The organism is Actinokineospora iranica (genome assembly GCF_900101685.1).
Lineage (GTDB): Bacteria > Actinomycetota > Actinomycetes > Mycobacteriales > Pseudonocardiaceae > Actinokineospora > Actinokineospora iranica.
Map to the genome: position 1 here is coordinate 1 of NZ_FMZZ01000002.1, position 57,671 is coordinate 57,671.

The 57,671-nt window shown below is 72.4% G+C and carries 44 protein-coding genes and 2 pseudogenes (1 of these 46 running past the window's edge); 18 read left to right on the top strand and 28 right to left on the bottom strand.

Features of this window, described 5'->3' with window-relative positions; translation table 11 throughout:
• The 10 genes from BLS56_RS05320 to BLS56_RS05365 form a co-directional block, all read right to left on the bottom strand.
• Positions 1 to 2,208: RHS repeat-associated core domain-containing protein (locus tag BLS56_RS05320; protein ID WP_139190526.1), on the bottom strand; the 2,208-nt coding region annotated here is incomplete at its 3' end.
• A gap of 189 nt (positions 2,209 to 2,397) precedes the next feature.
• Positions 2,398 to 3,888, bottom strand: coding sequence for a flavin-containing monooxygenase (locus BLS56_RS05325; RefSeq protein WP_091448826.1), 1,491 nt, complete (start codon positions 3,886 to 3,888; stop codon positions 2,398 to 2,400).
• 62 nt (positions 3,889 to 3,950) lie between these two features.
• The gene (locus BLS56_RS05330; RefSeq protein ID WP_091448827.1) at positions 3,951 to 6,653 is read right to left on the bottom strand and encodes a hypothetical protein; all 2,703 of its coding nucleotides are present in this window, start codon (positions 6,651 to 6,653) and stop codon (positions 3,951 to 3,953) included.
• Positions 6,654 to 6,744: 91 nt separating this feature from the next.
• Positions 6,745 to 8,865 (bottom strand): acyltransferase family protein, encoded by a 2,121-nt coding sequence (locus tag BLS56_RS05335; RefSeq protein WP_091449239.1) that lies wholly within the window; start codon positions 8,863 to 8,865, stop codon positions 6,745 to 6,747.
• A gap of 269 nt (positions 8,866 to 9,134) precedes the next feature.
• Positions 9,135 to 10,346: an ATP-grasp domain-containing protein gene (locus BLS56_RS05340; RefSeq protein WP_091449241.1), complete on the bottom strand. Its 1,212-nt coding sequence runs from the start codon at positions 10,344 to 10,346 to the stop codon at positions 9,135 to 9,137.
• Entirely contained in the window at positions 10,343 to 11,431 is a 1,089-nt protein-coding gene (locus BLS56_RS05345) for a pyridoxal-phosphate dependent enzyme (protein WP_228771397.1), read from the bottom strand. Before BLS56_RS05345 ends, BLS56_RS05340 begins: the two co-directional genes overlap by 4 nt.
• A complete protein-coding gene (locus tag BLS56_RS05350) occupies positions 11,428 to 12,468 on the bottom strand; it encodes an ABC transporter substrate-binding protein (protein WP_091448828.1) in 1,041 nt (346 codons plus the stop codon). Before BLS56_RS05350 ends, BLS56_RS05345 begins: the two co-directional genes overlap by 4 nt.
• A complete protein-coding gene (locus BLS56_RS05355) occupies positions 12,465 to 13,310 on the bottom strand; it encodes an ABC transporter ATP-binding protein (protein ID WP_091448829.1) in 846 nt (281 codons plus the stop codon). Before BLS56_RS05355 ends, BLS56_RS05350 begins: the two co-directional genes overlap by 4 nt.
• Positions 13,310 to 14,404, bottom strand: a complete 1,095-nt coding sequence (locus BLS56_RS05360) for a FecCD family ABC transporter permease (RefSeq protein ID WP_091448830.1) — start codon at positions 14,402 to 14,404, stop codon at positions 13,310 to 13,312. The genes BLS56_RS05355 and BLS56_RS05360 overlap by 1 nt, the downstream gene beginning before the upstream one ends.
• The gene (locus BLS56_RS05365) at positions 14,394 to 15,164 is read right to left on the bottom strand and encodes a class I SAM-dependent methyltransferase (protein ID WP_091448831.1); all 771 of its coding nucleotides are present in this window, start codon (positions 15,162 to 15,164) and stop codon (positions 14,394 to 14,396) included. Before BLS56_RS05365 ends, BLS56_RS05360 begins: the two co-directional genes overlap by 11 nt.
• Positions 15,165 to 15,742: 578 nt before the next feature.
• Here BLS56_RS05365 and BLS56_RS05370 point away from each other — a divergent pair.
• On the top strand, positions 15,743 to 16,123 hold the full coding sequence (locus tag BLS56_RS05370) for a hypothetical protein (RefSeq protein WP_139190527.1): 381 nt from the start codon (positions 15,743 to 15,745) through the stop codon (positions 16,121 to 16,123).
• 133 nt (positions 16,124 to 16,256) lie between these two features.
• Here BLS56_RS05370 and BLS56_RS05375 read toward each other — a convergent pair whose 3' ends face one another.
• Positions 16,257 to 17,591, bottom strand: a complete 1,335-nt coding sequence (locus BLS56_RS05375; RefSeq protein ID WP_228771398.1) for an MFS transporter — start codon at positions 17,589 to 17,591, stop codon at positions 16,257 to 16,259.
• Positions 17,592 to 17,809: 218 nt separating this feature from the next.
• Between BLS56_RS05375 and BLS56_RS05380 the strand changes: the two genes are divergently transcribed.
• The 4 genes from BLS56_RS05380 to BLS56_RS05395 all read left to right on the top strand — a co-directional run bounded on the left by BLS56_RS05380 (position 17,810) and on the right by BLS56_RS05395 (position 25,930).
• Entirely contained in the window at positions 17,810 to 20,125 is a 2,316-nt protein-coding gene (locus tag BLS56_RS05380) for an ATP-binding protein (RefSeq protein WP_091448833.1), read from the top strand.
• Between the two features lie 100 nt (positions 20,126 to 20,225).
• The gene (locus BLS56_RS05385) at positions 20,226 to 21,836 is read left to right on the top strand and encodes a peptide chain release factor 3 (RefSeq protein WP_228771399.1); all 1,611 of its coding nucleotides are present in this window, start codon (positions 20,226 to 20,228) and stop codon (positions 21,834 to 21,836) included.
• Between the two features lie 134 nt (positions 21,837 to 21,970).
• Positions 21,971 to 24,289, top strand: a complete 2,319-nt coding sequence (locus BLS56_RS05390) for an ATP-binding protein (RefSeq protein WP_228771400.1) — start codon at positions 21,971 to 21,973, stop codon at positions 24,287 to 24,289.
• A 363-nt stretch (positions 24,290 to 24,652) separates the two neighbouring features.
• Positions 24,653 to 25,930 (top strand): DUF6801 domain-containing protein, encoded by a 1,278-nt coding sequence (locus tag BLS56_RS05395; RefSeq protein WP_091448834.1) that lies wholly within the window; start codon positions 24,653 to 24,655, stop codon positions 25,928 to 25,930.
• Positions 25,931 to 26,072: 142 nt separating this feature from the next.
• Here BLS56_RS05395 and BLS56_RS05400 read toward each other — a convergent pair whose 3' ends face one another.
• Positions 26,073 to 27,287, bottom strand: coding sequence for a PucR family transcriptional regulator (locus BLS56_RS05400; RefSeq protein WP_139190528.1), 1,215 nt, complete (start codon positions 27,285 to 27,287; stop codon positions 26,073 to 26,075).
• 333 nt (positions 27,288 to 27,620) lie between these two features.
• Between BLS56_RS05400 and BLS56_RS05405 the strand changes: the two genes are divergently transcribed.
• Positions 27,621 to 28,202: a sigma-70 family RNA polymerase sigma factor gene (locus tag BLS56_RS05405; RefSeq protein WP_091448836.1), complete on the top strand. Its 582-nt coding sequence runs from the start codon at positions 27,621 to 27,623 to the stop codon at positions 28,200 to 28,202.
• A 429-nt stretch (positions 28,203 to 28,631) separates the two neighbouring features.
• Here BLS56_RS05405 and BLS56_RS05410 read toward each other — a convergent pair whose 3' ends face one another.
• From BLS56_RS05410 to BLS56_RS05425, 4 genes are all read right to left on the bottom strand, one after another.
• Positions 28,632 to 28,838, bottom strand: a complete 207-nt coding sequence (locus BLS56_RS05410) for a heavy-metal-associated domain-containing protein (protein WP_091448837.1) — start codon at positions 28,836 to 28,838, stop codon at positions 28,632 to 28,634.
• A gap of 42 nt (positions 28,839 to 28,880) precedes the next feature.
• Complete coding sequence (locus BLS56_RS05415; protein ID WP_139190529.1) at positions 28,881 to 30,356, bottom strand: PepSY-associated TM helix domain-containing protein; 1,476 nt, start codon at positions 30,354 to 30,356, stop codon at positions 28,881 to 28,883.
• 117 nt (positions 30,357 to 30,473) lie between these two features.
• Entirely contained in the window at positions 30,474 to 31,094 is a 621-nt protein-coding gene (locus tag BLS56_RS05420) for a hypothetical protein (protein WP_091448838.1), read from the bottom strand.
• Between the two features lie 143 nt (positions 31,095 to 31,237).
• Positions 31,238 to 31,894: a DUF5134 domain-containing protein gene (locus tag BLS56_RS05425; protein ID WP_091448839.1), complete on the bottom strand. Its 657-nt coding sequence runs from the start codon at positions 31,892 to 31,894 to the stop codon at positions 31,238 to 31,240.
• A 662-nt stretch (positions 31,895 to 32,556) separates the two neighbouring features.
• On the opposite strand from BLS56_RS05425, the gene BLS56_RS05430 reads away from it, so the two are divergent.
• A complete protein-coding gene (locus BLS56_RS05430; protein ID WP_091448840.1) occupies positions 32,557 to 33,714 on the top strand; it encodes a PucR family transcriptional regulator in 1,158 nt (385 codons plus the stop codon).
• 97 nt (positions 33,715 to 33,811) lie between these two features.
• Complete coding sequence (locus BLS56_RS05435; protein WP_228771401.1) at positions 33,812 to 36,139, top strand: ATP-binding protein; 2,328 nt, start codon at positions 33,812 to 33,814, stop codon at positions 36,137 to 36,139.
• Positions 36,140 to 36,149: 10 nt separating this feature from the next.
• Here BLS56_RS05435 and BLS56_RS32080 read toward each other — a convergent pair whose 3' ends face one another.
• Positions 36,150 to 36,497: a hypothetical protein gene (locus BLS56_RS32080; RefSeq protein WP_228771402.1), complete on the bottom strand. Its 348-nt coding sequence runs from the start codon at positions 36,495 to 36,497 to the stop codon at positions 36,150 to 36,152.
• A 176-nt stretch (positions 36,498 to 36,673) separates the two neighbouring features.
• Positions 36,674 to 37,309 (bottom strand): annotated as a pseudogene (locus BLS56_RS32975) (vWA domain-containing protein); the annotation flags it as partial.
• Positions 37,310 to 37,516: 207 nt separating this feature from the next.
• Here BLS56_RS32975 and BLS56_RS05445 point away from each other — a divergent pair.
• Positions 37,517 to 38,686, top strand: coding sequence for a mechanosensitive ion channel family protein (locus tag BLS56_RS05445; protein WP_091448843.1), 1,170 nt, complete (start codon positions 37,517 to 37,519; stop codon positions 38,684 to 38,686).
• 52 nt (positions 38,687 to 38,738) lie between these two features.
• On the opposite strand, the gene BLS56_RS05450 is transcribed toward BLS56_RS05445, so the two are convergent.
• Genes BLS56_RS05450 through BLS56_RS05460 form a run of 3 tightly spaced genes read right to left on the bottom strand, consistent with a single transcriptional unit; the run spans position 38,739 to position 41,032 of the window.
• Complete coding sequence (locus BLS56_RS05450) at positions 38,739 to 39,629, bottom strand: hypothetical protein (protein ID WP_091448844.1); 891 nt, start codon at positions 39,627 to 39,629, stop codon at positions 38,739 to 38,741.
• Entirely contained in the window at positions 39,620 to 40,690 is a 1,071-nt protein-coding gene (locus BLS56_RS05455) for a S8 family serine peptidase (RefSeq protein ID WP_091448845.1), read from the bottom strand. The genes BLS56_RS05450 and BLS56_RS05455 overlap by 10 nt, the downstream gene beginning before the upstream one ends.
• Positions 40,691 to 40,732: 42 nt before the next feature.
• Positions 40,733 to 41,032 carry a hypothetical protein gene (locus BLS56_RS05460; RefSeq protein WP_139190530.1) on the bottom strand — a complete coding sequence of 100 codons (300 nt, stop codon included), beginning with the start codon at positions 41,030 to 41,032 and terminating at the stop codon, positions 40,733 to 40,735.
• Positions 41,033 to 41,168: 136 nt separating this feature from the next.
• Here BLS56_RS05460 and BLS56_RS05465 point away from each other — a divergent pair, with 136 nt between their 5' ends.
• The 3 genes from BLS56_RS05465 to BLS56_RS05475 all read left to right on the top strand — a co-directional run bounded on the left by BLS56_RS05465 (position 41,169) and on the right by BLS56_RS05475 (position 44,548).
• Positions 41,169 to 42,458, top strand: a complete 1,290-nt coding sequence (locus BLS56_RS05465) for a helix-turn-helix domain-containing protein (RefSeq protein WP_091448847.1) — start codon at positions 41,169 to 41,171, stop codon at positions 42,456 to 42,458.
• A 38-nt stretch (positions 42,459 to 42,496) separates the two neighbouring features.
• Positions 42,497 to 43,078: an NUDIX domain-containing protein gene (locus BLS56_RS05470; RefSeq protein ID WP_228771404.1), complete on the top strand. Its 582-nt coding sequence runs from the start codon at positions 42,497 to 42,499 to the stop codon at positions 43,076 to 43,078.
• A 528-nt stretch (positions 43,079 to 43,606) separates the two neighbouring features.
• Positions 43,607 to 44,548, top strand: a complete 942-nt coding sequence (locus BLS56_RS05475; RefSeq protein ID WP_091448848.1) for a hypothetical protein — start codon at positions 43,607 to 43,609, stop codon at positions 44,546 to 44,548.
• On the opposite strand, the gene BLS56_RS05480 is transcribed toward BLS56_RS05475, so the two are convergent.
• The 5 genes and pseudogenes from BLS56_RS05480 to BLS56_RS05500 form a co-directional block, all read right to left on the bottom strand.
• A complete protein-coding gene (locus tag BLS56_RS05480) occupies positions 44,521 to 46,614 on the bottom strand; it encodes a hypothetical protein (protein ID WP_139190531.1) in 2,094 nt (697 codons plus the stop codon). The two genes, BLS56_RS05475 and BLS56_RS05480, sit on opposite strands and share 28 nt — an antisense overlap.
• Positions 46,615 to 46,745: 131 nt before the next feature.
• On the bottom strand, positions 46,746 to 47,474 hold the full coding sequence (locus tag BLS56_RS05485) for an RNA polymerase sigma factor (RefSeq protein WP_091448850.1): 729 nt from the start codon (positions 47,472 to 47,474) through the stop codon (positions 46,746 to 46,748).
• Between the two features lie 197 nt (positions 47,475 to 47,671).
• The gene (locus BLS56_RS05490; protein WP_091448851.1) at positions 47,672 to 47,878 is read right to left on the bottom strand and encodes a hypothetical protein; all 207 of its coding nucleotides are present in this window, start codon (positions 47,876 to 47,878) and stop codon (positions 47,672 to 47,674) included.
• A 107-nt stretch (positions 47,879 to 47,985) separates the two neighbouring features.
• Positions 47,986 to 48,411: pseudogene (locus BLS56_RS05495) on the bottom strand (AMP-binding enzyme); the annotation flags it as partial.
• Positions 48,412 to 48,653: 242 nt separating this feature from the next.
• Positions 48,654 to 49,247 carry a TetR/AcrR family transcriptional regulator gene (locus BLS56_RS05500; RefSeq protein WP_091448852.1) on the bottom strand — a complete coding sequence of 198 codons (594 nt, stop codon included), beginning with the start codon at positions 49,245 to 49,247 and terminating at the stop codon, positions 48,654 to 48,656.
• Positions 49,248 to 49,378: 131 nt separating this feature from the next.
• Between BLS56_RS05500 and BLS56_RS05505 the strand changes: the two genes are divergently transcribed.
• The 5 genes from BLS56_RS05505 (at position 49,379) to BLS56_RS05525 (ending at position 54,802) form a co-directional block, all read left to right on the top strand.
• Positions 49,379 to 50,305, top strand: coding sequence for an SDR family NAD(P)-dependent oxidoreductase (locus BLS56_RS05505; protein WP_228771405.1), 927 nt, complete (start codon positions 49,379 to 49,381; stop codon positions 50,303 to 50,305).
• Positions 50,302 to 51,969, top strand: coding sequence for an AMP-binding protein (locus BLS56_RS05510; protein ID WP_091448853.1), 1,668 nt, complete (start codon positions 50,302 to 50,304; stop codon positions 51,967 to 51,969). Before BLS56_RS05505 ends, BLS56_RS05510 begins: the two co-directional genes overlap by 4 nt.
• Positions 51,966 to 52,844 carry a patatin-like phospholipase family protein gene (locus tag BLS56_RS05515; protein ID WP_091448854.1) on the top strand — a complete coding sequence of 293 codons (879 nt, stop codon included), beginning with the start codon at positions 51,966 to 51,968 and terminating at the stop codon, positions 52,842 to 52,844. Before BLS56_RS05510 ends, BLS56_RS05515 begins: the two co-directional genes overlap by 4 nt.
• Positions 52,841 to 54,289 carry a flavin-containing monooxygenase gene (locus BLS56_RS05520; RefSeq protein ID WP_091448855.1) on the top strand — a complete coding sequence of 483 codons (1,449 nt, stop codon included), beginning with the start codon at positions 52,841 to 52,843 and terminating at the stop codon, positions 54,287 to 54,289. Before BLS56_RS05515 ends, BLS56_RS05520 begins: the two co-directional genes overlap by 4 nt.
• Before the next feature lie 78 nt (positions 54,290 to 54,367).
• Positions 54,368 to 54,802 carry a hypothetical protein gene (locus tag BLS56_RS05525; protein ID WP_091448856.1) on the top strand — a complete coding sequence of 145 codons (435 nt, stop codon included), beginning with the start codon at positions 54,368 to 54,370 and terminating at the stop codon, positions 54,800 to 54,802.
• A gap of 72 nt (positions 54,803 to 54,874) precedes the next feature.
• Here BLS56_RS05525 and BLS56_RS05530 read toward each other — a convergent pair whose 3' ends face one another.
• Complete coding sequence (locus BLS56_RS05530) at positions 54,875 to 55,702, bottom strand: helix-turn-helix domain-containing GNAT family N-acetyltransferase (RefSeq protein WP_091448857.1); 828 nt, start codon at positions 55,700 to 55,702, stop codon at positions 54,875 to 54,877.
• Positions 55,703 to 55,827: 125 nt separating this feature from the next.
• On the opposite strand from BLS56_RS05530, the gene BLS56_RS05535 reads away from it, so the two are divergent.
• Positions 55,828 to 57,150, top strand: a complete 1,323-nt coding sequence (locus BLS56_RS05535) for an FAD-dependent oxidoreductase (RefSeq protein WP_091448858.1) — start codon at positions 55,828 to 55,830, stop codon at positions 57,148 to 57,150.
• Between the two features lie 55 nt (positions 57,151 to 57,205).
• Here BLS56_RS05535 and BLS56_RS05540 read toward each other — a convergent pair whose 3' ends face one another.
• Positions 57,206 to 57,671 carry the final stretch of a hypothetical protein gene (locus BLS56_RS05540; RefSeq protein WP_091448859.1) on the bottom strand. Its footprint extends 749 nt past the window's final position, so the window shows 466 of its 1,215 coding nt (coding positions 750–1,215); the start codon falls outside the window, past its right edge; it ends in the stop codon at positions 57,206 to 57,208.

A 57,671-nucleotide genomic window follows, 5' to 3' on the forward strand; every position in this document is an offset into this window, starting at 1 on the left:
CCCGGCCGACTCCTGGGGTGTTTCTCCCGGCGCCTGGGGCTGTTCGCCCTGATCGGTGTTCGCGGTCAGGGCACCGAGGTTGATGGTGGGCTGGTTGTTGAGTTCGTCCAGCATCGCCTGGGCGCCCGCGGCGATGGTCTGGGTAATCGGTGGTGGTGTTCGCGGAGTCAGCGCGCGGAGCAGCACCTCGGCGCCACGCTGGTCCTGGACGGCGCGAACAGCCTCGGCCATCTGCTTCAGCGGCAGACCGCTCCTCACCTTCCGCTTGCCCGGGTTCCGACCGGAGTCACCGCCACCGGGGGTGTCGGGACTCGCAGCTGTGCCCGGGTCTGGGTTGGGGTTGGGGTGCGAAGGCCCGTTGCCGGTGGCAGGCAGCTGCGCCAATAGTTGGTACAACTGGTTGATCGCCTGTCGGTACCAATCCCAACTGCGATCCGGGCGAGGTGGCGGGCTGATCGTTGAGGGCGTCGGATTTGGGTTCGACTTGGGCTTTTTGACCTCTTCGAGGACCTTCTCGGTCACGGCAGCGCCACCCGCGGCCACAGTGAGCCACGCGACGCCGTTCGCGGCCGCTGTCACGATCGCCGGAACCGCTGGTATCACGAACCAGACGAAGCGACCAGTCGGATCGGTGTGGTTCAGCGGGCTCGACGCGGCGTAGGTGTGGCGGTTGGCGTTGAGGAGGTCTCGGGGGTCGAGGGGGGTGGTGTCGCGGGAGAGGAAGTTGGCGGTGCCGGGGGCGTACCAGCGGGCGCCCATGTTCACCGCGCCGCTGGTCGGGTCGGTGTACTGGCTCTGGAAGCCCAGGTCCGGCTGCACACCGGCAGCGGCAGTGCGGTTGCCGAACGGGTCGTAGCCGCGGGAGCCGAGGGCGGCTCCAGTCACGGGATCGGTGACGGCAACCAGATCCGTGTGGAGGTTGGTCCACGCCAGGCCGGTCGCGGTGCCCTGGCGGATGCCGAGCGGGGTTCCGGTGGGGGTTCGGGTGTAGGTGGCGGAGCCGTCTGTGACCACCGCCGAACTGGCGCCCGCGTAGGTCAGGGTGCGGGAGCCGGTGGCCACCAGCCGGTTGAGGGCGTCGTAGGTGTGGGTGACCGGGCCTTCGCTGGTCAGCTCGTCGAAGGCGTTGAAGGTGGACGTGGTGGTCGTGCCGCCGGTTGTCGTGGCGGCGAGGGTGCCGCGCGGCGTGTAGGCGTAGGTGCTGCCGCCGCGAGAGGTGAGGCGGTTGCGCTGGTCGTAGGTGGCCGAGGTGGGGCCTGACTGGACCAGGTTGCCGTTGTCGTCCCAAGCGTAGGCGGTGGTGGTTGTGCCGTCGTTCCAGGAGGTGAGCCTGCCCGCCTGGTCGTAGCCGTAAGTATTGGCCCCGGCGCCTGCCAGGCCGGTGATGGTCTTGCTGGTCAGGCGGTCCTCGGCGTCGTAGCCGTAGGAGATCGATGACGTGGCCGTGCCGTTGGGGGCCTTGGTGGTGTCGGTGGTCAGGCGGTTGAGGGAGTCGTAGGTGTAGGTCCTGGTGGCCTTGCCGGTTCCGTGGCCGACCGTGGTCAGCCTGCCCGCCTCGTCGTAGGTGTAGGCGGCCGTCGCCCCGGTCAGCGGGTCCGCGGCGGTGGCGGGCCGTCCCACTGGGTCGTAGGTGAAGGTAGTGGTTCCGGCGGCGGTGGTGGTGGCCGCCAAGAGGTTGTCGGCGTTCCAGGTGTTGGCGGTGTTGCCCGCCGAACCGGTGGCCGAGACCAGATTGCCGCGGTCGTCGTAGACAAAGGTCTCGTTGGTCGTGCCCGCCGCCGCCGAGGTCATCCGGCCGAGCGGGTCGTAGCCGAACACGCGGTCGGGGGTGGCAGCCGCGCCCGCCCCGGCCTGACGGATCAGGTTGCCCAGCGCGTCGGGCATCGCGCCGGTCGGGTTGGCGTCGGTCGGCAGGTTGTTCGCGGTGGAGAACAGCACGCCGCCGTTGGTGGCGGTGGTCTTGAACCACATTTCGACGGCGAGATGAGCCGAGTCGCGCACCAAGTTGTCCGGGAGCCGGACGTGGTTTAGGTTCGCGCCGAAGCCGCTGGCGGTGGTGGCGCTGGAGCCCAGCGGGCCCACCGCGCCGCGGGTCAGGCTCGCGGCCGTGCCGTCGGCAGTGCCCCAGAAGCCGGGAACCTCGCTGACCGCGGTGTTGCCCGAAGCCTCGGAGAGTCGCCAGTACCCGCGCGGGTTCGTGTCGAGCACGGTGGTGCGGTAGTGCGAGACCGCGCCGAGATGATGAAACGGTCAAAGCCTTCAGTCGGCGCGCCGAGGAATCTTCCAGCGCGAAACCCGGACGACTCAAACCGCCGATCAAGAAATACCGTTCACCTGCCGACGCCAGGTGGACTCGGGATTAGCGCGAACGGCCGATCCCGATGCGGGATTCGCGACCTACCGCGCCGATCCTGCCTGGGCTGATCCAGCGCGGGAGAAGAGCACGCCGTCGTCGAGGGGGCCGTGGCGAAGCAGGGCTATGTCGCGGGGGTAGTTCTGGTGCAGGCGCCAGGGGGTGGTGGGGCCCTGTTTGGGGAGGCGGTGGCTGGCGCGCTGGATGTAGCCGGAGGTGAGGTCCAGGAACGGCTCCCTCGGCAGGGTGGGGTCCGGGGCCTGCGGGGTGCACTGGTCCAGACCGTGTTCGGCCATGTGGTCGAGCAGGCGGCAGACATAGTGGGCGACCAGGTCGGCCTTGAGGGTCCAGGACGCGTTGGTGTAGCCCATGGTCATGACCAGGTTGGGGACGCCGCTGAACATCATGCCCTTGTAGGCCACGGTGTCGGCCGGGTCGATCTCGTCACCGTCGACGGTGAGCGTGATGCCGCCGACCATGAGCAGTTCCAGGCCGGTGGCGGTGACGATAACGTCGGCGGGGAGGTGGTCGCCGGAGTCGAGCGCTATGCCGGTTTCGGTGAAGGTCTTGATGGTGTCGGTGACCACCGACGCCTGGCCCGTGCGCACGGCGCGGAACAGGTCGCCGTCGGGGACGAAGCACAGGCGCTGGTCCCAGGGGTCGTAGGCGGGGCGGAAGTGGGTGTCGACGTCGTAGCCCGCCGGGAGCCTGCGGACGGCGTCGCGGCGGAGCAGGCCGCGGACCAGGTCCGGTTTGCGCCTGCTGAGCTGGAACAGCAGCGTGGCCAGCAGCACGTTCTTCCACCGCACCAACGGATACGCGACCTTCGCGGGCAGCCGGTCGCGGGCCCAGTCGGCGATCGGGTCGCGGGAGCCGAGGGTGAGCACGTAGCTTGGCGAGCGCTGCAGCATGGTCACGTGCTCGGCGTTGCCCGTCATCGCGGGGACCAGGGTGACCGCGGTGGCGCCGCTGCCGATGACCACGACCCGTTTTCCGGTCCAGTCCAGGTCTTCCGGCCAGTGCTGCGGGTGGACGATCGGGCCCGCGAACCGGTCCGCGCCGGGGAACTCGGGGGTGTGTCCCTGGTCGTAGCGGTAATAGCCGGTGCACAGATAAAGGAAGCCGCAGGTCATCGTCACGGTTTCCGCGCCGCGTTCGACCGTGACCGTCCACATCGCCCGGTCGCTCGACCACTCGGCGGCGACGACCTTGTGCCGGAAGCGGATCTTCTCGGCCACGCCGTGCTCGGTGGCCGCCTCGCCGATGTACTCGCGAATCGACGCGCCGTCGGCGATGGCCTTCGCCCGCGTCCACGGGCGGAACGAGTAGCCGAGGGTGAACATGTCCGAGTCCGAGCGGATGCCCGGGTAGCGGAACAGGTCCCACGTGCCGCCGACCGCGCCGCGCGCCTCCAGGATCGCCAGCGACTTGCCCGGGCACTTGCGGCGCAGGTGGCAGGCCGCGCCGACACCGGACAGCCCGGCGCCGACGATCAGGACGTCCACATAGTCCCCAGCGACATGCTCCCCAGCCATGCGGATTCCCTCCAGATCGAGCGCACCCGGAACCTACCAACGAGTCTGTCCAGGTGGAAGGGTCAGGCAGGCTCGGTGAACCAGTCGAACGGCCGCGGGCCGAGGAACTGGATCGTCGGCAGGACGAACGACGTGAACGCCAGGCCGAGCGGGTTGCCCTGGGCGAGCAGGGCGATGCGCGCGTGCCGCACGGCCGAGCCGATCGGCAGGCCCTGGACGAGGAAGCCGCGCAGGCAGTCCTCGGCGAACGCGGCGGCGGTCTCCTCGAACACGGTGATGTCCGCGCCGACCACCCCGCACGCCTCGGCGTCCTGGACGAAGTAGCCGACGAAGTCGAGCACGGCCTCCGGGGTCAGGCCGGGCGCGCGGCACGCGTTGAGGAACACCAGCGGGCGCCGCGCTGGCCAGGCGATCCCGCCCTGGTACAGCGTGTCGGGCGTGATGACCGCGCCATGGGTGACCCGCAGGTAGGGCACGTGCTGCTCCACGCCGCCCCGGCAGTGGAAGTAGACGACGTGCGGCTGCCCGGACCGCAGGTCGCGCAGCACGTCGTCGGTGTCATCGGACAGCGCGACCCGGGCGAGTTTGCCCAGCGCCGCCTCGTGCTCCCCGACCTGGGGGAAGTCGCGGTGGACGCCGCCGAGCAGGTCGGCGCCGCCGCGGCCGTCGAGTTCGTCGGGGAGCCCGGCCGCTGACCCGATCGACACCGGCAGGCCGAGCGCGTGCCGGTAGCCCCAGAACCCGCCGGGGCACACCACGACCGGGTCGGGTTCGCTGGCCTGCGCGCACTCGCCGCGGAAGCAGTCGGCCGCGGCGACCGTGCCCTGGCGCACGGCCCGGTCGAAGTCCGCGCACAGCCGCAGCAGCGGGGCCTCGGTGTCGAGCGGGTAGTCGTACAGCAGCGCCGCGGGCGGCACGTGCCGGGTGCCTTCGCGCAGCGCGATCTGGACGTAGCCGGGGCTGGCGAGCGCGGCGCGCACCGGTTCGGCCAGGTCACCGGACTTGCCGGTCGAGCCGAGGCCGCGGGTGAGCAGGTGGTGCAGCCGGTGCCCGGCGACCGCGAGGCCAGCGAGGTCGTCGGCGAGCCGCGAGTACGACGGCGGGGCCGCGTACCGGTAGGCCAGCCCGTCGCGCCACGGGCCGTCCGCGCCCCAGGCGACCCGGTGCAGGGCGGCGCGGGCGTGCCCGATCTGCGCGCTCAGCGGCCCGTCGCCGACTCCTGCCTGCGCCCGCAGCAGCCGGGCGCCGTCGTCGGCGAAGACCCGCAGCGCGTGCGTGCCCGAGCCGTCGTCGTCCAGTTGCAGGCTCGCCGCGTACCTCGGCGCGGTGGACTCCGCGAGCGACACGGCGGGGTCGGCGACCCGGAAGTCCAGCACGGACCGCAGCGCCCCGGACAGCGGCGTCGGCTTCGCGGCCACCACGACCTCGATCAGCCGGGACTGCAGCAGCAGCTGGTTCCAGTACACGTTGCAGCGCATCCGCGCGGCGCCGCGGCGGGCGGGCATCCGGACCGGGAAGGCGAGCCGGTCGGCCCACCAGCGCTTCTCGGCGAACTGGAAGGGCTGGTGCAGCACCACCGCGCCGCTGTCGTGCAGCCGGAGCTGGCCGATGGTCGCGCCGTCGCGCAACTCGATCTCGCCCGGGTAGTCGAACAGCACGACGGTGACGGTCGCGTCCGGGGGCAGCTCGGCGGGCTGCGGCGGGTGCGTGGCGCCCTCGTCGTCGGCGGGGCCGATGGTGAGCCAGAACAGGTACTCCTGGCCGCTGGTCAGCGTCGTGTTCGGGTCGAGCAGCCGCGGCATCGCGCTGCGGTCGGCGAAACCGGTGCTCACCACCTGCTCCCCCGGTTCGGCGCGGCGCGGCTGGCGCGCCACCGGCGCCGCGGTGGGCGCGCTGACCTCGGCGGCGGTCTCGGGCGGGGCGTCCTCGACGGGCCTGCGGCGGCGCCGGTGCGCGGGCTCTTCGTAGGCCGCCCCGCCCGCGTCGAAGACCGCCTGCTCCGCGAAGACCGCCCGTTCGGCGAGAGACGCGCTTTCCTCGAAGTCGGGAAGGACGAACTCGCCGCTGCCGGGGCCGCTGTCCGGGACGGGCACCGTGCCCGCCGGTCCGCCCGGTCGGCGCACGGCGGCTTCGAGGACGCCCCGGACCAGGTCGACGGGCGGCTGCGGGCCGGTCTGGGCGAGCAGTGAACGCACCCGCCCCCGGTCGGCCTGTTCGGACAGCCGGGCCGCCGCGGCCAGCCGCCGGTCCGCCGTGCCGCGGTCGCCGTGCTCCAGGGCCGTCACGGCATGGCGCAGGGCGTCGACCAGGCTCGTCTCCAGCAGGCGCGGGATCATCACCCGCCTGCCCCAGGCCGCCGGGTCCGCCGAGCCCGCCGGGTCGGCCATGCGCCAGCGCACGACGTCGGCGGCCAGGTCGCGGCCGTCGGCTGTGGACAGCCGCACGTCGAGTTCGGCGGTGCCGGGGGCGGGCAGGTCCAGCCGGACCAGGAACTCGTCCATCCCGGACGCGGTCCACGCTGGCCCGTCGTGCTCGCCGCGCGGCCGCCACGCCGGGTCGATGACCGGGCGGACCCGCCGCACCGACACCCGGGCGGCCGGGTCGCCGGGGCGCAGCCGCAGCCGCAGCGCCTCCCCGAGGTGCCCCTCCAGGGAGAACACCGTGACCAGCGCGTGCACCCGTCCGCCGTGCCGAGGCAGGGCGACGTCGTGCACGACGCTCAGCCGGGGCGGCAGCCCACCCGGGTCGTCTTCGGTCATCGGCATCCCGCGCGCTCACACCTTTCGACCAGCGAAAAGATCGTCGTCTCGGTGTCGCCGGTCCAAAATGCTCCGTTACACCGAGCCTAGCCGCACTTCAGCCGGTCGGGAGGCCGATCGCGGCGGCGATCATCGGGCGCAGGCTGCGGCTGAACTCCAGGTTGAGGTGGTTCGCGTCGTAGTAGACGGCGACGTCGCCGACGACCCCGTAGCACTGGCGCTGGTCGCAGAAGTAGTCCGTGAGGTCGATGTGGGTCACGCCCGGGTTGTCGGTCGCCTCGGCCGCGGCGCCCAGCGGGTCCGGCGGCTGCGCGACGGCCCGGTCGACCGCGCAGGCCACCGGGTCCTCCGGGTTGAGGGCGACGCAGTCCGCCGCCCGGACCTCGCCGTTGAGCGGCGGGTCGCCGAGCACGTGGACCTGGGCGCCCGCGTCGGTCCAGCGCCGCCAGTACGGCTCAAGGCCGTCGCGGTAGTGCTGCTCCTGGCCGCGGCCGGTGGTGTCGCGCGCGGGCTGCTTGCGCGCGTAGAAAGAGGTGAACACCCGGTCGGGCCGGTCCTTGGCGATCTCCTCGGCCATCATGGCGGTCCAGTCGGTGCACCGCTTCGCGTCCGCGGGCGACGCGGACCCGTTGAACCCGACGAAGGGAATCCTGGCGAACGGGCAGCCGCCGAGGTAGCTGAGCTTGAGCACCCACCGGTTTTCCCTGGCGAGGTCCAGCAGCGGCCCCTGCCACTGCTGCGCGTGCGAGTCGCCGACCAGCCAGACGACAGTGGGCGACGGCGCGCCGCCGCTGTAGTCGCACACTTTCGTGGTCTTGCGGCCCCCGGCGAGGTAGGTGTCCAGGTGCTCGCCGCACTCCGGCGGCGACCAGAAGTACTCGTTGGCCGGTCCCATGTGCACGACCTTCGCTGGGCCGAACGGGTCGGCGCACCCGCTGCCGGGGACCAGCGCGGCGGCCCCGTGGCAGGGGTCGACCGCGTGGGCGCGCGCCTCCCGGGCGGCCTGGGCGGCCTGGGTGACGTGCTGGTCGTAGGTCCAGGTGAGCCCGCCCGCGACCAGGGCGACCGCGGCCATCCCGGCGACCATGGCCGCGAACGTGGCCCGGGTGCTGTTCGCCAGCGGCGCCCAGGTCATGCCGCGGTCCTCGACCAGCCGCTTGGACACCCAGGCCAGCGCCACCGCGGCCACCAGCACCCCGGCCCGGTGGGCGAAGGTCAGCTTGCCGTCGTCCAGGAAGTCGGCCAGGGCGTAGGGGGCCAGCACGATCATCGGCCAGTGCCACAGGTAGAGCGAGTAGCTGATGTTCCCGAGGAACTGCACGGGCGCGGACGAGGTCACCACCGAGTGCCACTGCCGTTCCCCGGCGGCGCCCGCGACGATCACCAGCCCGGTGCCGACGGTGGGCACGAGCGCGAGCAGCCCGGGGAAGGCGGTGTGGTGGTCGAACAGGACGGCCGACCCGACGATCAGCGCCAGCCCCGCCGCGGCCGCGACACCCGCGGCGACCCTGGGCAACGCCAGCCGCGCCCCGGCCAGCGCGATCAACGCGCCGATCGCGAACTCCCACACCCGCCCCGGGGTGACGAAGTACGCCTGGCTCTTGGACACCTCGGTGAAGTACACGCAGAAAGCCAGCGACGCCGCCCCCACGGCGAGAACACCGACGACCTGCGCCCGCCTGCCGCGGATCTTGAACAGCAGCAGCAACAGCAGCGGCCAGAGCAGGTAGAACTGCTCCTCGACCGACAGCGACCAGTAGTGCTGGGCGAGACTCGCCGCGGCCGTCAGCGCCGAGTAGTCGACCGAGTTGACCGCGAGCAGCCAGTTCTCCCAGTACAACGCGGCGGCCAGAGCCTCATGGGCGTTGGCCTCCCACCGCGGGTACGGAAGCAGGAAATACGCCGCGGCCAGACTCGCCAACAGCACCAGGAACGCAGCGGGCAGCAGCCGCCGAACCCGGCGGGCGTAGAACCGGCCGAGCCGGACCCGCCCGGTGCGCAGGATCTCCCGGTCCAGGTGCGAGCTGATCAGGAACCCGGAAATGACGAAGAAGACATCCACACCCACATAGCCGCCGGTAAGCCCCGTAGGCCACAGGTGGTTCACCACAACCGCGAGAACCGCGACCGCACGCAGCGCCTGAATATCGGGCCGGAAACCCTTCGGGGTGCGGGAGGTGGCATCCGGCGTCGACTGTGCCCGGACTTGCGTAGCCATCTCCACGTCGGTCATCCCCCACAAGCACGGAGCCAGGTCGAGGAAGTGTACGAGAAGCCTCCGACCCGAAACCCATGCCTCACCCCGATGCTGTGCCGCCCATCACGAACGGCAAGTCCCAGAAGGACGGAACAGCAAGTCCCGGATGGACGGTGAGTGACGGAAATTCGACGCAGAAGCAGCACACCCCTGACCACTCCACCCATCGAGCAGACCCACCCAAGCACCAACCGGGCGGGCGGAGACCCGAGCCGCATGGCAAAAACGGCTCAAGCGGGCGCGATCACCGGGACGATCCCGCCCGCCGCCGCCAGCGCGCGGTGCAGAGCCAGCTCAGCGGTGCCGCCCTCGGCCAGCAAGATGCCGGTGCACCCACGCTGGTCGCCCAAGTGCCGGATCTGTCCGCCCACCTCGGCGGTCGGATACCACTCAGGCGCACCCGGGAACCCCGCAAGCCGATCAAGCCCGGTCCACCCCGTCAAAGTTCCCACCTCACCCGGATAAACCAAGACGAACGCGACAGCGGGCCCGCCCCCCAACGGAGCGTCGAGCAGCGCGGGCCGCTCCCCCAGCGCCATCGACACCGTCGCCGTGTACACATTGGTCTCCAGTGACCGGCACAGCGCCTCCCCCACCAGCGCCCCACCGATCCGCGCGTTGATCTCGACCACCTCGGGACCATCCACCGTGAGAACGAACTCGGTATGCGCAAACCCTTGCCCATGCCCGGCCGCGGCCAGCACCCGCGCGATCCACTGCTCCAGATCCGCAAGGTCAGCGGCAGGAAACGCCACCGGGAACGCGGCAGCCTCCTCACGCCGCGCGGGCTCCGGGGACAGCTGGCGACTGAGCACCCCCAGCAGCCGGGTGCGCCCCTGCCAGGTCACCGTCTCCGCGCTGTAGAGCGGCCCCGCGAAGAACGGCTCGACGACGAGATGCCCTTTGAGCGGGGCGCCCGCGGCCTCCCGCCGGACACGGTCAAGCTCGGCTGAGTCGCGGATCAGCCAGACCGCGCGCGACGACGTGCCCGCCGAGTCCTTGACGATGAACGGGAACCCGACCGCCTCGGCCGCGTCGGCGATCCCGTCGGCCGACACGGCGATGGCCGCGGCGCGGCTGAGGCCGTGGGCGTGCAGGGCCGCGCGCACCACGCCCTTGTCCCGCAGCCCGCGCACCGCGGCGACGGCCGGGCCGGGCAGGCCCAGCCGGGCGGTGATCTCCGCGCCGGGCAGCGCCCAGGTGTCGGTCGAGCTGATCACGCCTGCCAGGTCCGCCACCCCGCGCAGGGCGGCCTCGCAGGCGGCGATGTCGGTGGTGTCGATGTCGATCACGTCGATCCGGCCTGCGGGCAGGGCGGCCAGCTCGTGGGTGTAGATCGACCGGTCGCCGGTCAGCAGGCACAGGCGGTGCCCGGCGTCGGCCGCCGCGTCGGCCAGCCTGCCCAGGCCGAAGGTGAGTGCTTCCAGCAGTGCGACGGTCACGACGCCCACCCTTCCCGGTGGTGCTGGGTGGGAATCAGAACAGGCCCGCGGACGGGTCCTTGGTAATCCCGGCGCGCCCAGTGCATCGCCGACCACGGTGGGGCCAGGTCGTCCAGCGCGTCGATCTCGACCGGGGCGAGCCGGGCGGGGTCGAGCGCTTCGCGGTGGCGGGCGAAGACGCGCTCGGTGTAGCGGTGGCCGGTGTCCGCGCCGATCACCAGGTGGGTGCGCTCCGGGCGGCGGCGGGCCTCCCACGCCGCGACCAGGTGCGCGGCCCCGGTGGACAGCCCGGCGAAGACGGCGTGCTCGCGCAGCAGGCCGACCGTGCCAGCCATGGCGTGCCGGAAGTCGAGCCAGTGCACGTCGTCGTAGAGGTCGTGGTGGACGTTGTCGAACGGGATGGCGCTGCCGATGCCCGCGATGATGGCGTCCGGGTCGGTGAACCGGTCGCTGCCGAAGGTGACGCTGCCGAAGGGCTGCACGCCCACCAGCCGCACGTCCGGATCATCCGCCCGCAGCGCCTCGACCAGGCCGCCGGTGGACGCCCCGGTGCCGACGCTGCCCACCACGGTCAGCGGCAGCGGGCCGAGCGCGGCGCGGGCCAGGTCGGCCAGTTCCGCGTAGCCGAGGTAGTGCACCGGGTCGTGGTACTGGCGCATCCAGTGCATCGTCGGGTCGCGGTCGAGCAGCTCGCGCACCCGCTCGACCCGGCGCCGCTGGTCCAGGCGCAGGTCGGCCGAGGGCGGCATCTGGTCGACGGTGGCGCCGAGGATCTCCAGCTGCGCGCGCATCGTGGCGTCCACTGTGGTCGAGGCGACGATGTGGCAGCGCAATCCGTGGCGGTGGCAGGCCATCGCGAGCGCCAACGCGTAGATCCCACTGGAACTGTCCACAAGTGTCTGTCCGATTCGGACAGTGCCGTCGGCGATCAGCGAGCGCACCACGCCGAGTGTCGCGTAGACCTTGAGGGTCTCGAACCGCGCGAGAACCACGTTGCGCGACAGGCGGATCAGGCTGGGCGCCTTGATGGCGTCGGTGATGTGCTCGTGCACCACCGCGCCGGTCGCGGATGCCACCGCGCTCACCGGCCGATGGAGCGCAGGTAGGCGGCGAGGCTTTCCGCGCCCTGGACGTTGCGCGGCCCGCTGACCATGTCGCCGTAGGAGATGACGTGGAAGCGGTTGTCCCGCACGGCCGGGCTGGACGCCAGGGCGGGATGGGCCTTGAGGAAGGCGATCTTGTCCGCGGCGGGCTGGTCTGCGTAGTCGACCACGATGATCACCTCGGGCTCGGTCTTGACCACGGCCTCCCAGCCGACCGCGCCCCAGCCGTCCTCCAGGGTGGCGAAGACGTTGGCGCCCCCGGCCGCGGCGATGACGTCGTTGGGCGCGGCGTGCCGGCCAGCGGTGAACGCCTGGTCGGTGCCGGAGTCGTAGACGAACACCCGCACCGGCGGCTTGTCCTTGGGCGCGCCCGCGCGCACGGTGTCCATCCGGCCCCGCAGCTCGGCGACAAGCTCTTCCGCGCGCTTCTGCACCCCGAAAATCTGCCCGAGGTTCGTCAGATCCGTGTAGAGCGCCTCCATCGGCGTCACGTCGGCCTGCGACTTGGGGTAGTCCCAGCAGGTCTCGGTGTGCAGGTAGCTGCGGATGCCGACTTGCTCGAGCAGCGTCGGGGTGATGCCGCGCTCCTCGCTGAACCCGGAGTTCCAGCCCGCGATGACCCAGTCGGCCTTGGCGTCGACCAGGATCTCCCGGGTGACGCGCTTGGTGCCCAGCCGCTCGACCTTGGCGTAGTCGTCCTTCCACGGGGAGCCCGCGATGGACGGGTCGCCGAGGGAGTTCATGACGTAGCCGCGCATCCGGTCGGCCAGGCCGAGGGAGAACATCTTCTCCACGCCGGAGACGTCGTAGGCGACCGGGCGCTGCGGGACGGGGTAGGTGACCTGCGCGCCGCAATTGGTCACCGTCGCCTCGGCCGGGGTGCTCGCGCCCGGCGCAGCGGACGGCTGGACCTGGGCTCCGCAGGCGGCCAGCAGCAGCGCGGTGGACGCCAGCAGCGCGGCGCGGGTCCGTGTTCTGTGCGGCAGAGTCGGCGAAGTCGGCGAAGTCGGCGAAATCATGGCGCGATCCCCTCGGGGGTGGTGGGCGAGTCGGTCTCGATAGGACGGTCGGCAGTGGGCATGTCGTAGAGCAGTTGGAGAACGCCGGTGCGCGGGTGGGTGACGACGGTGGCGTCGACCCCGAACACCGAGCGCACCAGCCCGGTGGTGAGCACTTCGGCGGGCGTGCCGCAGGCGACCAGCGCGCCGGAGCGCAGCACGGCGATCCGGTCGCAGGTGGCCGCGGCGAGGTTGAGGTCGTGCAGTGCGACCAGCACCGTCAGCCCGCAGCGGCGCAGGAACCCCAGCAGCTCGATCTGGTGGCGCACGTCGAGGTGGTTGGTCGGCTCGTCGAGCACCAGCACCGCCGGTTCCTGCACCAGCGCCCTGGCCATCAGCACCCGCTGCCGCTCGCCGCCGGAGAGGGTGAGCACGCTGCGGGTGGCCAGGTGGGTGATGTCCATGCGGCGCAACGCTTCCCGGCACAGCTCGCGCTCGCGGCCGGTGAGCCGTGCCGAGCCGTTCTGGTGCGGGTAGCGGCCAAGCGCCACGACCTCTTCGACGGTGAAGTCCAGTTCGGCGCGGCTGTCCTGGGTGAGCGCGGCGATGCGGCGGGCGGTGTCGCGGATGCTCTGCTCGGACAGGGATTCCCCGTCGAGCAGCACTGCCCCGGCGGTGGGCCGCATGGCCCGGTAGACGCAGCGCAGCGCGGTCGATTTGCCGCTGCCGTTGGGGCCGAGCAGGCCGAGGACTTCCCCGCCGCCGACGTCCAGGCTCAGCTCGCGGATCAGCGTCGTGCCCGCGACCTCGACGGAGATGCCGCGCAGGGAGATCGGCAGTGCGGACGGTGGGTGGGCAGGCATCAGCGGCCCCCGAACGCGTAGCCGCGGCGGCGCATCACCACGAGGAACACCGGCACGCCGATCAGCGCGGTGATCACGCCCAGCGGCAGTTCCTCCGGCGGGACCAGGGTGCGGGCGAGCACGTCCACCCACACCAGGAAAACCGCCCCGGCCAGCGGGGCGACGGCCAGCACCCGGCGGTGCCCCGAGCCGACCATCATCCGCACCACGTGCGGCAGCACCAGGCCGACGAAGCCGATGGAGCCGCTGACCGCGACCAGCAGGCCGGTCACCACGGCGGTGAGCGCGAACAGCCACCGCCGCAGGCCCGCCGCGTCGATGCCCAGGCTCGCCGCGGTCTCGTCGCCCATCGACAGCACGTCCATCGCGGTGCCGAGGTACATCAGCACGATCACCGCGACGATCACCCCGACCAGCGCCATCGGCAGCGACGCCCAGGTGGCCGCGCCGAGGCTGCCCAGCAGCCAGAACAGCACCGTCTGCGCCGCCTGCCCGTTGGGCGAGAGGAAGACCAGCACGCTCATCAGCGCCTGGAACGCGTAGGCGAGCGCGACCCCGGTGAGCACGAGCCGCAGCGGGGTCAGCCCCATGGCGCTGCGCGCGGCGAAGTAGACCAGCACCGTCGCCACCAGCGCGCCGAGGAACGCCGCCACCGACAGCGCGAGCACGCCGAGCCCGGCGAACAGGCCGAACACCACCACCGCGGCCGCCCCAACGGACGCGCCGGAGGAGATGCCCAGCACGAACGGGTCGGCCAGGGCGTTGCGGACCAGCGCCTGCACCGCGACGCCGATCACCGCGAGCCCGGCGCCCACGACGGCGGCCAGCAGCACCCTTGGCGTGCGGACCTGCCAGACGATCGAGTACCCGGTCACCTCGTCGGCGCGGATCTCGCCGCCGGTCAGCGCCTTGCCCAGGAAGCGCAGGACCTCGCCCAGCGGCACAACGGTCGGCCCCAGCGCGATGCCCGCCGCGACCGACAGCGCCAGCGCCACGGTGAGCCCGATCAGCGGCAGCACCAGGCTGCCCGCGCGGCGGCCCGCGCCCTCGATCTCGGCGAACAGTCTCAGGTCGGGGCTTGCGTCAGTCCTCATCGGACCCCCGCACACCGCGCGTTGGAACACGGGTGCCGCGCACGATCAGCCGACGCGCCTTGTTGTCGTACGGCGAGCCGTCGAAGTCGCCGAAGCACTCCACGTCGGCGAACCCGACGGCCTCGAACAGCGCGCGCAACTCGGCGGCGCTGTAGAGAAAGGACAGGATCGACGCGTGCCGCACGGTGTCGCCGCGCACCAGCGTCCAGTCGGTGCGCAGCCGCGTCCAGTCGTCGAGGATCGTGTCGCGCATGAACACCGTGCCGTCCTCGGTGTCCACCGCCTGCGGGCGGCCGACCCAGCTCGCCAGGACCTCCTTGCCGAGCACGTCGACCAGCAGCGTGCCGCCGGGGGCCAGGCTGGTGAAGGCGTTGCGCAGCACGGCGCGGTTGTCGCCGGGGTCGGTGAAGTAGCCGAACGAGGTGTACATGTTGATGATCAGGTCGTAGCGGCCCGGCTCGACGTGCTCGCGCATGTCCGCCTGGACGAACCGGGCCGTCACCCCCGCCCGCGCGCAGGTCTCGCGCGCGCGGGCCAGCATCGCCGGGCTGAGGTCCACCCCGGTCACCTCCGCGCCGCGGCGGGCCAGCGGGGCGACGTGGAACGCCGGTCCGCAGGCCAGGTCGAGCACCCGCGCCCCGGCCGCGGCCTTGAGCAGCGGGGAAGTCTCGATCAGGTCGGCGGCCTCGGCCTCCCGGCGCGCCGGGAACATCGCGCCTGCGAAGCCGACCCACAGGTCGTCGTCCTCGAACCACTGCATACGGCTGCCACTCCTCGCCCGCTCGGCTGTCCGTCCAAGGAGTCGCCGCGCCGCCGCCGGTGGTTCCAGCGCGGGCATACGATCTTGCAGTGTGGGAAAAACACGGGAAAGGGTGGGAAATCGCGGAGAACCCGCAACGCCCGGGAACTCAGGCCGCGCCGGAACGACCGAGCGCGCGGCATCGACTCCGGCTGCCCGGCCTGCCCTCGGGCGGGGGCCGACCGATCGTCGTGGTCGGCCGGGTCGGGCAGGGGCAGGCAGTGGTCGCCGTCCGGGGGGTAGAGCCGGACATGGTGCCCCGTGAATGCGACAGGACAGGTGCTCACCGGAGTTTGCCGCACAGGATCTGCTCTCCGCGAATCCGGTTCTCTCGGAACTCCCCGTTCTTCTTCCGCACGCCCCGTGCGCGTGTTCGGACTCCCGGTCGTGGACGCCTGATCAAGGATCTGTGCACTCTCCGCCTAACCACCTCGGTTCATCTCGTGGAACACTCGGATACGAAGGCGCCGCCAAGTCGAGCCAATTCGATTTGGCGGCAGTCAGGTTGTCGTGACGTTTCACTCAAGGGGAATCAGAGTATGGGAAGCATCAAGGCCCGCGGTGCGAGTGTGTTGTTGGCAGGGTTGATGAGCCTTGGGCTCACCGGTGTGGCCGCGTCGCCCGCGGCCGCGACGGGGGTGGACGCCCAGGACACGCACCGCGCCAGCATCGCCTGTGCGAAGCCAAAGGGAGAGAAGGCCAACTACTCCTGGGGCGACGGCAACATCAGCGTCACCGTCTACTTCAACAACCACTGCTCGCACAAAGTGGACGCGGGTATCGTCACCCAGAACGCCACGGACGGCACCTACTCCATCCGGTGCATGACCACCAATGGCGGAACCAAGGGCAAGAAGAAGTTCAATATCGGCGCCCTCAACAAGGTCGTGAAGATTCAGAAGGGGTGCGAGCTCAAGTAGCGCCTCGGACCGAGGTCGCCCGGACGCGCTGTCCGGGCGACCTCGCGATAATGGGCGCACCGGGCGGCCGTGCTTCCCGGGCCGCACAGCATTGTCGATCTGCCGCAGGCCGCCCGAGCCGCCGAGCGCCCGGCTACCGATATTCGGGCGACCCGTGCTCACCGATATCCCGGAAACGACCGAGCGCGCGTGGCACCAGCAGTGCGGCCACCACGGCCGCGGCGGTGATGGCGCCGAACACCGCCGCGGCTCCGGGGTATCCGGCCAGGCCGAGGCCGAGCGCGCCCAGCGCGGAGCCGGTGAAGGTGCCCAGGCTCATCGCCGCGCCGTTGACCGCGAGGGCCGATCCGCGCAGCGTGCCGCCGTGGCGCACGAGCAGGGTCACCACGCAGGCGGCGACGGTGGCGTGGCTCGCGGCGAGCAGCGCGGTCAGTGCCAGCGCGGCGGGCAGCGTGCTGGTGAAGAAGACTCCGACCACGGCGCAGAGCGCGGCCAGCAGGCCGACGAGCAGCAGACGCTCGGGCGGCAGCCACGGCCGCGCGGAGTTGGCGATCCGCCCGACCACCAGGTTGCCGAGGAAGAACGACGCGCCGCTCAGTGTCCACACCAGAGCGAACGGGCCAGGGGCCAGGTCGAACCGGGTGTCGTAGAAGGCGGCCAGATAGGACAGATAGCCCATGAACGCCGCGGTGCGCAGCAGCGCGACAGCCAGCAGCGGCGCCAGGCCGGGCACCCGGGCCAGCGCCCGCAGCGACGCGATGTAGCCGACCCGTTCACCAGTGCCCGGACGACGGGCGGGCTCGCGTCTGAACAGGACGGCGGCCAGTCCGGCGGCGAGCACCGCGATCGCGACCAGGTCGCCGCGCCAGCCCCACAGGGCGGCGGGCAGCGCGATCACCGGCGCGGCGAGCATCGCGGTCAGCGACTGCGTCGCGGTCACCAGCGTCGCCGCCCGGCCCGCGGCGGGACCGTCGAACCGGTCGGCGGCGATCGCGCCCAGCGCGGGGGCCAGCACGGCCATCGCCGCGCCGACCAGGAAACAGAACACGGCCATCGCGGCGAACTCGCCCAGCGCGCCGACACCGGACGCGACCGCCAGCAGCCCCAGGCTCCCCGCGACGCTCCACTCCCGGGGCCACCGGTCGATCAGCGGCGCTGCGGCGGCTCCGACGACCAGCGACGCCAGCCCGCCCAGCCCGCGCAGACCCCCCATCTGGGCGATTCCGGCGCCTGCGGCGTCGGCGATCGGCACCAGGAACGTGCTGAACACCGTGTACGGCAGCAGCCCGGCCGCCGAGGCCGCCAGCACCGGCCACAGCGCGCGGGCCATGGACAAGTCCCCTGGCAGCGCCGCCGCCGGGGCCCGGTCGTTGGTGCTGGTCATCCGCTCGCTCTCGCACTGGTGGTCGCTGGTCACGATCAGGGCTCGGGACGGGAACTCCTGGGGCGTCGCCGCCGCTGGGCTCACTCGTTGGAGTATCACTGGTTTCGGGCAGGCTATTGTCACCCACGTACGAAACGTGATCGTGGGCCGACCGGATGAGTGAGCGTCCGGTCGCTCGGCGACGAGCAAGGCTCACGGTCTCGTACCGGCCGACCGCTCCTGGGCGCGTTCGCTCACATGCGTCATAGGATGCGGGACACATCACAGAAACGGGCGGCCCGAGCGGGGTGAGTGGGACGACGGTGTTCACAGTCAACGGGGAAGGCGCGGTCGCGGGCTCCCTGCCCGCGGAGGTCACCACTTACGTGGGCCGCCGCGCCGAGCTGGCCGAGGTCAGGCGGCTGCTGACGAGCGCGTGCCTGGTGACGCTCACCGGGCCCGGCGGCGTCGGCAAGACCCGGCTGGCCACCCGGCTGGCGAGCGAGTCCGAGGACGCCTTCCTCGACGGCACGGTGTTCGTCGGGCTCGCCGAGCTGCGCGACCCGACGCTGCTGGTCAGCACGGTCGCCACCAGCCTCGGCCTCGGCGACCGCTCCGCGCGCCCCGGCCTCGACCTGCTCATCGACGCGCTGCGCCCGCTCAAGCTGCTGCTGGTCCTGGACAACTGCGAGCACATGGTCGACGCGTGCGCCCGGTTCGTCGCCGCCGTGCTGGCCAACTGCCCCGACGTCGTGGTGCTGGCGACCAGCCGCCAGTCCCTCGGCGTGCCCGGCGAGCGGGTGGTCCCGGTGGGGCCGCTGGCCGTGCCGGAGCCCGGCGTGCCGCCCGCGCGGCTGATGAACTACGACGCGGTGCGGCTGCTGCGCGACCGGGCCACCGCCGTGGTGCCCTCGTTCCAGATCACCGACGACAACATCGAGGACGTGGCCCGGCTGACCCGGGCGCTGGACGGGCTGCCGCTGGCGCTTGAGCTGGCCGCGGTGCGGCTGCGGGTGCTCTCGGTCGGCCAGCTCGTCGACCGGCTCGACCACCGGCTCAACCTGCTCAGCGGCGGCAACCGGCGCGGGCCGAGCAGGCACGAGACGCTCACCGCGCTGATCGACTGGAGCCACGAGCTGTGCACCGAGCCCGAGCGGCTGCTGTGGGCGCGGGCGTCGGTGTTCAGCGGCGGCTTCGACCTCGACGCCGCGGAAGAGGTGTGCTCCGGCTCCGGGCTCGACCGGCACGCGGTGCTCGACGTCATCGACGGGCTGCTGGACAAGTCGATCCTGCTGCGCGAAGAGCACCGCGGCGTCGCCCGCTACCGGATGCTGGAGATGGTCCGCCAGTACGGCGAGAACCACCTGCGGGCGGCGGGCGAGCTGGTGTGGCTGCGCCGCCGCCACCGCGACTGGTACCTGGAGCTGGCCAAGCGGTGCGAGGCCGACTGGTTCGGGCCGCGCCAGGTCGAGTGGATCGAGCGGCTGCGGCGCGAGCACGCGAACCTGCGGGTGGCGCTGGAGTTCTGCGCGGGCGACGCAGACGAAGCCGTCGTCGGCCTGCGGATGATGTTCGCCATCAAGGAGTACTGGATCGTCCGCGGGTTCAACACCGAGGGCCGGATGCACACCGACAAGCTGGTGCGCGCCGCCCCGGACGCCGCCCCCTACGCGGCGCACTCGCTGTGGATCCACGGGTTCTTCGCGCTCGTGCAGGGCGACCTGCCCGCCTACGAGCGCACCCTGGCCGAGGCGGCCCGCATCGCCGAGGACACCGACGACGACAAGGCCCGCGCCTACGTCAACCACGTGCGCGCCTACGCCGCGCTCATCGGCAACGACATGCCCCGGGCCGTCGAGCTGTTCGGCGCCGCGAGCGAGATGTTCGCGCGGCAGCGGGACCCGGGCGCGCAGCTGTGGTCGCGGTTCAACTACGGCCTCGCGCTGAGCCTCGCCGACGGCCTGGCCCCGGGCAGGCAGGTCCTGATCGAGTGCGTCGACATCTACACCAAACGGGGCGAGGTCTTCTGGCGGGCGTGGGCGCTGTGGTCGCGCGGGGCGGCGGAGTACCTGCACGGCGACATCGCGGAGTCCCGGGCGGCGTGCCTTGAGGTGCTGCGGATGCAGCGGCGCCTCGGCGACCAGGTGATCCTCGCGTTCTGCCTGACGGTCCTGTCCGGCTGCGCCGCGCACAGCGGCGAGTACCCCAAGGCGGCCCGCCTGCTCGGCGCGGCCACCACCGTCTGGCAGTGGCTCGGCGCGTCCCCGATGAGCTACGGCGCGTTCGTCGAGCCGATCCAGCGCGACATCGGCATGGTGACCAAGGAGCTGGGGCCGGAGGCCGCGGCGGAGGCGTTCCTGGAGGGCACCGCCCTGTCCACCGAGGAGGCCACCCTCTACGCGCTCGGCGAGGCGTCCCGCCCCGAGGGCGCGGCCCAGCCCGTGGAGCACCCGCTCACCAAGCGGGAGGCCGAGATCGCGGGCCTGGTCGCCAAGGGGCTGACCAACCGGGAGATCGCCGCCAAGCTCGTCATCGCGCAGCGCACCGCGGAGAGCCACGTCGACCACATCCTGACCAAGCTCGGCTTCACCAACCGCGCCCAGATCGCGGCCTGGGTCGTGGAGACCCGCGCCGTGTGACCGCCCGCGGACCCGCCTGACCGGTACTGAGGTCGGCGCTCGTTTCCCCATCACGTTAGATGGGAGGCCGGTCTACGCAAGGGCAGCAGAGGAGTCAGACGTGGGAACCAGCGGTGGCGCCGACACCTTGGCGTCGGATGTGCTGACCGCGGCCGGGCAGCGGCGCACGTTCGCGGTGATCAGCCACCCGGACGCGGGCAAGTCGACGCTCACCGAGGCGCTCGCGCTGCACGCGAAGGTGATCACCGAGGCGGGCGCGGTGCACGGCAAGGCTGGCCGCAGGGGCGTGGTGTCGGACTGGATGGAGATGGAGAAGGCCCGCGGCATCTCGATCACCTCGGCCGCGCTGCAGTTCGCCTACCGGGACCGGGTGATCAACCTGGTCGACACCCCCGGCCACGCCGACTTCTCCGAGGACACCTACCGGGTGCTCACCGCGGTCGACAGCGCGGTGATGCTGCTGGACGCGGCGAAGGGCCTGGAGCCGCAGACGCTCAAGCTGTTCGAGGTGTGCAGGCACCGGGACATCCCGGTGATCACGTTCATCAACAAGTGGGACCGGCCCGGCCGCGACGCGCTGAGCCTGTGCGACGAGCTCGTGGAGCGCATCGGCTTGCAGCCCATGCCGCTGACCTGGCCGGTCGGGGAGCCGGGGCACTTCCGCGGCGTGGTCGACCTCGCCGAGGGCGGGTTCGTCCGCTACCACCGCACCGCGGGCGGGGCGACGGCCGCGCCGGAGGAACGCCTCAGCGCCGAGGAAGCCGAGGCGGCCGAGGGCGCGGAATGGACCAGGGCGGTCGAGGAAGCGCACCTGCTCACCGAGTCCGGCGGCGGGTTCGCCGCGTCCCGCTACCTGGCCGCGACCGCGACCCCGGTGCTGTTCGGGGCGGCGGTGCTCAACTTCGGCGTGCGGCACCTGCTGGACCTGCTGGTGTCGCTGGCGCCCGGCCCCGGCCCGCGCCCGGACGCGCATGGCGCGCCGCGGCCGGTGGACGCGCCGTTCTCCGGGTTCGTGTTCAAGGTGCAGACCGGCATGGACCCGGCGCACCGCGACCAGGTGGCCTTCGCCCGGGTGTGCTCGGGGACCTTCGAGCGCGGCATGGTCGTCACCAACGCCACCACCGGGCGGCCGTTCGCGACCAAGTACACCCAGCAGATGTTCGGGCGCGAGCGCACCACCGTCGACACCGCCTACCCCGGCGACGTCATCGGCCTGGTCAACGCCACCTCGCTGCGGGTGGGCGACACCCTCTACGCGGACAAGCCGCCGGTGCGGTTCCCGCCGCTGCCGACCTTCGCCCCCGCGCACTTCGCCGTCGCCCGCCCGGTCGACCTCGGCCGGGCCAAGCAGTTCCGCCGCGGCGTCGAGCAGCTCAACGCCGAGGGCGTCATCCAGGTGCTGGTGTCCGACCGGCGCGGCGACGCCGCCCCGGTGTTCGCCGCGGTCGGGCCGATGCAGTTCGAGGTGGCCGCGCACCGGATGGCGGCCGAGTTCAAGGCCGCGATCCGGCTGGACCCGCTCCCCTACTCGACGGTCCGCCGGTTGAGCGACCCGGCGCAGCGCGTCCTGGTCGACTCCGGCTCCCGCGGCGAGGCTCTGCTGCGCTCGGACGGGGTGTACCTCGCGGTGTTCAACGACGACATCGCCCTGGGCATGGCCCGTCGGCAGCACCCGGAGCTGAAACTCGAATCCGCGCTGCACGACGCCTGAGCCTGCGTCGGCCCGCGGCCTGGCCGATCACCGGAGCCACCCGATCACCCATATTGTCGCCACAGACGGTGACCGCCTGCCAGGATAGCGGGGGACAATGGTGACACGGAGTGCGGACTGGAGGTGTGCCGAAGGTGTCGGACCCGGCCGCAGCACGCGCCCTGTCCACCACCCTGTCCACCGAGATGACCAGCTACGTCGGCCGCGCGGCGGAGATCAGCGAGGTCAAGCGCCTGCTGGGGGTGTCGGCGCTGGTGACGGTGACCGGGCCGGGCGGGGTCGGCAAGACCCGGCTCGCCGCCCAGGTCGCCGCGGCGGCGCGGGCGGCGTTCGACGACAACGTCGTCTGCGTCGGGCTCGCCGAGCTGCGCGAACCCGAGCTGGTGGTCAACACCGTCGCCGACCATCTCGGCCTCGGCGACCGCTCCCGGTCGCCGATCGAGCTGGTCATCGAGCACCTGCGGGAGCGGCGGATGCTGCTGGTGCTGGACAACTGCGAGCACCTGATCGAGCCGTGCGCGCGCCTGGCGCACGCCCTGCTGAGCAGCTGCCCCGAGCTGGTCGTGCTGGCGACCAGCCGCCAGTCGCTCGGCGTGGCCGGGGAGCGGGTGCGGCCGCTGGCCCCGCTGGCCGTCCCCGAGCCGGGCGAACAGGCGGCGGGGGTGGAGCGGCACGACTCGGTGCGGCTGTTCCTCGACCGGGCGACCGCGGTGGTGCCGTCGTTCACCATCACCCGGAACAACGTCGAGGACGTGATCCGGCTGTGCCGGGCGCTCGACGGCCTGCCGCTGGCCATCGAGCTGGCCGCGGTGCGGCTGCGGTCGCTGTCGGTCCGCCAGCTCGCCGACCGCCTCGACCAGCGGTTCACCCTGCTCAACCGGGGCAGGCGGTGGGCGCCGAGCAGGCACGAGACGCTGCGGGCGCTGGTCGACTGGAGCCACGAGCTGTGCGACGGGCGCGAGCAGCTGCTGTGGGCGCGGGCGTCGGTGTTCTCCGGCAGCTTCGACATGGACGCCGCCGAGGAGGTCTGCTCCGGCGACGGCCTCGACCGCGACGCGGTGCTCGACGTCATCGACGCGCTGATCGACAAGTCGGTCCTGGTCCGCGAAGAGCACCACGGCACCGCGCGCTACCGGATGCTGGGGACGCTGCGCCAGCACGGCGAGGACCGGTTACGCGAGACCGGTGAGCTGACCCGGACCCAGCGGCGGCACCGCGACCGGTACCTGGAGCTGACCCGCCGGTTCGCGGCCGAGTCGCTGGGGCCCGACCAGGTCCGCTGGCTCGACCGGCTCACCGTCGAGCACCCCAACCTGCGCCGGGCGCTGGACTTCTGCGCCCGCGACCCGGCCGAGGCCGCCGTCGGGCTGCCGATGATCCCCGCCGTCAAGGAGTACTGGATGGTGCGCGGGCTCAACACCGAGGGCCGGATCTGGCTCGACCGGCTGGTCAAGGCCGCCCCGGTGGACGCGCCGGGCCGGGCGGACGCGCTGTGGATGCACGCGCTGCTCGCGCTGGTCCAGGGCGACCGGCCCGCGTTCGCCGCCACGCTCGCCGCGGCGGCCCAGACCGCCGATGCCACCGGCGACGTCCGGGCCCGCGCCTATGTCCACCATGTGAGCGGCTACGAGGCGCTGATGGACGCCGACGGCCCCGCGGCCGTCGACCGGTTCGGCACGGCCGCCGAGATGCTGCGGGCGCACGGCGACTTGGGCGGCGAACTGTGGGCGACGCACAACCTCGGCCTGGCGATCAGCATCGCGGGCGACCCGGAGCGCTGCCGCCGGGTGCTGCGCGACTGCGTGGCCGCCTGCGTCGCGCGCGGCGAAGTCGTCCACCGGTCGTGGGCGCTGTGGTCGCTGGCCGCCTGCGAGTACCTGTTCGGCGACATCGAGACCGCGCAAGCGCACGCGCTGGAGGTGCTGCGGCTGCAACAGCGCTTCGACGCCCGCACGATCACCGCGTTCACCCTGGCGACCCTGGCCGGGTGCGCGACGCACGCTGGCGACCTGCGCCGGGCGGCGCGGCTGTTCGGGGCCGCCGCAGCCCTGTGGCGGTCGCTTGGCTCGTCGCCGAGCAACTATCCCGCCTTCGACGAGCCGGTCCGCGCGGCCACCGCGGTGGTGGTCGCGGGCCTGGGCGACGGCGAGGCGCTGGCCGAGTTCGCCGCGGGCGCCGCGCTGGGCTTCGCCGACGCGGTGTCCTACGCGCTGGGCGAATCGGCCGAGGAAAACGAGCACATGGTGGCCCCGCGCGATGATCCGCTTACTAAACGCGAACGTCAGATAGCCGAACTCGTGGCCCAGGGGATGACCAACCGGGAGATCGCGGGCAGGCTGGTGATCGGCCCGCGCACCGCCGAATCACATGTCGAGCGGATCCGCACCAAGTTGGGTTTCACCAACCGCGCGCAGATCGCCGCGTGGGTGGCGCACCGCGGTTCAAAACGATAGTTTGACAGCCTCATTTGTGCGCGAAGGTGAACCACGTCACGTGTTTTTATGCCATCGACTCAGGTCACACTCCGTTGCCGAATGACGACGCTATGCGTAACGTAAGGCCCGATCGGAGCCCCAAAACCGCACCTTACCAGGCGAAATGTTGGCTACGTCACAAACTCGCGGGTCCCTGATGTGTGACCCGGTGATAAATCGAAACGGGTCCTTGTGTGAAGTTCTTGTTGCTGTCTAATCTGTCAATCGGCGGCTATCGGAGAGACTTCCACCTCACTTCCACCCGGAATCTCGCCCCTGGCACTACAGAGCGGATCACTTCGCTCACGTATCACCGTTGATACCTTAGGAAGGAAAACCCCCGTGAATCCTCGCAAGGTTTCCAAGAAGCTGGTGGCGGGTGTCGCCGCGACTAGCGCGGCCGGGCTGGTCGCCACTGGCCTGCTGCTCGGCTCCGGCACGAGTTCGGCTGCTCCGGTCTCGCTGACGCTGGACTACACGTGTCCGTTCCCGCTGATCGGCGACCAGCCGATCAAGGTCGTCATCAACAGCGACATGCCCGCCTCCATCGGTGTTGGCCAGCAGACCGGCGTGTTCGACATCAAGGCCGTCTCCACGGTTCCCGAGACCGCGACCCAGGGTCTGACCCTGGTCGGCGCGACCACGATCGAGGGCAAGGCCGTCTCGGGCGCCAAGGTCGACGCCCCCGGCATCTCCCTTCCGGTGAACGTGCCGGTGACGATCGCCAAGACCCCGGTTCCGGCTTCTGGCGCGTTCGACGTGGTGGCCACCGGCCAGACCCCGTCGCTGTCGTTCACCCAGGCGGGCACCGCGAAGATCACGGTCAGTGAGCTGAACCTGAACCTGACCCCGCGCAAGGCCGACGGCACCGAGACCGGCCTGGGCACCTTCGACTCGGCCTGCAAGCTGAACCCGGGCCAGGCCAACGTCCTGCACACCTTCGAGATCACCGGCGGCCCCGGCAGCACCACCCCGCCGTCGAGCACCACCCCGCCGAGCAGCACCACGCCGCCCAGCAGCACCACCCCGCCGAGCAGCACCACGCCGCCGTCGAGCACCACCCCGCCGTCGAGCACCACGCCGCCGAGCAGCACCACCCCGCCCCCGGGCAACGGCGTGAAGGTCAGCTACAACCTCAAGGGCACCTCGGTCCTCAAGGCCCTGGGTGGCTCGGTCGCCCTCAACGGCAGCTTCGACGCCGACGCCGACCTCGCCGCGGGCAAGTACACCGGTGACCTCAAGCTCGACCCGACCTCGGGCAAGTTCAAGATCGTGGGCTTCCTGCCGGTCGACGCCAGCATCAAGTTCGCCCCCGTCGGCAAGGCCTCCGGCACCGTCACCACCGGCGCCATCACCTACGACGGCAAGCTCGACATCATCCTGACCAAGATCTCGCTCTTCGGGTTCCCGATCTACCAGGGTGAGACCTGCAAGGCCGCGAACCCGACCGACATCAAGCTCAAGTCCACCGGGACCTTCGACGTCCTCAAGGGCGGCAAGCTCCAGGGCGGCTACGACCTGGCCTCGCCGACCAACTGCGGCGCGCTCAACGACTTTATCGGCCCGCTCGCCGCGAGCCCCGGCAACACGATCGACCTCGACCTCGTGATCAAGAAGTAAGCTCTGCCGCTCCCCCGAGACAGGCTCTTCCCGGCTCCGGCCGGGGAGAGCCTGTCTCTTTTTCCGGTCCGGAACAGCAAGGCCAAGGGGCCCCGCCACCAGATGACTCGGTGCCGGGGCCCCTTGGCCTTGCTTGGGAAAACTAGAACCCGGAAGCCGGGCCTTCCTCCGCCGACGTCTCCCGCGCGGCGTGCAGCAGGGTCGCGCGCACGGCCAGTTCCAGGTCGAACCGGTTGCGCGGGTCGGCGAGCTGCTCGCCGAAGAGCTCCTGGAGCCTGCCGACGCGGTAGCGGATGGTCTGCGGGTGGACTCGCAGCCGCTCCGCCATGTCCGCGACCCGGCCGCGGGTGGCGAACCAGGCGTTGAGCGTGGCGAGCAGGCGGTGCCGCTGGTAGGCCTTGAGGGACTTCAGCGGGGCGAGTTCCCTGCCGACGAGCTCGGCGATGAGGAAATCGTCCGCCAGCAGCGTCAGGGTCAGCAGGTGGTCGGCGCAGTGCACGATCCCGTCGGGGGCCTCGACCTGGATCAGCCCGCGCTCGACCAGGTCGATGGCGAGGTTCGCCACCCGCAGCGAGTCACGGACCTTGCCGATCGGGGTCACTGTGCCGATCGCGGCCGTCCAGCCGGGCAGCGCCGCGCGCAGGGTCGTGGCCAGCCATGTCGCGGGCACCCGGCTGGCCACCACCACCGCGCACGGCTGCGGGCCGTCGAGGTCGAGCAGGACCTGCGAGCCGAGGTTGGCGCGCGGACTGTGGTCGGCGCCCTCGCGGCGGCGCAGCGCGACGACCCGGACCGCGGCGTGCAGGTCCCAGTCCGCTTCCTGGGCGACCTCAGCCAGGTGCGGCCCGCTGGCGGCCTGCTCGTCGAGCAGCATCCGCAGCAGCCGGGCGCGGACCACCGCGACGGAGGCGGCGGCCGCGGCGGGCGGGGCGAAACTCGACACGGCCGACAGGTAAGCGAAGATCACCTCGGCGCTGCGGGCGACCGCGGTCGAGGTCACCCCGTGCCGCCGGGCGTACTCCGCCGCGTGCCGCCACGCGATCTGACCGCCGATCCGGTAAGCGCGCAGCAGCAGCTTGCGGTGCGCGCCCTCGGTCAGCTCGCCGCGGCGGAAGCGGAAGATCGCCGCCCACTCCTCCCCCACGTACTCCTCGGGGTGGACCATCGCCTCGACGCAGCCGAGCACGGTCGTGCGGATGGTGTCGACCAGCGGTTCGAGCAGCGCGTCCGGCAGTCGGGCGATCTCGGCGTAGCCGCGCACCTCGGCCGCGATGTCCCGCCGCAACTGGTCGCCCGACCCCCGCTGTCCCGGCTCTGGCGCCCGCGCGCGGTGATCCACGACCTGCGATGCAGTCATCTTGGCTCCGTGTACCTCATGGCGTATCTCTCCGGTTGTGGCCATCGCAGGCCAACCTGCTTGACCGGGATGCGAACCACATCTGTAGATCTACCGAGTTACTTACGGAAGCCCCATACGTCACCCGGTTGCCGGGAACCAGGCCGCTACTCCGAACGACCTAGTGATCGCCCTGCGCGGGCCACCGCACGCCGGGTCGGTCCGCCCCCACCCACCGACCCGGCGTCCCCGTAACACCTCACACCGGCCCGTCCCAGCTTGCGAGATTCCTGGTTCCCGATGGTTACCTCGGGTTGCCTGGAACACGCGAACATCCACTAGGTTTCCGAAGGTGTGAGTGGATCAGGACTGGCACCCGACGAGGTCACCGAATGGGCTTTCGCCGCCCAACGCGGCGACCGCACCGCCCTGGAGCGTTTCGTCCGAGCCACCCAGCACGACGTCTGGCGGTTCGTGGCGCACCTTTCCGACGTGCACCTGGCGGATGACCTGGCCCAGGAGACCTACCTGCGGGCGCTGAGCGCCCTCCCCCGGTTCGAGGGCCGCTCCTCAGCCCGCACCTGGCTGCTGTCGATCGCCCGCCGGGTAGCCGCCGACCACGTCCGAGTAGCCCGAATCCGCCCCCGCCGCGCCAACATCGCCGACTGGCAAGACGCGGCAGAACGAGCCCTGGCAGGCGGCGCCTCCCGCTTCGAGGAACACCTGGTGCTCGGCGAACTGGTCAACGCCCTGTCCCCCGACCGCCGAGAAGCTTTCGTCCTCACCCAAACCCTCGGAATGTCCTACGCCGAAGCCGCAGAAGTCTGCGGCTGCCCCGTCGGCACCATCCGCTCCCGAGTAGCCCGAGCCCGCGACGACCTGATCACCGCCACCCGCGAAACCGACCGCCCCGACGGCCGCCGCCTGGCCACCTGACCACATGGGCATGGTGGCGGCAACGGACTGGATGGCAGCTTCCGAGCCCGGAAACGAAATGAAACGCCCCAAGCTTCGAGGTCCTTGATGGGCGCAGGACCAGCGCACCCGCCAGACACACACAAAGCCGTACCCGAAGCTGCCAGGTGCTCGCTGAGGTGGAGCAAGGAGCAGCAAACCCGCTCCCCTGCCAGCCGCACTGACCCTGCCAGGTGCTCGATGGGGTGGAGTTGTTTCTTTGGGGGAGAAGGAAGATCCCTAAACTTGCCGTGGTCGTGGGGCCGAAGGCACCCCACCCGTCTTTCCCCGCGACGGGATCTTCCTTCGTAGGGGCCCCGAAGAAACCACTCCACCCCATCGAGCAAACCAACACAGCCAGCCCCCACAGCAAGCCCCCGCGACACACAGAAGCATCGCGGGGGCCACTCCCTACCCAGCGAGCTGAAACCCAGCCGCGGTCACCACAGCGTCCAGATCAGCCCCAGCAAGCGGGCCCTCGCTGACAATCGCCAGCCGCCCACTGGCCACGTCAACCTCCACCCCGGTGACCCCAGCGATAGCCCCGACCTTCTCAGTCAACTTCGACGCGCAGTGCCCGCACGACATACCGCTGACGGTGTAACTGGCCTCATGCATCACGAAACCCCTTCCAAGACGACGTTGTGCTGACAGAGTCGGCTACCGACCAGCTCCAGTTCCCCGAACCACCGCACGAGCGGTGTCCAGCGCGACGAACGCGACCAGGGTGACGCCGAAGACCGGCATGGCCCAGCCGAGCCCGCCGATCGCGAGCACGATCAGGAAGATCACCGGCTGCGGCAGCCGCCGCCAGACCGTCGGCGGCGCCGCGGCGAACGTCGCGCCCGCGGGCCGCCGTTTCCACCACATCCGGTAGCCCAGCGCCAACAGCGCCAGGGTGCCCAAGGCGAGCAACCCCAAGGCGATCTGGTTCGCCAGCCCCAGCAGCGTGCCGCTGTGCGCCTGGATCCCCAACGTGGTCAGCTTCGCCGGCAGCGGATAGTCCTGCCAGCCCATCCGCCCTGTCACCTGCCCGGTGTACGGATCGATCGCGACGCTGTCCTTCTGGACAGGCAGCCCCTCAGCGGACTCGTTGACCTTGAACGGTTTGTCCTCGGCTGCGGGCGGGGTGAGGGTCAACTGCCCCGCCAACCCCTCGGCGCGGGCGATGTCCACCACCCGGTCCAGGCTGATCCGCTCACCGCCCGCGGGAACTGCCGCCTTGGGCGCGCCGAGACTGGGCGACTTGGCGTCGAGCGCGGCGATGAGCTGGTCGACCCGGCCACCGGCGTATGTGGACCAGGTCAACCCGGTGACGCTGACCGCGAGCAGGCCGATCGCGAGCCACAGCCCCAACGGCCCGTGCAGCGCCCGCGCCCGGGGCCGACCCGCCGGAAGTCCCCGCGCGGGCACCAGCAGCCCCCGCACCCGGTTCTTGCGCCGCCGCTGCCCGATCCAGAGCACCAGCCCGCCGATCACGATGATCGGCAGCCAGCTCGCCACGAACTCCGAGTAGAGCCGCCCCGGCTCCCCGAGGTGCAGGTTGCCGTGGAACTCACGCAACCACACCTGCGCGGGCGGCCGGTTGCTGACCGTCACCAGGTCGCCCGCGACCTGGGCCGTGTAGGGGTCGACGTAGACGGTGCGCATCTCGGCGGAGAAGGCGTCACCGGGTTTCAGGGTCGGGTCGGCGAGCACCACCTGGGTGGTGCGGTCGGGCTCGGGGGCGGGGATGACGGTGCGGAGGGAACCCTGCGGGTAAGCGGCCAGCGCGGCGGCCACCTGCTCCGACACCGGCCGGATTGGTCCACTTTGGACGTCCACAGAGAGCTTGTCGGAGTAGAAGAGGTCGTTGATCTGCGGACTGAAGGCGTAGGCGAGCCCGCTTAAGCACAGAACCGCGAGGAACGGGGCGACGAACAGCCCGGCGAGGAAGTGCACCCGCCGGGCGAGCAACCGCAGCGCCGCACCGGGACGGAGAGTCGACTCGCGGGTGTCCGTGGCCCCGGCTTCCGGGGTGTCGGAGGCGCTGGTGGCGGTGTCGCCTGCCGGGGTGGTGTCGCTGGTCAGTGTGGTGGCTGTCGCGGGGGTGGGTTCTTCGCCGGGTGGGGAGGGGTCGGTGATGGTGGTGGTCATGATGGCTCCAAACAGGACTGTGCGGCAGTACGGCTGCGCGGCGGGGGAAGGTCTTCGGGGTTCGCCGACGGCACCGGTCTGGTGGGACCGGTGTGGGCGGGACGGTGTGGGGGAACCTCAGCCCGCCGCGGGCGGGCCGCGCAGGACGATCACGTGGCGCAGGAGCACCGGGCGCCGCGGCGGCTCGGTGGCGCGGGTGGGGACTCCAGTGGTCACCGCGCCGAGCGGCCGGGGACCGGCGGTGGCGGCCGACAGCACGGCAGCCACCATCCGGCGGGCGCACGACCAGGCCGCGCGCTCGCCGCGGCGCAGCCACCAACCCGCGACCAGGGCTGCGGCCAGGTGGCCGACCAGCGCGGGCCCGGTGGGCAGGACGTCCAGGGCCGTCGCCACCGGGTGGTGGCCGGACGGGGCGAACAGGACCAGCGCCGCGTGGGTGAGTGCCTGCCCGGCGACCAGCAGCGCGACGATGGCGGGCAGCCGCTGCTCCCGCCGCGTCAGCAGCCAGGCGGGACCGACCAGGACCACCGCGGCGACCAGCATCGCCCGCGCCGACCACGGCCCGACCATGGCCAGGTGCCCGGCGCTGCCGGTGGCCAGCGCGGCCGCGACGCCACTGAGCGCCCGCGCCCCGCGAGCGGGCGCGACACCCGCCTCCCCGCGTCCACCAGCGGCCCCACCACCGGCGACGACACCGCAGCCGCCCAGGCCCCTGACGGGTCCACTCCGACCGGCCACCCTGGCAACACCTACCCGACCGGCCACCCCGGCGACACCCACGGCGGAACCGACCCGACCGGCTACCCCGGCGACACCGGTGGGCGGGCGGTGGGTGGGCCGGGGCTTCGCTCTGGCGCTGGGGTGGGGGCTGGGCATCGTCGTCAGCCCAGCATCAGGGTGAACATGTAGGCCATGCCCAGGCCCATGACCACGTGGCAGGCCGTGGTCAGGCGGGGCTCGACCAGGATCGCGGGGATGGTCGCCACCGGGCCATCGGGGCGTCGGTCCGGTTCCGGGGTGCGGATGGCCGTGACCAGGGTCCACAGGACGTGGGCGAGGAAGTAGAGGGCCAGTGCCGCCGTGACGGGGACCAGGCTGACGCCGCCTGCGCCGTGGTCGTGGGCGAGCACCGCGCCGCCGGTCCCGGGGAGGGCGACGATCGCGGTGGGCTGCTCGTGCCCGGCCGGGCCCATCATGGCGAGCATGTAGACCATCGCGCCGCTGGAGACAGCCAGGTGCAGGTGGTGGCGCTGTTCGCGGCCCCAGCGGCCGTCCGCGGCCGCGGCTTTGGGCAGCCCGGCGAGCAGCCAGGCTCCGTTGAGGACGAACACGGTGAGCCACACCGCGCGGGGGAGCGGGTCGGCGGCGGGCAGGAACATCGCGGCCATGCCCAGGGCCATCAGCAGGTGGGTCGCCTCGCCGGGTGGCTGGACGCTGTTCTCGCCGCGGCGGGACGCGGCCAAACGGCCTATCGAGTACAGCGCCGAAAGCACGAGCAGCGTGCCGAAAAGGCCATCGACCCAGGACGAGCCTGTCACGGTTCACCCCTAACGGAATCCGAGCGATATTCGGAGAAAAGCGCGCCCGTCGGACGGCCGCCGCTCATGTCAGGGGGAAGGCTAAGCGAACAGGGCTCCGACGATCCACGCGTCGGTCAACACATTACAAGAACGAAACACGCCCCCACCAGGGCCGATCCAGCGATGTCCGCGCACGTCGCACCGGGGGGCGGAAAAGTTCCCGGCATCGGGGAAAACTCCGTGTCGCCATCCCCGCCCACTGACCCACCGGTCCGCGTGAACCCCGAAAGCCATGATCCACCAACGCGAAAAGCCGGGTTTATCGGCGATTCGCGGCACACCCTCCGACACTGTTTTTCCGAGTCATGAAAACAGTCGGTGACCGCACTATTCCAGTGGTTGGGAAAGCGCGCGGCGGCCCTCCGGCGAGCGGCGCTGGTCGGCCGCGGCTGGCCACCCCGAGAAGCAGGGGCCGGGGCAAGTGATCGACAACACGGAGAGTGGCCACGGCGACACTCCGGTGAGCACGGTTTGCGCTATCGGTATATCTCTACGTCCGTCCGGTTGTAGATCCGTACGTAGTTCTCCGTATTTCTCCCGATGTGCGGAGAACGCACCGTGAGGCACGGTGGTTGCTGTAGCGCGATCGGAGTAGCGCTCGGGACCAGTCGGAGGCAGGCATGACCGCGATGCGGGTTGTCGAACAGGACGCGTCGAGGCAGGGGACCGTCGAGGACGCGATAAGGCGAGAGGTCCTCGCCGAGGTTCGGTCGGCGTTGCGCGCCGAGGCGGCCGAGATCGTCGACACGGCGATCGAGCCGCTGGTCGCGACGGTGATGGCGACAGTGCAGTGCTGCCTTGACACACTGTTCCACCCCGAGCGGGAACGCACGCCTGCCTTCCGGCTCCAGGACGGCATGTTCGCCGACAGCCCCTACCGCGAGCCGCTGCTGCGGGCCTACCGGATCGGCGGTCAGGTCGCCTGGCGGCACGTGTCCCGCTACGCCCGCCAGCACGGCCTCCCGGCCGGGGCGGTCGCCCGCTCCGCCGAGGTGATCTTCGCCTACCTCGACCAGCTCTCCACCGTCGCGGGCACGCCGCGGTCCGCGTTCAGCCGGACGTCCGCGCGCAAGCGGCTGGTCCGCCTGCTGCTCGCCGAGGCCCCCGCCCCGCGCGGCGAGCTCGCCGAGGTGTCCAGGACCGCGGAGTGGGAGCCGCCCACGACCGTGCGCGTCATCGCGCTGCGCAGGCAGGACAGCGCAGCCGCCTTCCGCCCGCACCTGGCCGACAAGTTCCTGGTCGACCTTGAGGGCGCCGAGCCGTGCCTGGTGCTGCGCGGGACCGAGGCGACCCCGGACGCCGACGCGCTGCGCGCCATGCTGCCCGGCTGGATCGCCTCGATCGGCCCGGTCACGCCGCTGGCCCAGGCGCGGGCGTCGCTGCGGGTCGCGATCCGGGCGCTGACCCTGGCCGAGCGGGGGCTCATCCCCGCCAGCCCGGTCCTGGACTGGGCCGACCACCCGCTGACCCTGTCGCTGTTCACCGACGAGCTCCTGGTCGACCAGCTGGTCGAGCAGCGGCTGGCCCCGCTGGCCGACCTCACTCCCCGCCAGCGCGACCGCATGATCGTGACCCTGCACGAGTGGCTGGCCAGCCAGTGCCGGGTCAGCGACACCGCGGTCCGGCTGGGCGTGCACCAGCAGACCGTCCGGTACCGCATCCAGCGGATCGAGGAGCTGTTCGGCGACCAGCTCGCCGACCCCCGAGGCCGCTTCGAGCTGGAGCTGGCGGTGCGGGCGACGGTGCTGCGGGGAGACCTTGCCCAGCTCGCGAGCTAGGCCGAACCGACCTGCCCGCCATCCCTGGGGAAACGCGGCGACCCGGCCGCGCAATCGTCATTACACTCGGTCGACCGGATGGTTGACGAGGCGGATGGTGAGCGCGCTGACGGTCGTTCCCGACAGCTTTCACTCCGGTGGGGCAGTGCCCACCGAGGTGACCAGCTACGTCGGCCGTGACCAGGAGCTGGCGCAGGGCCGCAGGCTGCTCGCCGAGGCCAGGCTGGTGACCCTGGTCGGGTCCGGCGGCGTCGGCAAGACCCGGCTGGCCGGGCGCATCGCGTCGGCGGCCGCCGCCGAGTTCGACGGCGTGGTGTTCGTCGAGCTGGCCGAGCTGCGCAACCCGGCGCTGGTCGCCGATGTGGTCGTGAGCCGGTTCGGGCTGCGCGACCAGTCGGCCCGCTCCGGCATCGACGTCCTGGTCGAGCACCTGCGCGACCACGCGACGCTGCTGGTGCTGGACAACTGCGAGCACCTGGTCGACGCCTGCGCCGCGCTGGTCCGCGAGCTGGTCGCCCGGTGCCCGCGGCTGCGGGTGCTCGCCACCAGCAGGCAGTCCCTCGGCGTCGCGGGCGAGCAGGTGCAGCCCGTGCCGCCGCTGGCGGTGCCGGACCGGCATGTGCGCTCGCCCGCCGAGCTGCTGCGCTCGGACGCGGTGCGCCTGTTCGTCGACCGCGCGAAGGCCGTGACGCCGTCGTTCGCGGTCACCGAGGACAACGCGGCCGACGTCGTGCGGCTGTGCAGGCACCTGGAGGGGCTGCCGCTGGCGATCGAGCTCGCCGCGGTGCGGACCCGGGCGCTGTCGGTGCGCCAGCTCGCCGAGCGGCTGGTCCGGCGGCTGCCCGCGCTGACCCACGGCCCGCGCACCGCCCCGCAGCGCCAGCAGACGCTGCGCGCGACCGTCGAGTGGAGCCACGGGCTGTGCTCGCCAGCGGAGCGGCTGGTGTGGGCGCGCGCGTCGGCGTTCTCCGGTCCGTTCGACCTCGACGCCGCCGAGCACGTGTGCGGCGGGGCAGGCGTCAACCCGGCCGACGTGCTCATCGTCATCGACGGGCTGCTGGACAAGTCGGTCCTGATGCGCGAGGACAGCGGGGACAGCGGGGACACCGACGGCGTTCCCCGGTTCCGGATGCTGGAGACGCTGCGCGAGTTCGGCGCCGAGCAGCTTGAGCGGCACGGCGACCGGGCGCGGGTGGCCCGGCTGCACCGGGACTGGTACGCGCGACTGTCCGCCCGGTTCGCCCAGGAGTGGGTGGGCCCCGACCAGCTGCGGTGGGTGCGCAGGCTCTGGCGCGACCACCCGAACCTGCGCGTCGCGGGCGAGTTCTGCGTGACCGCGCCGGGCGAGGCCCCGGTCGCCGCGCGGATGGGCGCCGCCCTGATGCAGCACTACACCCTGCACGGCCTGCTCGGCGAGGGCAGGCGCTGGATGGACCGCGCGCTGGCGCGCATCCCGGTCGGCGCGCCCGAGCGCGGGACCGCTTTGTGGCTGGGCGGCATGGCCGCCCTGGTCCAGGCCGACCTGCCGATCGCGGCCGGGCGGCTCACCGAGGCAGGCGAGTGGGCGGGGCACAACGCCGACGAGGTGGTGGCCGCCCGGGTCGCCACCGGCTGGGGCATCGCCTGCACATTCGGCGGCGACCTGCCCCGCGCGGTCACGCTGCTCAGCCAGGCCGTGGACACGTTCCGCGCCCGCGGGATGGTCGAGGACGAGCTGTTCGCCGACGTCTTCGCCGCGCAGGCGCTGGCGCTTTCCGGTGACACGGCGACCGCGCGCGGCCTGCTCGACGGGAGCCTGTCCCGCAGCCAGGCGCGCGGCGAGATCTACTTCCGGGGCTGGCTGCTGCACGCGCTGGCGCAGACCGACCTGGCCGACGACGACCTCGCCGCGGCCGCGAGCACCGGGCGGGCGGCGCTGCGCGCGCAGTCGGAGATCGGGAACCGGTTCACCGCCGCGTTCACCGCCGACCTGCTCGCCTGGGTCGCGGTCCGGCAGGGCCGGTTCGACCGGGCGGCGACGATGTTCGGCGTGGCGCGGACCATCTGGACGCTCATCGGGTCCGCCCCCGCGCACTACCCGGCCTTCGGCCTCGCCCACGACGCGAACCTCGCCCGCGCCCGCGCCGGGCTCGGCGAGGCCGCGTTCACCGCCGCCTTCGAGCGCGGCCGGGCGCTCCCGCCCGACGAGGCGCTGCGGTACGCGCTGGCCGAGAACGCGCCGGTGTCCAGTCCGGGGGTGCTGACCAGGCGGGAGTCCGAGATCGCCCGGCTGGTCGCCGCGGGCGGCACCAACCGCGAGATCGCCGACCGGCTCGCCATCGCCCAGCGGACAGTGGAAAGCCACGTCGACCACATCCTGCGCAAGCTGGGCTGCGCCAACCGCGCCCAGATCACCGCCTGGGTCGCGGGCCGCCCGCCGGAGTGACCCCCCGGCGTCAGGGCACCGGCACCGGCACGGCGACCCCCCACGCCCGGTCCCGCGCCATCGGCTCCCCCGCCGCGGCGCGGCGGCTCAGGTCGTCCTGAGCCGCCACCGGCACCACGACCGCGGTCGACTCCGGCCGCGTTCCCGGCTTGGCAGGCGGGTCCCGAAGCGTGTCGCACCGCCAGAGCTCACCCGACTCGGTCGCCCGCACACAGGGCGCCTGCGGGTAGTAGGCGTCGCCGACCACGACGAACGCGAACACCCGCTGGTCCGCGTCGAGCCGGTCGACTCCGTCGAGGTCGGGGCTGGCCCGCCAGAACCACCACAGCTCGGCGTCCGACACCGCGGCCGAGAACATCCGCGCCGCTTCCCGCCGTCGGCGGCGAACCGCAGGTCGACTCCCGCCTTGGCGAGAACCGGGGCGGCCGCGCGGTTGCGCCGTTCGGGGGTGTCGCCCCAGGACGGGCTCTGCGTGACGTCGAGTTTGCCGTCCGTCAGGAGGAAGACGACCTTCTTCTCCGGGCCGCCCGCGCCGACGAAGGCCAGCGCCTGCTGGAGGGCGGCGACGTGGTCGGTGCCGTCGCCTTCTGCGTCGGTCCGCTTGCGCAGGCCGTCGACGCACTTGGCGAGCGCGTCGCGGTTCTGCGGCGCGTCGGGCCGGGTCGGCTGGCACACCACGTCGACCGCGCTCTGGCCCGGCTGCTCGGAACTGCCGAATCCGACGACGGACACGACCGAGCCGGGCGCCAGCGCGCTGAACGCGATCGTCCGCGCCGCCTCCTGTTCCTTCACCAGGTCCGCGTCGCTGATGCTGCCCGACTCGTCGACCAGCACGACAATCCGCAGCGGCGGCAGCGTGGCCGCCGGTTCCCGCGCGGAGCCGGGCGCGGCCGTCGCGGGCGCGAGCACCGCCGCGACGGCGAACGCCGCCGCCAGGAGAACCCGTCGGTAGGTTTTCTTTCCGCGCCACGCCATGCGGTCCAGCCAATCCGCGTTCGCTGCTGCCAACGACTCTTCCAGCATTTCTCGGACGTCAGGTATCGCCAAGATCGACGCCCCGCCGCATTCCGTTACACCGAAATGGGGTAACGGCCCACTCTTGTGTCCGTTCGTTGTTGACAGTACAGGCAGAACAGCAGGAAACCGGCAAGAACCGGACCCGTCAAGCATTCTTCGACGTCAGCGGCGAATACCGTGGCAACTCTTTCCGGCATTTGTCCTGTTTTTATCCGGTCGACTGGCGAAAAAGCGTCAGAGGCGAATAGCGTTCATTCGCGGGCACTCCTGCCTTCCTGTGAACCGGCCCACTAACGGGTGAAACAGGGCGTGACCCGGGTACGTCGCCGGTGACGGCCCAGCCGAGGAGGAGGGAGAGCTGTGGCGGACGGCTGGCTGCGGGTCGGGTCGGCGGCGGTGGTCGCGGTGCTCGCCTACGGGGTGTTCCTGCTCGCCGAGCGGCTGCTGCGGCGGGCGCTGCGCCGCGTGGGGAAGCGGTCCGCGCTGCTACTTGAGCTGACCGAGCACACCGCGCGCCCGCTGCGCTGGTTCGTGGCGATGGTCGTGCTGCGGGTGACCGTGGGCGTCGCGCTGCCCGCCGGGCCCTGGCACGAGCCGCTGTCGCACGCGCTCACCCTGGCGCTGATCGGGACAGGGGCGTGGCTGCTGGCCGGGGTGCTGGTGTCGGTCGAGCAGACCCTGCTGTCGCGGCTGCGGGTGGACGAGCGCGACAACCGGCACGCCCGCCGCGTGCAGACCCAGATCACCCTGGTCCGGCGGGTCACCGTCGCCGGGGTCGCGGTGCTGGCGCTGGGCACCATGCTGATGACCTTCCCCGCCGCCCGCGCCGCGGGCACCAGCCTGCTGGCCTCGGCCGGGGTCATCGGCGCCATCGCCGCCCTGGCCGCGCAGTCGCTGCTCGGCAACGTCTTCGCGGGCCTGCAGATCGCCTTCAGCGACGCCATCCGACTCGACGACGTGGTGATCGTCGAGGGCGAGTGGGGCCGCATCGAGGAGATCACCCTGACCTACCTGGTCGTGCACATCTGGGACGACCGGCGGCTGGTCATCCCGACCTCGCACTTCATGTCCCAGCCGTTCGAGAACTGGACCCGCCGCGAGGCCGCGCTGCTGGGCACGGTGGAACTCGACGTGGACTGGACGATGCCGGTCGAGCGGATGCGCGCCGAACTGCGGCGGATTCTGGAAAACACCGACCTGTGGGACGGCCGAGTGTGCGTGCTGCAGGTGACCGACGCGGTGAACACGCTGGTCCGCGTCCGGGCCCTGGTCAGCGCCGCCGACGCGCCCACCCTGTTCGACCTGCGGTGCCTGGTCCGCGAGCGGCTGGTCGGCTGGACCAGGGCCGAGCACCCGTACGCGGTTCCGCGGCTGCGCACCGAGCACGTGCCCACGGTCTCGCCCAACGGCACTCGCGGCGGGCTGCCCGAGCCGGACCACGACGCCCGCCTGTTCGGCGAGAGCCCGGACGGCCGCGAGCGCGTGCAGACCTTCACCGGCCCGGAGCCCACCACCCGGCCCGCCGACTGAGGTGAACCGCGACCGCGAGGAATGCTTTTCGGGCTAGGGCGGACCTTTCCGGCTAGCGCGAAGAGATTTCGTAGGCGCGCAGGATGGTTTGCTCGGCGGTGTTGCCCTCGGCGTCGGTGGCGTCGGCACGCAGCGCGATGTGCCGCGTTCCCGGCGGGTGGGCGATGGTGGCGACGGCGTCCGGCGATCCGGGGGCGCGGGTGATCGGCACCGGGAACCAGGTGCGGCCGTCATCGTTGGAAGCGGCGATCCGCAAGGTGGGGATCGTGGTCGGCGGCGTTTTCTCTTGCCGTTGAACAGTGAGGGGAATGCGCGTTGTCGACGCCATGACCTGGTTGTCGGAGTTCAGGTCGGGCGGGGCGAAGCGGACGGCCAGCAAAGGCAGCGGCACGCCGTCCTTGCGGGATTCGGGACGCGCTGAGGCGAAAGTCCACACGCAGGCGATTTCCGTGGAATACCGGGAGAATGCGGCACGGTTGGCCCTGGCTTCCAGGCGGTAGCGGGCCGAGTCGGGCGGCACGTCGAACGCGCCCTGGCCGGGCAGGTCGGTTTCGCCGACCTTGACACCTTCCCGATACAGCACGGTCGCCGCTGATTCCACTATGGACGTTCCGGTGCGGTCGAAACCCGCGTCGCCAAACAGGGGAATGGTCAGCGACATCGTGTCGGCGGACCGGGACGCCCAGTCGCCGTTGGCCATCGACGGGGTGAAGACGGCCGAGTTCCACTGGTCCGCGTAGGTTTTCCCGGGCTGGTGGTCTCGCACCCCGCCGCTGAGCACGGTTTCGGTGCGCATGGCGTCGCGGACCGGTTTCCACTGCTGGAACTCGGCGGACCAGCGAAGGTTGTCGACGTTGTGGTATTCGGCGCGGGCCGACGGGATGGGCAGGGTCAGGCCGTAGCCGGTGGCCGCGCCGAACAGCGGCTCTTGGGCTATCCACATCTCGTGGTGATCCGCCGCGCCCCCGCCTCGGCGAGGACGCGCGCGCTGAACACGCCGTCCGGCGCGGGAAGCGCGGTGTCCGCCGAGACATCGACGCTCGCCGTGCCGTGGGCGGGCACGGCGATCTCGCCCGCGGACAGGCGGAACATCCCGGCGGGCGCGTCGGAACCAGTCAGGGACAACCGGAACGTGACGGCCTGGTCCTCGGTGTTGTGATACGTCACCGTTTTCGTGACCACCGGGTCGTCCTCGTGCGGCCACGGCTGCGTGCCCATCGCCACCGACGCGGGCTCGGTGTACCCGGTCTGCGCCACCGCCCGCCCGACGTCCACCCGCCCGAACCCGCTCGGAGCCGCCGACCCCAGCAGCGCCGAGGCGATCCGCGCGCCGGTCCAGTGCCGCCGCCGCCGCGCCACGGTCGCCGCCGCCTCCGCCACCTGTGCCGCCATGGCCGTGCCGCCCACCGCCAGCACGGCATTCGCGTTCGCGGGCGATGACACCCGCTCCGCGCCCCCGCCGCCATCGCCCGCGGCCACGACGAACAGCGTGCCGTGGGCGGCGCTGAGCCGGTTCACGGCGATCTCCAGCAGGTCGTCCCCCAGGGGATCACCGCCGGTGTCGAGGCCGCCGACGCCCAGGGTGACCACCTTCGCCCCTGCCCGCGCCGCGCCCGCCATCCCGGCGATGATCGTTGACTCCAGGCACCCCCGCGGCGCACACGCCTCGCCGACCAGCGGGGACGCCTCGGGCGCGTCCGGGCCGTCCATCAGCCAGGCCCGCCAGGCGGTCGGCGCGCCGACCCGCGGGACGCCGCGGTCGACGCTGGGCGCGCGGACGCCGTCCAGCCAGATCCGGCCGTCCGCTAGCGCCGAGCGCCCGCGCCAGAACCCCGCGGCGTCGCCCTTGGGCACCCGGACGACAGCCATGCCCACGGCGGACAAAGCTGTGGCGGACAAGGCGGTGGCGGACAACGCGGTGCCGCCTGCCCGCGCGGCGGGCGTGATCAGCGGCAGGTCGGCGGCGCGCTCGTCGGAGTACCCGGCCCGCAGCAGCCCGGCCACGTCGAAAAGCCGCTGGTCCAGCCGGTTCGCGTGCAGGTCGGCCTAGGCGTCCGAGGGAACCACCAGCAGCCGGGGACCGGCGCCCGCGGTGGCGAACTGGATGTGCTCGCGGCCCGGCCCTGGGTCGACGGCGGGGACCAGCCGCTCGCCCACCCGCCGCACGGTGACGTGGTCGCCGGTGACCAGCGTGACCGACCCGAGGTACGCCGATGGCGTGCGCGGCGCGTCAGCCTGGCCCACACCGGGCGCCGTGACGCCGAGCGCCGCCGCGCTGACGACAGCCACGAGAGCAGGCAGTTTCCGCATGTCCTCAACCAAGTCGAGGGCCGCCGCCCGCGTCAAGATCCGATAGTAGGGACCCGCATGAGAGTCCACACAGGACGAAATGTCCCAAATCCGCTTTCCGAGCGCGTAGTCCTGGGAGTCGACGGCGACGACCCGCCTCGATACGCTCGTGATCAACCGACGCGGAGGTGGCATGGCCGACGAGGTGAGCTTCGGAACGGCCCTGCGCCGGGGACGCCTTGCCGCTGGGCTGTCGCTGGCCGCGATGAGCCGCGCCGTGAACTACTCCAAGGGGTACCTGAGCAAGGTCGAGACCGGGGTCAGCCCGCCGACGCCGTGGCTGGCGCGGCGCTGCGACCAGGTGCTCGGCCTCGGCGGCGCCCTCGCCGACCTGGTGCCCGCCGACTCCCCCGGGCCCGCGGAGCGGGTCGCGCCCGCCGGGACCGTGTGGATGATGGGGCTGGGCAACAGCGGGTCCTGGTACGCGCCGATGGAGGCGCACGAGGCCGCGGCGCTGGCGGCGACCCCGGCGATGGCGTTCCGCATCGCGGCGGACACCGTGCCGAGCGCGGTCGCGCGCGACAGCGTGGAGTCCGGGTTTTCCGCGGTGTTCGGCCATTTGCGCTCGGTCGGGCGGGCCACGCTGCCCGGCACGGTGCTGCCGATGCTCGTCTCGCAGGTCCAGGTGATCCGCACGCTCGCCGAGGGCGCGAGCGGGCCCGCGGCCACCCGGCTGACCGCGCTGTCCGCCCGCTGCGCTGAGTACGCGGGCTGGATGGCGCAGGAGGATGGCGACGACCGCGCGGCCCGGTGGTGGACCGCGCTGTCGGTGGAGCTGGCCGAGCGCGCGGGCGACCTGGACCTGGTCGGGTACGGGCTGGTGCGGGAAGCCGAGATCCGGCTGTACCGCGAGGACGCCGACGGCACCGTGGAGCTGGCCGCGCGGGCCGGGTCGCTGCCCGGGGTGCTGCCGCGCACCCGGGCGCTGGCCGCGCACCGCGAGGCGCAGGGGCACGCCATGGCCGGGCGGATCGGCGCGTGCGCCGCCGCGCTCGACCGGGCGCGGGCGCAGTGGGCCGAGTCCGCTGGCGCGGCCCGCGGCGACGCGCCGCTGGGCGCGACGACGGTGACCGACCTCGGCGCGATGGTCGAGGGCTGGTGCGCCTACGAGCTGGGCGCGCCGCAGGACGCGATCGACCTGCTGCACCTGGGATTGTCCGGCACACCGGAGGATTCCCTGCGCATCCGCGGGCTCATCGGGATGCGGCTGGCGCTGGCCTACGAGGCCGTCGGCGAGCTGGACGAGATGGAACGGTTCGCCCGGACCGCGTTGGCGGCCGTGCCCACCGTCCGCTCCGCCACTGTCCTGAGTCAACTGCGGCTGCTGTCGCGGGCTTTGGGGCGGCACACCGGCAAAAGCGCGGCCGCGGAGCTGCGCGCGGACATCGCGCAGACGGTGGCGCGGCTGCGGCGGGAGGACTGAGACATGACTGTCCTGTGTAGACCGGTTCAGGTGCTTCGATGACGTGGTTCCATTACCTCATGCACAAGCAGCCGTCCCCGCCCTGGCGCACGGTGTCCAGCGACATCGCGCACCGGAACCCCTGGTTCGTCCTGCATCGCGACGAGGTGATCCGGCCGGACGGAGAACCGGGCCAGTACTACCACGTCCGCTCGCCCGGCGCGGTGACCGTGCTCGCCATCGATGAGACCGACCACGTGCTGGTGACCCGCCAGTGGATCTACACCCACGGCGGGGCGCAGTGGCGGCTGCCAGCAGGCGCGATCGACGACACCGACGCCGACCCGTTCGCCGCGGCGCGGCGGGAACTGGCCGAGGAGACCGGGTTCCGCGCGGACACGCTGCGCCCGCTCGGCCGGATCAGCGGCTGCGACAGCTTCTCCGACCACGTCGACCACGTGTTCGTCGCGACCGGCCTGACCCCGGGCCCGCCCCGGCCAGCGGGCGGCGAGTTGGACCTCACCACGCACTGGCTGGATTTCGCCGAGGGCCTGGCCCTGGTCCGCCGGGGCGAGATGCGGCACGCGCCCAGCGCGCACGCTTTTCTGACCGTGGCGCTCGACCGCGCCACTCGGGATTAGCGGGTGAAACGCCCGGAGGGGACCACACGGAATGTGGTCCCCTCCTCCGATCGCGAAGCGGCGCTTGCGCGCAGAAGTCAGCAGTGACCGGTCAGCGGCGACCGATCAGAAGCGACAAATCAGCGGTGAAAGCTCAGAAGTGACAGCTCGGTTTTAGAGCCCGGCGAGCTGGGCCAACACGACCAACACGGCGTGCGTCTGCATTGTTCTCGCACCTCCCTCCCATTCCCGTGGACCCGCCGCCGACCTGTTTCCGGGCGCGCGCCACCCACCCAGCGACCGGGTGCGCGAGCGTTCTTTTCTCGACCGGAGCGGTCTCGCGGTTTCGAGTCCCTTTCCGCACCGCCGGAACTTCAGCGGCTTCGGTGTTGACTCCATGATCGCCTGGCGGGCGCGGTGGCGACCAGGGGTTTCCTGTTGCCTTCCCGGCGACGGGGGCGGGAAACGTCGGCACGTCGGCTGACGATGATCCGCCCCGTATGGTTACGTGACCGGCGACTGGTGCAGCACGCCGCAGGGAGGCGCCCCATGACCGAGCCGCTGGACCGACTCGTCGGCGACCTGAAGGCGTTGCGCAAGGGCCGGGGAATCCACGCCCCGAACCTGGTGCGGCTCGCCTCCGGCGCGCTCGGCCAGGCCTGTGCCGTGCTGGCCGAGGACGAGCCCGCCCGGGTGCGGGCGAAGGTGCGGGACCGGTTGCGCGGCCTGGCTTCCCTGCTGCAGGAAGACCTCCGGGTCGCCGCGTTCGCCGCGTTCGCCCTGGACGAGGACTTCAACCAGGCCCTCTACACCGACCGGCTGCACCTGGCCGGGACCCGGCTCAAGCGGGACGTGCGCACGGTCCGCCGCCGGGTCGACGAGGCGATCGACCGGATCGCCGAACTCGCGCTCACCCCGGCGGGCGAGAGCGAGGGGTCGGAGGCAGCGCGGATCGGCTGGCACACGGTGTCCCTGCGCACCCTGGTGGTGCTCGACGGTCCCGCGCCCGAGGTCTTCGAGTTCCGCCGGATCGCCGCCGACCGCGACGGCCTCGGCGAGGTCGACATCGCCATCACCAAAGCGAACGACACCGAGCCGCCGACGCAGATCCTGCACGGCGGCACACTGGTCCACCTGCCGTCGGAAAGCCCCCGGCGGCCCCGACTGGGGCTGCGGATGAGCGAGCGCCTCGACCGCGGCGACGAGCACGAGTTCGTCCTGCGCCGCCGGGTGTCCAGCCACGAGCTGATGCGGCCGTACTTCGCCTGCACGCCGGAGAACCGCTGCGACCACTTCGATCTGCGGGTCCGGTTCGACCGCGGCAGGCTGCCGCGGCGGGTCGCCCGGATCTCCCGGGCGATGCAGGATGATCTGCTGGACCCCGGCTACCAGGGGGAGCCGATCCAGCCGGACTCGGTGGGCGATGCGCATGTCTCCTTCGACAATCTGACCCTCAATCGCGCCTACGGGCTGGGCTGGTGGTGGACCTGACGGCCGAGCGGGTCGCCGGATAGCCCCAGCTCCGCCAGGTCTGCGACAGTCGCCATGGTCTCGGCGTGCCGCCTGCCGAGCAGGACACGCTGCGCGGCCAGCACTTCGGTGAGGACGGCGCGCTGCTCGTCGCGCTTTCCCAGTGTCCGCAACGCTTCGGCGATGCCGTGCCGCAGCCGCGGCCACAGCGGCTCGCCGTCGCCGACCTCGGACCGCACGAGGTCGCCCGCCCGCCGCAGCCCGGCCAGCGCCTCGGCCGGCGCGCCCGCCACCAGCGCCCGGCACCGCCAGACGGCCGCGGTGAGGGTGAGCAGGCTGCGTTCGCCGTGCCGTTCGCCGTAGTCGGAGTAGAGGACTTCCAGGTCGGCCAGCGAAGCGCGGCGCGGATCGGGCACGCCGGTGCGCGCGGCCAGGTCGCAGGCCAGCCGCGCGTCGGCGAACACGCACCGGGCGGCGACGAACCACCGGTGGTGGAACAGCCCGGCGCGCTCGTGGTGGCTGATCACCGACCGGGCGGCCTCGATCGCGGCGCCGATCTCGCCAGCGGGCAGCGCCGACCGGGCGTACTCCAACCGCGCCTCGACCAGCCCCGGTTCGGGGATCTCGGCGGCCGGTCCGGCGGCGGGCAGGTCGACGGCGAGGACCCGCAGCGCCTCGGCCGGTCTGCCGCGCAGCCGCAACCCGGTCGCCAGCCCGACCCGGAACGCCACGGCGTCCGGCCCGGCGCCGGTCCGGTCAGCGCGGAAGCACTCGTGCGACCAGCACAGGTCGTCGGCCTCGGCGTGCTCCCCCAGCCGGTCGCAGGCCCGCGCCGCCAGCACCCGGGCGCGGCGGATGTGGTCCGCCCGCGCGGATTCCAGCGACAGCACGGCCCGCGCCGCCCGCAGCGACTCGGCGTCCGCGCCCGCAGCGCCGTGCGCTGCGGACGCGGCCAGCAGCGCGTCGACGTCGCCAGGACACAGCCGCGCGATCTCCCCGCGCAGCGCCGCCGCGTCCCGTGACTGCCCGCGCTCGGCCCTGCGCCCGGCCAGCGCCCGCAGCAGCGCGACCCGAGGCGCCACCCCGATCCGCTGGTCGAACGCGAGCGCCTCGGCTCGGTGTTCCTGGTCCATCGCAAGGGTTTCCGCGCGCGGAATGGCTTCGGCGGCCGCGCTCGCCGCCGCGCGTGATTCCCCTGGGCGCGCGTCGCCGCGGTCCGTTTGCGGGTCGAGAACGATGACCTCGCAGGGGATGTCGTGGCTCGCCGCCACTCCGGTCAACAACGTCCGGACATGCTGGGACGGCACGAGAAGCCTGCGCAGTTCGCCCGGGGTCAGCAGCGGCGGCGGCACGTCCTCGACAATCCAGAGCACCGGGAGCGCCGCCGCGTCGACGGCGCCCGCGATGGCCCGGCGGACCCTGGCCGGGCTCGCGCCGTCCACCCGCACCCCGACCTCGGCGGCGATCCGGTGCAGGTCGGTCAGATAGCGCCCCAGCGCGCCGATCGGGGTCTCCGGGCAGGCGGCCAGCGGCCCCGACCGGTGGATGCCGCCGGGGTAGGCGTGGGCGTAGGAGTCGGTGTATTCGCTGAGCAGGGCGGAAAAGTCCGTTCGGCCGACCACCGCGACCGGGCAGGCGCCGGACAGCGCCTCGTGCACGGTGTCGAGCACGCCCGCGACCGGGCGGGGCGCCCACCGCGTCCACAGCGCGAGGCGCTCCCGGGCCTCGTCGGCGTCGAGCACCACCTCGACGGCCGCGTCGGCGTCGGCGGGCAGGGCCAGGGCGGCCCGCCAGACCCGGTGCCCGAGCAGGTCCCTGGCGCAGGCGGCGGCGGTGGAGTCCGGGCGGGCGCGGAAGCCGACGAGGACGAGGACGGTCGGCAAAGCATGGGCGTCCGCGCCGTCGCGGCCAACGCACAGCAGGCCGTGCTCGACGTGGTCGACCACCGTCGGCACGTCCAGCAGGTCGGCGACCAGCGCGTCGTCCGCGCGGCGATAGGTCAGTCCGACGCCGGGCCTGCGGACCCAGGCCACCCGGGCCATGGCCCGGTGAACTGGCGTGACCGGCCGATCGGCAAGCGTATCCACCACGGCTACCTTCCTCGCGTTCTGGCAAAGCCCCAGGCGCTCCGCCCGAACACCTACGGCGCGGCCGCCGCGCCCGTGACTCCGAAGTGGACAAATAATGGACAACTCCCTTCCCCGCGGTCGAAATCCCTCTACTGGAGGAACCGGCACACCTTGTCGTGGGCCTGCCTGGCCAGCCGGGCCACCTCGGCGGTGTCGACGCCGAGCCGCCGCGCGGTCTCCGCCGGGTCGCGGTCGCGGCGCCGGTCGCGGTAGGCGGCGCGCTCGGCGTCGGTCAGCCCGATCGCCTCGCACAGCGTCTTCGCGGCCCGCGACTTGTTCTGCCGGGTCGCCTCGTGCGAGCGCCCGAGCAGGTCGGCGATCTCGACCAGGTTCACCGAGTCGCCGCGCACCAGCGCCTCGACCACCGCCCGCTGGGCCTCGGGCAGGACGGTGTCCAGCAGGCCGATCACCCGCTCGGTGTCGTCATCGTCGTCCCACTGCGCCGGGGCCAGGGCCGCCAGCGTCTCGGCGTCGGTGGCGACCGGCGCCCGGCCCGCCTTGCGCAGCAGTTCCAGCTCGGCGAACCGCACACACCGGGCGACCCAGGCCATCAGCTGCGGGTGCCCCGGGTCGACCGTCGCCTGCTTGAGCAGCCGCTCGATGGACTCCTGGTAGAGCTCGTCGAAGTCGAGCCGGGACCGCCGGGCCCAGGTGAACACGCAGCGCCGGAACCCGCGGTCGTACTTCCCCGTGATCAGGTCGACGACCGCGCGCCCCGGCTCCGTCGCGGCGCGGTCGCTCTCGTGCGCCCGGCGGACCCGCCGGGGCGACGGGAGATTGTCCGGGCCCGCGAACCGGACCCCGTCTTCGTCTGCCATGCCATGCCCACTCTCGCCAACCCGCCGTCCTCCCCTGGAGCAACAGAATGGCTTGCCCGGCAAGGCTTTCGCTGCCCCAAACGCTGGACAATGCGGTAGCGAGTGGACAGTCCGGTGTCCACTGGACCGATAGTGGCCATCGAGTGGACACCGGCCCCCGGCGCTGGTCCCACCCGCGCTGGTCGCGTGCACCTTGTTTACGGAGCGACGGCCGCGACTGTGACCGCCGGTTCCGGGCCGACTTGCCCGGGGGCCGACAGCACGTCTCTGGGCAGGGGCGGCGGCAACTGCGCGACGTCGGAGGACGCGGCCCGGTAGCCGACCGCGATCCCCAGCGCGAAACCGATGACCACCAGCCAGAACCCGAGCCGCACCGCCGACACCGCCGACATGAGAACCTGCATCGCGAACTCCTCACGTGAGATGAGAGCACTGGTTTGTGCTTCGATCATCACTCGCGAGAGCGCAAGCGGGACAGAGGTTTCCCGTTGCCGTGGGTTGCGAAAGCCCGCTACCGCAACGGATTGGGGTCGGCCGCGAGCCGGTCGCGCGGTTCCCGCTTGAGAATCCTACCGGCCGCAGACACCGGAATCTTGTCCACAAACCGCACTTCGCGCAACCGCTGGCACGGCGCGACCCGCTCGTTGACCGCGGCCATCAGCGCCGCGGCGGCCACCTCGGGACCGCGCGGCACCACGAACGCCACCGGCAGCTCGCCCGCGGCCGGGTCCGGCTTGCCCACCACGGCGGCGGCCAGCACGTCCGGGTGGGCGTTGAGCAGTTCCTCCAGCTGGGGCGGGTAAACGTTGTATCCCTTGCGCAGCGGCATGTCCTTCTTGTGGTCCACAATGAACAGAAAGTCGTCGCCGTCCACAAGGCCGATGTCGCCGGTGCGCAGCCACCCGTCGGCGAGCACGTCGTCGGTGTCCGCCGCGCGCGGCGGCCTCCGGCAGCAGCGGGTTGACCGGGACGAACGTCGCGCCCGCGCGCAGCGTGCCGTGGTAGGCGACCGGGAACCGAGCAGGATCGCGCCCGCCGCGACGGCCGGGTAGTCCAGAGACCGCGGCACGCCCAGCGGCCGAGTGCTCGATTCCCCCCAGCGAACTCTCCCCAGTGGTCCCCCGGTGGCCGGGCCCGGGGGCGGGGGCCGTCGGCGATCGTATCGGCCACCCGCTCCGGTCAGCGGGAAACCAGCGGCAGCAGGCCCCGGATGAGGTCGACCAGGTTGTCCGCGGTCACCCTCGGGTCGATGACATGCCGGGTGGCCAGGCCGACGGCCAGGTTGACGGCCGACTCGACCAGCGTGCGCACCGGCACGCCGGGGGTGACGCCGTGGTCGGCCAGGCGGGTCTCGATCGCCGCGGCGAGGCTGTCCACCACCGACCGCTGCCGGTCGGCCTCGGCGGCCACGAGCCGCGCCTCGCCGCGCGCGTCCAGCGCGAACTCCAGTTCCAGCCGGGGCCAGCCGCTGGCCATGGCCCGGCTCGTCCAGTCGTGCAGCCGGTCGAGGCCGTCGGCGATGGCGCCCGCGCCGCCGATCACGTCCCGCAACTCGCCGATGCGCTCGCGCTGGATGTCGCGCAGGACGAGCAGGGCAAGCTGCGCCTTGCCGTCGAAGTTGGAGTAGACCGCGCCGGTGGTGACCCCGGTCTCCTCCGCGATCCGCGCGATCGACGTCGCGTGGTAGCCGTCGCGGAGGAACAGGTCGCGGGCTGTGCGCAGCAGCGCCTCGCGGTTCCTCGTCTGGGCCTCGGCCCGGCTGAGACGCGCCATGGGGTGAATCCTCACCGTCGGACCCGAATCGTTGACAACGTCGCATAGGCACGATATCCAGATAGCGACATTATTCCAACTGGGTGCGCGCCGCAGGCCGACACCCGTGCGGCTGAGCGGAGGTCGGTCAGATGGCAGCCCGCCGCCACCCGGTCCTCGCGCGCCTGTCCCGCAGCGGAGCCGCGCGCTGGATGGCCAATCCGCGCTCGCACGTCGACCCCGCCGCCCTGCGCGCGGCCGTGTCCGGCCGGGTCGTGCTGGTCACCGGCGCGTCCTACGGCCTCGGCGAGGCGACGGCCCGGCGCCTGGCGCACGCGGGAGCGACCGTGCTGCTCGTCGCCAGGACCGCCGACGCGCTCGACGCGCTGGCCGCCGACCTGTGCCGCGCGGGCGGGACCGCGCACCCCTACCCCACCGACCTGACCGACCCGGCGCAGGTCGAGGCGCTGACCGAGCGGGTGCTGCGCGAGCACGGGCACGTGGACGTCCTGGTCAACAACGCGGGCAAGTCCATCCGCCGCTCCATCGCGAAGTCCACCGGCCGGTTCCACGACTTCGAGCGCACCATCGGGGTGAACTACCTCGGCCCGGTCAAGCTGTTCCTCGGCCTGCTGCCCGCCATGCGCGCCCGCGGCCGCGGGCACCTGGTCAACATCTCCACGATCGGCGTGCAGGTCCCGCCCGCGCCGAGGTGGGTGGCGTACCAGGCGTCCAAGACCGCGTTCGACGTGTTCTTCCGCGGCGTCGCGACCGAGATCGCCCGCGACGGGATCACCGCGACCTCGGTGTACATGCCGCTGATCAGGACCAGGATGAGCGCCCCCACCCGCGCCTTCGACGACCTGCCCGGGATGACGGCCGACGAGGCAGCGGGCGTGGTGTGCCGGGCGATCACGCGCCGCCCCGCCCAGATCAGCCCCTGGTGGGCCGACCTGGCCGAACTCGGCGCCGCCGCCACCCGCCGCCCCTGGCAGGCGCTCGCGGGCAGGCTGTCCGGCGCCAGCAAGCACGGCGCCAGTGAGCACGGCGGCGGCGGACGCGGGAGCGTGCGGGCATGAGACGACTGGGGATCCGGGGCAGCGCGGGGAAGCTGGGCAGCGGAGCCGCGATCCTGCGGCACACCGCCGCCGCGCTGCTCAGCACCGGGTTGGCGGGCCAGTCCCGGCCGGGGCACCTGCGCGACATGCGGCGCGCGGTGCGGCACACCGGTACCTCGCCCGCCACCCTGCTCGCGGTCGCCGCGGCGCACCGGCCGGACGCGCTGGGCCTGGTCGACGACCGCGGCACGCTCACCTTCGGCCAGTTGAACGACGCCGCGGCCCGGCTGGCCCGCGGCCTTCTCGACCGGCACGGGCTGCGCCCCGGCGCCACGATCGCGGTCCTGTGCCGCAACCACCGCGGCTTCGTCCTCACCAGCGCCGCGGCGGGCCGGGTCGGCGCGGACGTCGTCTACCTCAACACCGAGTTCTCCGGCCCGCAGCTTGCGCGGGTCTGGCCCCGGCTGGGCGCGGACCTGCTGGTGGTGGACGAGGAGTTCCTGCCGCTGGTCCCCGAGGGCACGCCGAGGGTAGTCGCCTGGCAGGACACGACCGCGGAGCTCACCGCGGAGTCCACTGTAGATCCGGTTGTCGAGTGGTCCACTTTGGATGGACTGGTCGCCGGGCACGCGCCGCTGTCCGAGGTGGGCAGGCTGCGGCAGGGGAAAGTCACCATCCTGACCTCGGGGACGACCGGGGCGCCCAAGGGCGCGCCGCGCACGCCGAGCCCGCTGGCCGTCCTCGGCCCGGCCGTGACGATCCTGCGCCGCACCGGGCTGCGCTCCGGCGACCCGGTGCTGATCGGGCCGCCGCTGTTCCACGGCTTCGGGCTCGCCGCATGGGCGCTCGCGGTGTTCCTGCGCTCGCCGGTGGTGCTGCGGCGGCGGTTCGACCCGGAGGTCGCGCTCGCCGACATCGAGCGGCACGGGATCGCCTTCGTGGCAGCGGTTCCGGTGATGCTGCAACGGATTCTCGCGCTGCCCCCGGCGGTGCGCGAGGGGTACGACCACGGCTGCCTGCGGGCGGTGCTCTCCGGCGGCGCGGCGCTGCGGCCGGTGCTGGCGGAGCGGTTCATGGCCGAGTTCGGCGACGTGCTCTACAACGGGTACGGGTCGAGCGAGATCGGCATCGCCGCCGTCGCCACCCCGGCCGACCTGCGGGCCGCGCCGGGCACGGTGGGGCGGCCCACGGTCGGTGTTCCGGCCCGGGTCCTCGGTGCCGACCGGCGGCCGGTGCCCGCAGGTCAGCCGGGGACCATCTTCGTCGGCGGGCCGCTGGTGTTCGAGGGGTACACCGGCGGCGGGACGAAGGAGATGGTGGACGGGCTGATGAACACCGGCGACGTCGGCCGGATCGACAGCGAGGGCCGACTCCACGTCGACGGCCGGGCGGACGACATGATCGTCTCCGGGGGTGAGAACGTCTACCCGCAAGAGGTGGAGGACGTGCTCTCCCGGCACCCGGCCGTCGCCGACGTCGCGGTGATCGGGGTGGACGACGATGAGTTCGGCCAGCGGCTGGTCGCCTACGTCGTCGCCCGCGACGCGCCCCCCGATCCGGCCGACCTCGCCTTGCACGTCAAGGAGAACCTGGCCCGCTACAAGGTTCCCCGCGCGTTCGTGTTCCTCCCCGAACTGCCCCGCAACCCCACCGGGAAACTGCTGCGCGGCGGGCTGCCGCGATGACCCGGCGCGGGCTCGTGGTTGGCTGCGGCGGCACGGTGGGCTTCGCGTGGTCGGTCGCGGCTTTGCACTCGCTGAGCCGGGACCTGGCCTGGGACCCGCGCTCCGCCGAGGTCATGGTCGGCACGTCGGCAGGCGCGGAACTGGTCGCGATCCTCGCCGCCGGGTTCACTGTGGACGATGTGCTGGCCGCGCTGACCGACCAGCCGCACGCGCCCGCCCTGCTGCGGGACCACTTCGCCGCCTGCCCCGGCGCGCTGCCGCCGGTCCCGGCGCTCGGGTTCGCAGCGCCCCGGCTGCCGCGCGTCGGCGCGCACCCGCTCGCCCGGCTGGCTGGCCTGCTGCCGCTGGGGCGCGGCGACCAGACCTGGCTGCACCGCCTCGGCGACGCGCTGGCCCCGCAAGTCGCGCACCGGGACACGCTGCTGGTGGCCGCGGACCGCGACACCGGTGAGCGGGTCGTCTTCGACGCGGCCACCGGCCCGCTCGGCCCGGCGATCGCCGCGTCCTGGGCGATTCCGGGGTGGTTTCCCCCGGTGGAGATCGGCGGCCGCGCCCACATCGATGGCGGTGTGCTCTCCCCCACCTCGGCCGACCTGCTGGTGTCGCGGGGGCTGGACGAGGTCGTGGTCATCGCCCCGATGACCTCGGCCGGGCCCGCGCCCGCGCGCGGGCTCAGCCGCCTGGAACGCCTGCTGCGCAGGCCGATGAGCCGACTGCTGGACGCGGAGGCCGCCGCCCTGCGCGCTGCGGGCACGGTGGTCCACCGGATCGAACCCGGGCCGGAGGACCTGGCCGCCATGGGGCCCAACTTCATGGACCCCCGCCGCGCGCTGTCCACAGTGGAAACCGCTTTGCGGGTGCGGGCGCCCCGATGACCCGCTCGTTCGAGGTGCTGGTGATCGGCGCGGGCGCGTCCGGCATCGGCGCGGCGATCCGGCTCAAGCGGGACGGGATCGACTTCGCCGTGCTGGAGAAGGCCGACAGCTTCGGCGGCACCTGGCGCGCCAACACCTATCCCGGCTGCGCCTGCGACGTGCCGTCCGCGCTGTACTCGTACTCCTTCGCCCCGAATCCGCTGTGGAGCCGCGCTTACGGGACGCAGCCGGAGATCCGCGCCTACCTGACCCGGACCGCGGACGAGCACGGCATCGCCGCGCACACCCGGTTCGGCGTCGAGATGACCGGCGCCCAGTGGGACCCCGACGCGGGCCGGTGGCGCGTCGAGACCACGGACGGCCAGTACGACGCGCGGTTCCTCGTCACCGCCTCCGGGCCGTGGAACGAGCCGCTGGTCCCCGAGATCCCCGGCCTGGCGGACTTTCCCGGCGAGGTCTTCCACTCTGCGCGGTGGAACCACGGCTACGACCTGACCGGCAAGCGCGTCGCCGTGGTCGGCACGGGCGCGTCCGCGGTGCAGTTCGTGCCGGAGATCGCCGCGCGCACGGCGCGGCTGCACCTGTTCCAGCGCACCGCGCAGTGGGTGCTGCCCAAGCCCGACCACCGGGTGTCCGGCTTCGCCCAGGGCCTGCTGCGGCGGTTCCCACTGGCGCGGCGGGTGGTGCGCGCGGGCCAGTACGCGGTGCTGGAGACCCTGGGCGTCGGCTTCCGCGTCCCCCGGCTCATGCGGCTGGTGCAGGCGCTGGGCCGCGCGCACCTGCGGCTCACGGTCCGCGACCGCGCGCTGCGGGCGAAGCTGACGCCGGACTACACCATCGGCTGCAAGCGCCTGCTGTTCTCCAACAGCTACTACCAGACCCTGGCAAAGTCCACAGTGGACGTCCATGCCTGCGCGGTCGCGGAAGTCCGCGGCTCGACGGTGGTCGGCGCGGACGGCGACGGCGCCGAGGTCGACGCCATCATCTTCGCCACCGGTTTCCACATCCTCGACTCCCCGCTGCGCGAACTGGTCCGCGACGCGCACGGGCGCGCCCTCGACGACCACTGGAAAGGCAGCCCGCAGAGCTACCTCGGCACGGTCGTGTCGGGTTTCCCCAACCTGTTCCTGCTGCTCGGCCCGAACCTGGGCACCGGGCACTCGTCGGCCTTCGCCGTCCTCGAAGCCCAATTGGACTACACCCTGGCCGCCATCGCCCACGCCAGAGCGGCGAACTGGACCAGTATGCGGGTGCGCGCGGAAGTCCAGGCCGCCTACAACGCCGACGTCCAGCGCGCTCTCGCGGGCACCGTCTACAACACCGGCGGCTGCGCCAGCTACTACTTCGACGCCAATGGCCGCAACAGCTTCAGCTGGCCATGGTCCACCAGCAGACTCCGCTCTCGAGTCGGCGCATTCGACCCCCGCGCATTTGTGGCGGATTGATAACCAGCACCGAATCCGCAGCCGAGTGAATAGGGCGTCCGGCGGTAGTCACCGGTGATCGGAAATCGTGATCTGCTAGTGGCCCTCGGACCGCTGTGGTCCGGCGACCAGATGATCCGCCTGGGCACCCTCGGCAGGCAGCACAGCGAGGTCGCCTCCGGCCCGCAGGCGATCAACGACGCCGGTGACGTCGTGGGGACGAGCAGCACCGCGGCGGGCGCGCCGCGCGCCTTCCTGTGGCGGCACGGCACGATGATCGACCTCGGGACGGCCGGCGGGACGTACAGCTCGGCCAAGGCCGTCAACGACCGGGGAGACGTCGTGGGCATCAGCAGCGACACATCCGACGACTACCGGCGCACGTTCCTGTGGCGCGATGGGACGATGACCGATCTTGGCACTGTCGGGGGCAAGGACGCGCGTCCGTTCGCGCTGAACAACCGCGGCCAGGTCGTCGGCTCCAGCGAGGACAAGACGCACGGCATCCGCCCGACCCTGTGGACGACTCGCTGACCCGACCCCGTTCCGCGGCCGCCGCGGCCGTGCTCGCCGTGGGCACACGGCCGCGGCGGCCCGTCCGCACGCTCAGTCCGCGGCGCGGCGTTCCAACAGGACAGTGTCCCGCCACACCCCGTGGTGCCGCGCGATCCGCTCCCGCACGGCCAGCGTGCGGAAGCCCGCCGCGTGGTGCAGCGCGAGGCTGGCGCGGTTCTCGGGGAAGATCGAGGTTTGCAGCGTCCACAGGCCACCCTCGTCCGCGGCCGTGACCTGCTTGTGCAGCAACGTCTTCCCGACACCTCGGCCCCGGTAGTCGGCGCCGACGTAGACCGAGGTCTCGGCGACCCCCGCGTAGCACTCGCGAGTGGACACCAGGGTCGCCGCCGCCCATCCCGCGACCTCGCCGTCGATCTCGGCGACCCAGCGGTGCGCGGGCAGCCACTTGGCCTCCAGCGTCTTGCGGGCGGGGACCTCGGTCTCGAATGTGGCGTCGCCGGTGGCGATGCCCTCGCCGTAGATCCGGCGGACCGCCGCCCAGTCATCCGGCCGCAGCGCCCGCACGGCGACGTCGGCGGGCAGGTCGGCGGGGCAGCAGGGACGCGGGGCCAGCACGCCCATCACCGCGTCCGCGGCGTGCGGCAGGCCGGTGCAGCACGCGGTGTTCACCGTCACGAGGGTCGTGGTCCCTTCTTTGCGTAGCAGCACAAATCCGACGTCGGCGAGCTTGCGGATGTGGTGGGAGCAGGTGGACTGGCTGATGCCGACCCGCTCGGTCAACTCGCCGACGGTGACCGCGCGCCCGGCGACCGCGACCGCGTGCAGCAACCGCACCCTGGTCGGCTCGGCCAGGCAGGCGAACCACTCGGCGTAGGTGTCGGCGTCGTGCGGCGCGAGCAGCCCGGTCGTGGTGGTCATACCGCACAGTATCGACCACGCTCGATGGTTGCGTCAATCGATACCGGTCGATATAGTTCACCTCGTTGGATCGACGAACGTCGATGTATCGCTCTTGACAAGTTCTCTCTCGACAAGGAGGAATCATGGACGGACTCCCCGTGGTCGTGGTTGGCGCTGGCCCGATCGGCCTGGCCGCCGCGGCGCACCTGGCCGAGCGCGGGCTGCGCCCGCTGGTCCTGGAGGCGGCCGACCGGGCCGGTGCGGCGGTGGCCCAGTGGCACCACGTCCGCCTGTTCTCGGCGTGGCCCGAGTTGGTCGACCCCGCCGCCGCGCGCCTGCTCGCCGCCACCGGCTGGCAACCCCCCACCGACGGCTACCCGACCGGCGCCGAGTGGGCGGCGGACTACCTGTCCCCGCTGGCCGCGGCACTGGGCAACCGGGTCCGGTACAACGCCCGCGTCGTCGGCGTCGCCCGCCGCGGCCGCGACCTGGTGGTCGACGCGGGCCGCGACACCGAGCCGCTGACCGTGCACGTCCGCACCCCCCACGGCGAAGAACTGATCACCGCCCGCGCCCTGGTCGACGCCTCGGGCACCTGGACCACGCCGAACCCCCTCGGCGGCGACGGCCTGCCCGCCCTCGGCGAAACAGCGGCCGCCGACCGGATCGCCTACCGCGTCCCCGACCTCGCCGACCCGGCCACCCGCGCCCGGTACGCGGGCAAGCGCGTCGCCCTCGCGGGCAGCGGCCACTCCGCGCTGACCGCGCTGGTCGCACTCACCGAACTCCCCCACACCGAGGTGCTGTGGCTGCTGCGCCGCGGCGAACCAGGAGCCCTCTTCGGCGGCGGCGACGCCGACCAACTCCCCGCCCGCGGCGCGCTGGGCCGCAAGGCGCAAGAGGCCGCCCGCGCCGGGCACGTCCGCACAGTCACCGGTTTCCGCACCACCACCGTCGAACAAACCGCAGACAGCATTGTCTTGACCTCTATAGAAGGCCAACGCCTGGACCCGGTAGACGAGGTAGTGGCACTCACCGGCTTCCGCCCCGACCACACCTGGCTCTCCGAGATCCGCCTGGACCTGGACCCCGTCCTGCGCGCCCCGACCGCGCTTGCCCCGCTCATCGACCCCAACGTCCACTCCTGCGGCACCGTCTACCCGCACGGCGCCGCCGAACTGGCCCACCCCGAACCCGGCGTCTTCCTGGTCGGCATGAAGAGCTACGGCCGCGCCCCCACCTTCCTGGCCATGACCGGCTACGAGCAGGTCCGCTCCGTCGCCGCCGCCATCGCGGGCGACCACGAATCCGCCACCAGGGTCGAACTGGTCCTCCCCGAAACCGGCGTCTGCGGCGGCTCCGGCCTCTTCGACACCGCGACCAACGACGCCGAGACCACCGAAGGCGGCTGCTGCGGCCCCGCCCCGAAGGCGCTGTCCCTGACCGCCCCCAGCCCGAAATCCTGACCCCGGCGGCTCCGGTCTGGCGCGGTGCACCACGCCAGACCAGCAGGTCAGCGCGTCAAGAGCGCCCGGACCACCGCTCCCGATGCCAGGCGAAATACCGCTCGGTCTCCGCCCGATGCGCCCCACACCGTTTGCCGCTCAGCAGGGCCAGATGGTCGCCGAACCGGCTCCCGCCGACCCCGGACTCCGAGACCCGGATGCCCCCGTCCGCCCGCACCGTCACAACCCCGCGCTCGAAGAGGGCGTCGCACCCGAACGAGCAGGCGAGCATGGCCACATTGGTCAGGTCCCGGCGCTCGTCGTCGTCGCACACGGACCGCTGCTTGATGTGCGCGGCCACCAGGAACCGCACCGGGAACTCGTCCCCGCACAACGCGCACGCCGCGACCTTCTTCGCCCCGACCAGCCGCGCCCGCAGGTCCGCCTGCTCCACCCGGTACTTGACCTCGGTGGCCCGGTCGAGCACCCCGTAGGTTTTGTCCTTGCTCCTGTCTTCGTCCGTGGCGCGGCCGAGGACGAAC

Coding starts and splice junctions, on each gene's coding strand:
- BLS56_RS05325 (WP_091448826.1), bottom strand. CDS start 3,888: ATGGCTGGGGAGCATGTCGCTGGGGACTATGTGGACGTCCTGATCGTC.
- BLS56_RS05330 (WP_091448827.1), bottom strand. CDS start 6,653: ATGCCGATGACCGAAGACGACCCGGGTGGGCTGCCGCCCCGGCTGAGC.
- BLS56_RS05335 (WP_091449239.1), bottom strand. CDS start 8,865: ATGGCTACGCAAGTCCGGGCACAGTCGACGCCGGATGCCACCTCCCGC.
- BLS56_RS05350 (WP_091448828.1), bottom strand. CDS start 12,468: ATGATTTCGCCGACTTCGCCGACTTCGCCGACTCTGCCGCACAGAACA.
- BLS56_RS05355 (WP_091448829.1), bottom strand. CDS start 13,310: ATGCCTGCCCACCCACCGTCCGCACTGCCGATCTCCCTGCGCGGCATC.
- BLS56_RS05360 (WP_091448830.1), bottom strand. CDS start 14,404: ATGAGGACTGACGCAAGCCCCGACCTGAGACTGTTCGCCGAGATCGAG.
- BLS56_RS05365 (WP_091448831.1), bottom strand. CDS start 15,164: ATGCAGTGGTTCGAGGACGACGACCTGTGGGTCGGCTTCGCAGGCGCG.
- BLS56_RS05370 (WP_139190527.1), top strand. CDS start 15,743: ATGGGAAGCATCAAGGCCCGCGGTGCGAGTGTGTTGTTGGCAGGGTTG.
- BLS56_RS05400 (WP_139190528.1), bottom strand. CDS start 27,287: ATGACTGCATCGCAGGTCGTGGATCACCGCGCGCGGGCGCCAGAGCCG.
- BLS56_RS05410 (WP_091448837.1), bottom strand. CDS start 28,838: ATGCATGAGGCCAGTTACACCGTCAGCGGTATGTCGTGCGGGCACTGC.
- BLS56_RS05415 (WP_139190529.1), bottom strand. CDS start 30,356: ATGACCACCACCATCACCGACCCCTCCCCACCCGGCGAAGAACCCACC.
- BLS56_RS05430 (WP_091448840.1), top strand. CDS start 32,557: ATGACCGCGATGCGGGTTGTCGAACAGGACGCGTCGAGGCAGGGGACC.
- BLS56_RS32080 (WP_228771402.1), bottom strand. CDS start 36,497: ATGTTCTCGGCCGCGGTGTCGGACGCCGAGCTGTGGTGGTTCTGGCGG.
- BLS56_RS05450 (WP_091448844.1), bottom strand. CDS start 39,629: ATGTGGATAGCCCAAGAGCCGCTGTTCGGCGCGGCCACCGGCTACGGC.
- BLS56_RS05465 (WP_091448847.1), top strand. CDS start 41,169: ATGGCCGACGAGGTGAGCTTCGGAACGGCCCTGCGCCGGGGACGCCTT.
- BLS56_RS05470 (WP_228771404.1), top strand. CDS start 42,497: ATGACGTGGTTCCATTACCTCATGCACAAGCAGCCGTCCCCGCCCTGG.
- BLS56_RS05475 (WP_091448848.1), top strand. CDS start 43,607: ATGACCGAGCCGCTGGACCGACTCGTCGGCGACCTGAAGGCGTTGCGC.
- BLS56_RS05485 (WP_091448850.1), bottom strand. CDS start 47,474: ATGGCAGACGAAGACGGGGTCCGGTTCGCGGGCCCGGACAATCTCCCG.
- BLS56_RS05490 (WP_091448851.1), bottom strand. CDS start 47,878: ATGCAGGTTCTCATGTCGGCGGTGTCGGCGGTGCGGCTCGGGTTCTGG.
- BLS56_RS05500 (WP_091448852.1), bottom strand. CDS start 49,247: ATGGCGCGTCTCAGCCGGGCCGAGGCCCAGACGAGGAACCGCGAGGCG.
- BLS56_RS05505 (WP_228771405.1), top strand. CDS start 49,379: ATGGCAGCCCGCCGCCACCCGGTCCTCGCGCGCCTGTCCCGCAGCGGA.
- BLS56_RS05510 (WP_091448853.1), top strand. CDS start 50,302: ATGAGACGACTGGGGATCCGGGGCAGCGCGGGGAAGCTGGGCAGCGGA.
- BLS56_RS05515 (WP_091448854.1), top strand. CDS start 51,966: ATGACCCGGCGCGGGCTCGTGGTTGGCTGCGGCGGCACGGTGGGCTTC.
- BLS56_RS05520 (WP_091448855.1), top strand. CDS start 52,841: ATGACCCGCTCGTTCGAGGTGCTGGTGATCGGCGCGGGCGCGTCCGGC.
- BLS56_RS05530 (WP_091448857.1), bottom strand. CDS start 55,702: ATGACCACCACGACCGGGCTGCTCGCGCCGCACGACGCCGACACCTAC.
- BLS56_RS05535 (WP_091448858.1), top strand. CDS start 55,828: ATGGACGGACTCCCCGTGGTCGTGGTTGGCGCTGGCCCGATCGGCCTG.